This window comes from Ruegeria sp. BJ6, from assembly GCF_056537885.1.
This window is the reverse complement of the sequence record NZ_JBQFSG010000003.1, coordinates 1-56,937: the sequence shown is the minus strand read 5'-3', so window position 1 is coordinate 56,937 and position 56,937 is coordinate 1. Positions and strand designations below refer to the sequence as shown.

General features: G+C 58.0%; 56 protein-coding genes and 2 tRNA genes (1 of these 58 only partly in view). 26 read left to right on the top strand and 32 right to left on the bottom strand.

Annotated elements, in window-relative coordinates; translation table 11 throughout:
• The 4 genes in view from ACR0D6_RS09210 to ACR0D6_RS09195 are tightly spaced (at most 59 nt apart) and all read left to right on the top strand, a layout consistent with a single transcriptional unit that may run on beyond the window.
• On the top strand, positions 1–1,111 hold the 3' end of the coding sequence (locus ACR0D6_RS09210) for an ABC transporter transmembrane domain-containing protein (protein ID WP_480765293.1). It extends 1,982 nt beyond the left edge of the window; the window shows 1,111 of its 3,093 coding nt (coding positions 1,983–3,093); the start codon falls outside the window, past its left edge; it ends in the stop codon at positions 1,109–1,111.
• 4 nt (positions 1,112–1,115) lie between these two features.
• The gene (locus tag ACR0D6_RS09205) at positions 1,116–2,012 is read left to right on the top strand and encodes a CPBP family intramembrane glutamic endopeptidase (RefSeq protein ID WP_480765292.1); all 897 of its coding nucleotides are present in this window, start codon (positions 1,116–1,118) and stop codon (positions 2,010–2,012) included.
• 59 nt (positions 2,013–2,071) lie between these two features.
• Entirely contained in the window at positions 2,072–3,007 is a 936-nt protein-coding gene (gene accD / locus ACR0D6_RS09200) for an acetyl-CoA carboxylase, carboxyltransferase subunit beta (protein WP_480728179.1), read from the top strand.
• Complete coding sequence (locus tag ACR0D6_RS09195; protein ID WP_480765291.1) at positions 3,004–4,278, top strand: bifunctional folylpolyglutamate synthase/dihydrofolate synthase; 1,275 nt, start codon at positions 3,004–3,006, stop codon at positions 4,276–4,278. The genes accD and ACR0D6_RS09195 overlap by 4 nt, the downstream gene beginning before the upstream one ends.
• 63 nt (positions 4,279–4,341) lie before the next feature.
• Here ACR0D6_RS09195 and zapE read toward each other — a convergent pair whose 3' ends face one another.
• Entirely contained in the window at positions 4,342–5,400 is a 1,059-nt protein-coding gene (gene zapE, locus ACR0D6_RS09190) for a cell division protein ZapE (protein ID WP_480765290.1), read from the bottom strand.
• Positions 5,401–5,547: 147 nt separating this feature from the next.
• On the opposite strand from zapE, the gene ACR0D6_RS09185 reads away from it, so the two are divergent.
• The gene (locus ACR0D6_RS09185; protein WP_480765289.1) at positions 5,548–6,789 is read left to right on the top strand and encodes an MFS transporter; all 1,242 of its coding nucleotides are present in this window, start codon (positions 5,548–5,550) and stop codon (positions 6,787–6,789) included.
• On the opposite strand, the gene ACR0D6_RS09180 is transcribed toward ACR0D6_RS09185, so the two are convergent.
• The 7 genes from ACR0D6_RS09180 to mbfA form a co-directional block, all read right to left on the bottom strand.
• On the bottom strand, positions 6,790–7,698 hold the full coding sequence (locus ACR0D6_RS09180) for an ornithine cyclodeaminase family protein (protein ID WP_480765288.1): 909 nt from the start codon (positions 7,696–7,698) through the stop codon (positions 6,790–6,792).
• On the bottom strand, positions 7,695–8,315 hold the full coding sequence (locus ACR0D6_RS09175) for an HAD family hydrolase (RefSeq protein ID WP_480765287.1): 621 nt from the start codon (positions 8,313–8,315) through the stop codon (positions 7,695–7,697). The genes ACR0D6_RS09180 and ACR0D6_RS09175 overlap by 4 nt, the downstream gene beginning before the upstream one ends.
• Positions 8,316–8,434: 119 nt before the next feature.
• Positions 8,435–8,890: a YaiI/YqxD family protein gene (locus ACR0D6_RS09170; protein ID WP_480450921.1), complete on the bottom strand. Its 456-nt coding sequence runs from the start codon at positions 8,888–8,890 to the stop codon at positions 8,435–8,437.
• The gene (gene sthA, locus ACR0D6_RS09165) at positions 8,887–10,368 is read right to left on the bottom strand and encodes a Si-specific NAD(P)(+) transhydrogenase (RefSeq protein ID WP_480765286.1); all 1,482 of its coding nucleotides are present in this window, start codon (positions 10,366–10,368) and stop codon (positions 8,887–8,889) included. Before sthA ends, ACR0D6_RS09170 begins: the two co-directional genes overlap by 4 nt.
• A gap of 3 nt (positions 10,369–10,371) precedes the next feature.
• Positions 10,372–11,205, bottom strand: coding sequence for an S-formylglutathione hydrolase (gene fghA, locus ACR0D6_RS09160; protein WP_480765285.1), 834 nt, complete (start codon positions 11,203–11,205; stop codon positions 10,372–10,374).
• A gap of 103 nt (positions 11,206–11,308) precedes the next feature.
• Positions 11,309–12,238 (bottom strand): AEC family transporter, encoded by a 930-nt coding sequence (locus ACR0D6_RS09155; protein WP_480765284.1) that lies wholly within the window; start codon positions 12,236–12,238, stop codon positions 11,309–11,311.
• 45 nt (positions 12,239–12,283) lie between these two features.
• Positions 12,284–13,258 carry an iron exporter MbfA gene (gene mbfA, locus ACR0D6_RS09150; protein ID WP_480765283.1) on the bottom strand — a complete coding sequence of 325 codons (975 nt, stop codon included), beginning with the start codon at positions 13,256–13,258 and terminating at the stop codon, positions 12,284–12,286.
• 127 nt (positions 13,259–13,385) lie between these two features.
• Here mbfA and ACR0D6_RS09145 point away from each other — a divergent pair, with 127 nt between their 5' ends.
• On the top strand, positions 13,386–14,003 hold the full coding sequence (locus ACR0D6_RS09145; protein WP_480765282.1) for a TetR/AcrR family transcriptional regulator: 618 nt from the start codon (positions 13,386–13,388) through the stop codon (positions 14,001–14,003).
• A 56-nt stretch (positions 14,004–14,059) separates the two neighbouring features.
• On the opposite strand, the gene ACR0D6_RS09140 is transcribed toward ACR0D6_RS09145, so the two are convergent.
• Positions 14,060–15,172 carry an S-(hydroxymethyl)glutathione dehydrogenase/class III alcohol dehydrogenase gene (locus ACR0D6_RS09140; RefSeq protein ID WP_480450928.1) on the bottom strand — a complete coding sequence of 371 codons (1,113 nt, stop codon included), beginning with the start codon at positions 15,170–15,172 and terminating at the stop codon, positions 14,060–14,062.
• A gap of 130 nt (positions 15,173–15,302) precedes the next feature.
• On the opposite strand from ACR0D6_RS09140, the gene ACR0D6_RS09135 reads away from it, so the two are divergent.
• From ACR0D6_RS09135 to ACR0D6_RS09125, 3 genes are all read left to right on the top strand, one after another.
• A complete protein-coding gene (locus tag ACR0D6_RS09135) occupies positions 15,303–15,590 on the top strand; it encodes an I78 family peptidase inhibitor (RefSeq protein ID WP_480450929.1) in 288 nt (95 codons plus the stop codon).
• A 74-nt stretch (positions 15,591–15,664) separates the two neighbouring features.
• Positions 15,665–17,317 (top strand): DUF6504 family protein, encoded by a 1,653-nt coding sequence (locus ACR0D6_RS09130; protein ID WP_480765281.1) that lies wholly within the window; start codon positions 15,665–15,667, stop codon positions 17,315–17,317.
• A gap of 118 nt (positions 17,318–17,435) precedes the next feature.
• The gene (locus ACR0D6_RS09125) at positions 17,436–17,786 is read left to right on the top strand and encodes a DUF2794 domain-containing protein (protein WP_170653498.1); all 351 of its coding nucleotides are present in this window, start codon (positions 17,436–17,438) and stop codon (positions 17,784–17,786) included.
• Here ACR0D6_RS09125 and ACR0D6_RS09120 read toward each other — a convergent pair.
• The 3 genes from ACR0D6_RS09120 to ACR0D6_RS09110 all read right to left on the bottom strand — a co-directional run bounded on the left by ACR0D6_RS09120 (position 17,783) and on the right by ACR0D6_RS09110 (position 20,307).
• On the bottom strand, positions 17,783–18,520 hold the full coding sequence (locus tag ACR0D6_RS09120; RefSeq protein ID WP_170653497.1) for a C40 family peptidase: 738 nt from the start codon (positions 18,518–18,520) through the stop codon (positions 17,783–17,785). The genes ACR0D6_RS09125 and ACR0D6_RS09120 overlap by 4 nt on opposite strands.
• Complete coding sequence (locus ACR0D6_RS09115; RefSeq protein ID WP_480765280.1) at positions 18,517–19,899, bottom strand: leucyl aminopeptidase family protein; 1,383 nt, start codon at positions 19,897–19,899, stop codon at positions 18,517–18,519. Before ACR0D6_RS09115 ends, ACR0D6_RS09120 begins: the two co-directional genes overlap by 4 nt.
• 63 nt (positions 19,900–19,962) lie before the next feature.
• Positions 19,963–20,307: a hypothetical protein gene (locus tag ACR0D6_RS09110; RefSeq protein ID WP_480765470.1), complete on the bottom strand. Its 345-nt coding sequence runs from the start codon at positions 20,305–20,307 to the stop codon at positions 19,963–19,965.
• Positions 20,308–20,497: 190 nt separating this feature from the next.
• On the opposite strand from ACR0D6_RS09110, the gene ACR0D6_RS09105 reads away from it, so the two are divergent.
• Complete coding sequence (locus ACR0D6_RS09105; protein ID WP_170653490.1) at positions 20,498–21,148, top strand: carbonic anhydrase; 651 nt, start codon at positions 20,498–20,500, stop codon at positions 21,146–21,148.
• Between the two features lie 104 nt (positions 21,149–21,252).
• Positions 21,253–21,789, top strand: coding sequence for an SRPBCC family protein (locus ACR0D6_RS09100; protein WP_480765279.1), 537 nt, complete (start codon positions 21,253–21,255; stop codon positions 21,787–21,789).
• A 50-nt stretch (positions 21,790–21,839) separates the two neighbouring features.
• Here the strand turns inward: ACR0D6_RS09100 and ACR0D6_RS09095 are convergent, their stop codons facing one another.
• From ACR0D6_RS09095 to ACR0D6_RS09080, 4 genes are all read right to left on the bottom strand, one after another.
• Positions 21,840–22,769 (bottom strand): endonuclease/exonuclease/phosphatase family protein, encoded by a 930-nt coding sequence (locus ACR0D6_RS09095; RefSeq protein ID WP_480765278.1) that lies wholly within the window; start codon positions 22,767–22,769, stop codon positions 21,840–21,842.
• Between the two features lie 186 nt (positions 22,770–22,955).
• Positions 22,956–23,978: an aspartate-semialdehyde dehydrogenase gene (locus ACR0D6_RS09090; RefSeq protein WP_170653484.1), complete on the bottom strand. Its 1,023-nt coding sequence runs from the start codon at positions 23,976–23,978 to the stop codon at positions 22,956–22,958.
• Positions 23,979–24,081: 103 nt separating this feature from the next.
• Entirely contained in the window at positions 24,082–25,113 is a 1,032-nt protein-coding gene (locus ACR0D6_RS09085; protein ID WP_480765277.1) for a glycosyltransferase family 4 protein, read from the bottom strand.
• A gap of 24 nt (positions 25,114–25,137) precedes the next feature.
• The gene (locus ACR0D6_RS09080) at positions 25,138–26,310 is read right to left on the bottom strand and encodes an MFS transporter (protein WP_480765276.1); all 1,173 of its coding nucleotides are present in this window, start codon (positions 26,308–26,310) and stop codon (positions 25,138–25,140) included.
• A gap of 141 nt (positions 26,311–26,451) precedes the next feature.
• Here ACR0D6_RS09080 and ACR0D6_RS09075 point away from each other — a divergent pair, with 141 nt between their 5' ends.
• A complete protein-coding gene (locus ACR0D6_RS09075; RefSeq protein WP_480765275.1) occupies positions 26,452–27,594 on the top strand; it encodes a DUF3095 domain-containing protein in 1,143 nt (380 codons plus the stop codon).
• Between the two features lie 6 nt (positions 27,595–27,600).
• On the opposite strand, the gene ACR0D6_RS09070 is transcribed toward ACR0D6_RS09075, so the two are convergent.
• The 13 genes from ACR0D6_RS09070 to ACR0D6_RS09010 all read right to left on the bottom strand — a co-directional run bounded on the left by ACR0D6_RS09070 (position 27,601) and on the right by ACR0D6_RS09010 (position 40,248).
• The gene (locus ACR0D6_RS09070) at positions 27,601–28,656 is read right to left on the bottom strand and encodes a branched-chain amino acid ABC transporter permease (protein ID WP_170653477.1); all 1,056 of its coding nucleotides are present in this window, start codon (positions 28,654–28,656) and stop codon (positions 27,601–27,603) included.
• Positions 28,653–29,684, bottom strand: a complete 1,032-nt coding sequence (locus tag ACR0D6_RS09065; protein WP_170653474.1) for a branched-chain amino acid ABC transporter permease — start codon at positions 29,682–29,684, stop codon at positions 28,653–28,655. Before ACR0D6_RS09065 ends, ACR0D6_RS09070 begins: the two co-directional genes overlap by 4 nt.
• Before the next feature lie 81 nt (positions 29,685–29,765).
• Positions 29,766–30,488: an ABC transporter ATP-binding protein gene (locus ACR0D6_RS09060; protein ID WP_480765274.1), complete on the bottom strand. Its 723-nt coding sequence runs from the start codon at positions 30,486–30,488 to the stop codon at positions 29,766–29,768.
• Positions 30,481–31,245 (bottom strand): ABC transporter ATP-binding protein, encoded by a 765-nt coding sequence (locus ACR0D6_RS09055; protein WP_480765273.1) that lies wholly within the window; start codon positions 31,243–31,245, stop codon positions 30,481–30,483. The genes ACR0D6_RS09060 and ACR0D6_RS09055 overlap by 8 nt, the downstream gene beginning before the upstream one ends.
• Positions 31,246–31,317: 72 nt before the next feature.
• A complete protein-coding gene (locus ACR0D6_RS09050) occupies positions 31,318–32,493 on the bottom strand; it encodes a substrate-binding domain-containing protein (RefSeq protein WP_480765272.1) in 1,176 nt (391 codons plus the stop codon).
• A gap of 108 nt (positions 32,494–32,601) precedes the next feature.
• Positions 32,602–33,372 carry an HpcH/HpaI aldolase family protein gene (locus tag ACR0D6_RS09045; protein WP_480765271.1) on the bottom strand — a complete coding sequence of 257 codons (771 nt, stop codon included), beginning with the start codon at positions 33,370–33,372 and terminating at the stop codon, positions 32,602–32,604.
• Between the two features lie 12 nt (positions 33,373–33,384).
• On the bottom strand, positions 33,385–34,185 hold the full coding sequence (gene hpaH / locus ACR0D6_RS09040) for a 2-oxo-hept-4-ene-1,7-dioate hydratase (protein ID WP_480765270.1): 801 nt from the start codon (positions 34,183–34,185) through the stop codon (positions 33,385–33,387).
• Positions 34,182–35,036: a fumarylacetoacetate hydrolase family protein gene (locus tag ACR0D6_RS09035; protein WP_480765269.1), complete on the bottom strand. Its 855-nt coding sequence runs from the start codon at positions 35,034–35,036 to the stop codon at positions 34,182–34,184. Before ACR0D6_RS09035 ends, hpaH begins: the two co-directional genes overlap by 4 nt.
• Positions 35,036–36,448, bottom strand: a complete 1,413-nt coding sequence (locus ACR0D6_RS09030) for a pyridoxal phosphate-dependent decarboxylase family protein (protein WP_480765268.1) — start codon at positions 36,446–36,448, stop codon at positions 35,036–35,038. Before ACR0D6_RS09030 ends, ACR0D6_RS09035 begins: the two co-directional genes overlap by 1 nt.
• Before the next feature lie 10 nt (positions 36,449–36,458).
• Positions 36,459–37,439, bottom strand: coding sequence for a 3,4-dihydroxyphenylacetate 2,3-dioxygenase (gene hpaD, locus ACR0D6_RS09025; protein WP_480450953.1), 981 nt, complete (start codon positions 37,437–37,439; stop codon positions 36,459–36,461).
• An 11-nt stretch (positions 37,440–37,450) separates the two neighbouring features.
• Positions 37,451–38,305: a 3,4-dihydroxyphenylacetate 2,3-dioxygenase gene (gene hpaD / locus ACR0D6_RS09020; protein ID WP_480765267.1), complete on the bottom strand. Its 855-nt coding sequence runs from the start codon at positions 38,303–38,305 to the stop codon at positions 37,451–37,453.
• A gap of 40 nt (positions 38,306–38,345) precedes the next feature.
• A complete protein-coding gene (gene hpaE / locus ACR0D6_RS09015; protein WP_480765266.1) occupies positions 38,346–39,857 on the bottom strand; it encodes a 5-carboxymethyl-2-hydroxymuconate semialdehyde dehydrogenase in 1,512 nt (503 codons plus the stop codon).
• A 1-nt stretch (position 39,858) separates the two neighbouring features.
• The gene (locus tag ACR0D6_RS09010; protein WP_480765265.1) at positions 39,859–40,248 is read right to left on the bottom strand and encodes a 5-carboxymethyl-2-hydroxymuconate Delta-isomerase; all 390 of its coding nucleotides are present in this window, start codon (positions 40,246–40,248) and stop codon (positions 39,859–39,861) included.
• Positions 40,249–40,350: 102 nt separating this feature from the next.
• On the opposite strand from ACR0D6_RS09010, the gene hpaR reads away from it, so the two are divergent.
• The 13 genes from hpaR (at position 40,351) to ACR0D6_RS08945 (ending at position 53,676) form a co-directional block, all read left to right on the top strand.
• Positions 40,351–40,785, top strand: a complete 435-nt coding sequence (gene hpaR, locus ACR0D6_RS09005; protein ID WP_170653449.1) for a homoprotocatechuate degradation operon regulator HpaR — start codon at positions 40,351–40,353, stop codon at positions 40,783–40,785.
• Between the two features lie 48 nt (positions 40,786–40,833).
• Positions 40,834–41,532: a fumarylacetoacetate hydrolase family protein gene (locus ACR0D6_RS09000; RefSeq protein WP_480765264.1), complete on the top strand. Its 699-nt coding sequence runs from the start codon at positions 40,834–40,836 to the stop codon at positions 41,530–41,532.
• A 250-nt stretch (positions 41,533–41,782) separates the two neighbouring features.
• A complete protein-coding gene (locus ACR0D6_RS08995; RefSeq protein WP_170653445.1) occupies positions 41,783–42,841 on the top strand; it encodes a TRAP transporter substrate-binding protein in 1,059 nt (352 codons plus the stop codon).
• A 72-nt stretch (positions 42,842–42,913) separates the two neighbouring features.
• Positions 42,914–43,498, top strand: coding sequence for a TRAP transporter small permease (locus ACR0D6_RS08990; protein WP_480450962.1), 585 nt, complete (start codon positions 42,914–42,916; stop codon positions 43,496–43,498).
• Positions 43,495–44,994: a TRAP transporter large permease gene (locus ACR0D6_RS08985; protein ID WP_170653441.1), complete on the top strand. Its 1,500-nt coding sequence runs from the start codon at positions 43,495–43,497 to the stop codon at positions 44,992–44,994. Before ACR0D6_RS08990 ends, ACR0D6_RS08985 begins: the two co-directional genes overlap by 4 nt.
• Before the next feature lie 162 nt (positions 44,995–45,156).
• A complete protein-coding gene (locus tag ACR0D6_RS08980) occupies positions 45,157–46,689 on the top strand; it encodes a benzoate-CoA ligase family protein (protein ID WP_480765263.1) in 1,533 nt (510 codons plus the stop codon).
• Positions 46,686–47,504 (top strand): alpha/beta fold hydrolase, encoded by an 819-nt coding sequence (locus tag ACR0D6_RS08975; RefSeq protein WP_480765262.1) that lies wholly within the window; start codon positions 46,686–46,688, stop codon positions 47,502–47,504. Before ACR0D6_RS08980 ends, ACR0D6_RS08975 begins: the two co-directional genes overlap by 4 nt.
• 3 nt (positions 47,505–47,507) lie before the next feature.
• Positions 47,508–47,936 (top strand): DUF309 domain-containing protein, encoded by a 429-nt coding sequence (locus tag ACR0D6_RS08970; protein WP_480765261.1) that lies wholly within the window; start codon positions 47,508–47,510, stop codon positions 47,934–47,936.
• Positions 47,937–48,067: 131 nt separating this feature from the next.
• A complete protein-coding gene (gene boxC / locus ACR0D6_RS08965; RefSeq protein WP_480765260.1) occupies positions 48,068–49,729 on the top strand; it encodes a 2,3-epoxybenzoyl-CoA dihydrolase in 1,662 nt (553 codons plus the stop codon).
• 18 nt (positions 49,730–49,747) lie between these two features.
• The gene (boxB, locus tag ACR0D6_RS08960) at positions 49,748–51,199 is read left to right on the top strand and encodes a benzoyl-CoA 2,3-epoxidase subunit BoxB (protein WP_480765259.1); all 1,452 of its coding nucleotides are present in this window, start codon (positions 49,748–49,750) and stop codon (positions 51,197–51,199) included.
• Between the two features lie 117 nt (positions 51,200–51,316).
• Positions 51,317–51,493 carry a hypothetical protein gene (locus tag ACR0D6_RS08955; protein WP_170653431.1) on the top strand — a complete coding sequence of 59 codons (177 nt, stop codon included), beginning with the start codon at positions 51,317–51,319 and terminating at the stop codon, positions 51,491–51,493.
• On the top strand, positions 51,490–52,671 hold the full coding sequence (gene boxA, locus ACR0D6_RS08950) for a benzoyl-CoA 2,3-epoxidase subunit BoxA (protein WP_480765258.1): 1,182 nt from the start codon (positions 51,490–51,492) through the stop codon (positions 52,669–52,671). The genes ACR0D6_RS08955 and boxA overlap by 4 nt, the downstream gene beginning before the upstream one ends.
• Positions 52,672–52,758: 87 nt before the next feature.
• Positions 52,759–53,676: a helix-turn-helix transcriptional regulator gene (locus ACR0D6_RS08945; protein ID WP_480765257.1), complete on the top strand. Its 918-nt coding sequence runs from the start codon at positions 52,759–52,761 to the stop codon at positions 53,674–53,676.
• An 11-nt stretch (positions 53,677–53,687) separates the two neighbouring features.
• Here the strand turns inward: ACR0D6_RS08945 and ACR0D6_RS08940 are convergent, their stop codons facing one another.
• Positions 53,688–54,902, bottom strand: a complete 1,215-nt coding sequence (locus ACR0D6_RS08940; RefSeq protein ID WP_480765256.1) for a winged helix-turn-helix domain-containing protein — start codon at positions 54,900–54,902, stop codon at positions 53,688–53,690.
• Positions 54,903–54,906: 4 nt separating this feature from the next.
• A complete protein-coding gene (locus ACR0D6_RS08935; protein ID WP_170653423.1) occupies positions 54,907–55,932 on the bottom strand; it encodes a LacI family DNA-binding transcriptional regulator in 1,026 nt (341 codons plus the stop codon).
• 114 nt (positions 55,933–56,046) lie between these two features.
• On the opposite strand from ACR0D6_RS08935, the gene ACR0D6_RS08930 reads away from it, so the two are divergent.
• Positions 56,047–56,120 (top strand) — tRNA-Arg (locus tag ACR0D6_RS08930).
• 601 nt (positions 56,121–56,721) lie between these two features.
• Here ACR0D6_RS08930 and ACR0D6_RS08925 read toward each other — a convergent pair.
• Positions 56,722–56,798 (bottom strand) — tRNA-Met (locus tag ACR0D6_RS08925).
• Between the last annotated feature and the right edge of the window lie 139 nt (positions 56,799–56,937).

The window sequence follows — 56,937 nt, the reverse complement described above, 5'->3', positions numbered from 1 at the left end:
GGAACGAGCGCTGCTGCTGACTGTTCCGTTCATGCTGACTGCCGAGCAGATCGGTCAAAGCTTTCCCGAGGAATACAAGGACAAGATCCTTGCCATCCGCAAAAGCCAGTCCGGGAATCTGCTGTCTTCTATGAAAGGACTATTCGTCCCGGTGACGCCGGATGCTTACGTCCCACGCCTGACTGTTCTGGAAAATGCGCTGTATGGCCGGGTCTCGATCATGGCCGGTGCGCGTATGGATGAAATCGAAGACGTGGTGGCGGACGTGCTGAGTAAGGCCGGTCTGCGCCGCCGTCTGGCCGCGATCATCTATGATCTTCCTACCGGTCTGGGTGGAAACAACCTGCCAACCGTATTCCAGGAACGCGCCGCCTTTTCCCGCGCGGGGATCAAGCGGCCCGACATTCTTATCCTCGACAAGGCGCTGGCCAGCCACGATTCAGAAAGCCGCCTGCGGACACGCCTGAAACTGCGGGAGTTGCTGCCCGAGTCGATCATGATCTTTATGGAGGACCACTTTGCCCACCCCGAAGCTTATGACCTGTTCGTCGAAGTCAAGGACGGGCGGATAGACGGAGTTTCACGTGCTGAACCCGATATACAGGAAGGCGCATCCGCAGATTTGAGCCGCAAACTCAAGATCATCTCCTCGACCGAGCTTTTTGCAAAGCTCGACGCCCGCAACCAGCGCCTGCTCGCGTTCTCGGCCCAGTGGTATGATGCGGCCGCAGGCCAAGTGATCTTTTCCCGCGGTCAATCGCCTGATGCGGCCTATCTGTGCATCGACGGCAAAGCCGACCTGTGCTGGACCGACGATCAGAAGAACACGCATTTGATCTCCACCGTGGAACCGGGGCGTCTGATCGGCGATCTGGCGATTATTGCCGACAAACCCAGACAACTAGACCTGATCGCCGACACCGGATGCTCTTTTCTGAGGATCGGTGCCGAAGAACTGCGCGCGGTCGTGGAAAGTGACGCCGGTGTCGCCATGCAGCTGCTTGAGACGGTTGCCGGCTATCTGACCAATCTGGCAGGCACCATGCAGGAGGCGAACTTCAACCCTGCAAACCTCCCCGATGCAAACGAACCTCAGGGCCGGGCTGGATAAAGCCATGGAGTCTGACAGAGCATCAGCCTATTCAGCTCATCACCAATTTGTGGCACCGGCACGCGCTCACCCGGAAATCTGGCGTCTGCTTGTCGGTCTGGGGATTGTGGGTCTCGTGGCGACTGGCCTGAACTCGTCTTTGCTGGCGGCCCTTGCCACTTTGGGACCAGCCTCACTGATGCAGGACCTGACAGAGGCCTCTAGCCCATTAGCCATGCTGGTTCTGCTGTCCAGTTTCGCCTCGGTCACTCTGGGCGTCGGCCTTGCGGCAAAAATCATGCAGCACCGCCCTTTTCGCTCAGTCATCGGAAAACCCGGTCTGGCCTTTGCCCAGTTTCGCCGCGTTCTGGGGACATTGCTGATTTTAGGCGCGGTGATTGCTGCCCTTCCGCCCTATGACATGGGAAAACCGCTAATCCCCAACCTGTCATTCGCCGTCTGGTTGTCGATCCTGCCTATGTCCCTGTTGGCCGTGCTGATTCAGACGAGTGCCGAAGAGGTTCTGTTTCGCGGCTACCTGCAACAATCCCTTGCCGCCCGGTTCCGTTCCCCATGGATATGGATGGTTCTGCCATCGGCTCTGTTTGCGGCCGGACATTATTCACCGGCAGAAGCAGGAGAAAACGCGTTATTGGTCGCTCTGTGGTCAGGGGTGTTCAGTCTGTTCGCCGCCGATCTGACTGCACGGTCGGGGACACTTGGACCCGCCATCGCCCTGCATTTTTTCAACAATGTTGTTGCACTGCTTTTTGTTGCTTTGCCCGGAACCCTAAGCGGGCTGGCCCTGTTCCTGCTGCCCTACGAAATGTCCGACACCGGCGAATTGCGCAACTGGCTGTTCGTGGATATCGCCGTCATGTTCGTGGGATGGCTTGCGGCGCGCCTTGCGCTTCGGCGCTGATTGCATTTCCCGTCGTTGCGCCTTATTTGACACCAACGTCGCATCAGCAAGGTTCCGCCATGAACTGGATCACCAACTACGTCCGCCCCCGGATCAACTCGATCTTCTCGCGCCGGGAAGTGCCTGAAAACCTATGGCAGAAATGCGACGAGTGCGGCACCATGCTGTTTCACCGCGAATTGGCCGAAAACCTGAATGTCTGCACCCAGTGCGACCACCACATGGCCATCACGCCGCGCGACCGGTTCGCGGGCCTGTTCGACGGCGGTATCTTTACCGAGGTTGAAGTACCCGCGCCTACCGCCGATCCTCTGCAATTCCGCGATCAGAAAAAATACCCTGACCGCATGAAAGCGGCGCAGAAAAAGACCGGCGAAAAAGAGGCGATGCTGGTAGCAACCGGTGAGATCGGCCGGACCCCGATCGTTGCTGCCGCGCAGGATTTTTCGTTCATGGGCGGTTCCATGGGCATGTATGTCGGCAACGCGATCATCGCGGCTGCACAAGAGGCCGTGAAACTCAAGCGTCCCCTGATCCTGTTTTCCGCTGCTGGCGGCGCACGGATGCAAGAAGGCATCCTCAGCCTCATGCAAATGCCGCGAACCACGGTGGCCGTGGAAATGTTGAAAGAGGCGAAACTGCCCTATATCGTCGTGCTGACCCATCCCACGACGGGTGGCGTAACGGCATCATATGCGATGCTGGGCGACGTGCATATTTCGGAACCGAACGCCCTGATCTGTTTCGCCGGCCCCCGCGTGATCGAGCAGACCATTCGCGAGAAACTGCCCGAGGGCTTTCAGCGCGCCGAATATCTGCTGGACCACGGCATGCTGGACCGCGTGACCAAGCGGACGGAAATGCGGGATGAACTGATCACCATCACTCGTATGCTGATGGGCCTGCCCCCCGCGGTCAAAGGCGACCTCCCCGCGCCCGCCGCGGAAGAACCCGCCACCGAAGAGACACCCGCCGAGGACAAAGGCGAACAATGACCGGCCAGAGATCGGACCTCATCCTTGAAAGGATGATGGCGCTGCACCCCAAGATCATCGACCTGACCTTGGATCGTGTCTGGCGTTTGCTGGGCGCATTGGGCAACCCGCAGGATAACCTGCCACCAGTCATCCATATTGCGGGCACCAACGGCAAGGGTTCGACCCAGGCCATGATCCGCGCGGGCCTCGAGGGTGGCGGGCTTGGCGTCCACGCCTACACGTCACCGCATCTGGCACGGTTTCACGAGCGTATTCGACTGGCTGGTGAGCTGATCTCTGAGCCTGAGCTCACCAAAGTGCTGGACGAATGCTATGCCGCCAACGGCGGTGAGAACATTACCTATTTCGAAATCACCACATGCGCCGCTCTTTTAGCTTTTGCGCGCACTCAGGCAGATTACACCCTGCTCGAGGTTGGGCTTGGCGGTCGACTGGACGCGACAAACGTGATCAACAACCCGGCACTCACGGTAATCACCCCAATCTCGATCGATCACGAACAGTTTCTGGGCAACACATTGCCCAAGATCGCGGCAGAGAAAGCCGGGATCATCAAACGCGGCGTGCCCTGCATCGTCGGACCGCAACCGGACGAGGCATTGGAGGTTATCGAAGCCACCGCCGCGCGCCTCGGCGCCCCTTTGATCGCTTATGGCCAGCACTGGCACGTTCACGAAGAAAACGGCCGCCTGATCTATCAGGACGAAACCGGCCTGTGCGACTTGCCCTTGCCAAATCTGTTGGGCGCGCACCAGATTCAAAATGCCGGTGCTGCGCTGGCCGTTCTTCGCCACCTGCAACTCGGCGACGCGGCCTATGAAGCAGCGGTAACCAATGCTCATTGGCCTGCCCGCATGCAGCGCCTGAAAACCGGGCCACTGGTTGAGGCGGCACCTCAGTCCGAACTCTGGCTGGATGGCGGCCACAACGCCGCAGCCGGGCAAGCTTTGGCCGACGTCCTGTCCAAACTACCCCAAAGACCAACCCATCTCATCTGCGGCATGCTCAACACCAAGGACGTCACAGGATACATGGCCCCGTTGGCAGGGCACGCCCAAAGCCTGACGGCCGTCTCGATTCCGGGTGAGGCCAACACGCTCAGCGCCGAAGACACCGCAGCCGCAGCCGCTCAGGTGAATTTACCAGCAGCAACCGCCGCTTCCGTTCAGGATGCGCTTACGAAAATCACTGAAAATGACCCGCAGGCCCGCGTATTGATCTGCGGCTCACTCTATCTGGCCGGCAACATCCTGCGCGAAAACGGCTGATCTTTCCTATTGCCGGAAATATCCTGGGGTGAATTGGTCGCAGGCCAAAAGGGGCAACGCCCCTCACTGCCCCCAGTCAAGGGCCTGCATCTCTCGCAGGCGCGATGCGGTACGTTCAAATTCAAACGTCCCCTCACCCTCGACATACAGCATCTCGGGCTCTGCGGCGGCGGAACAAATCAACCTAACCTTCGCCTCGTAAAGCGCGTCGATCAGCGTCACGAACCGCTTGGCCTCGTTGAAGTTGTTGCGGGATAGGCGCGGGATGTCCTCAAGCACCAGAACCTTCACCTCATCGGCAATGGCCAGATAGTCTCCGGGGCCCAGCATCCGGCCGCACAGGTCATAAAACGATGCACGCGCCACGCCGTTGCGGAATGCGGGCAGCACCACCTCGCGCCCTTTGACATGCAGGCTCAGCGGCTCGGCCGGACCACCTGACAGATCGGTCCAGACCGCACGAATCTTCGCGCGGGCTTCAGGACCAATCGGCGTGAAATAGACTGGCGATCCCTCAAGCCGATTCTGACGATAATCAGTGGGGGAGGTCAGCTCCCACACAACCAGCTGCTCTTTGATGTGATGGATGAAAGGCAGGAACAACTGACGATTCAGCCCGTCCTTGTACAGATCGTCAGGATGCCGGTTCGAGGTTGTCACCACAACCACACCGCCATCGTGCAACATGTCGAACAGACGCCCCACGATCATCGCGTCCGTGATGTCGGTAATCTGCATCTCATCAAACGCCAACACCCGGACCGATTTAATTACCTCTGCCGCGACCGGGGCCAATGCATCCTTTACACCAGCCTCGCGGGCCTTGTGCATGCCAGAGTGAACTTCCTGCATGAAGGCGTGAAAATGCACCCGCCGCGCCGGAACATCGACCAGCGTTTCGACGAACATGTCCATCAGCATGGATTTGCCACGCCCGACACCGCCCCACAGGTACAGCCCCTTCGGCGGCGGAGGCGCCTTGCGGAAAAACCCGCGTTTGACCGGTTCGGCCAATTTGGCCCGGATACGCTCGAATTCGGGCAATACCGCATTCTGGGCATCATCCCGGGTCAGAGTGCCTTCTGCGATGCGCGCTTCGTAAAGCGATAGAAGATCCGTCATACCCGAGCCATACCGCCCGTATTGCGCATTGAAAAGCAGGCATTTTTTTCTCGCATCAAATTTGCTTATCCAACCGCACAAAACTCCTGAATTGACCGCCTGCAAAATCCCGCTAACGTCCGGGTCGTATATGTACCGGAGACCCAAATGCCGCAATCAGCCCGTTTGCTGAACCCTGTTCTGATCGTTGGCTGTATCATCATCACGGTCAGCTTTGCCGTGCGCGCCTCGTTTGGCGTGTTTCAGATACCGATTGCGGATGAATTCGGCTGGCTGCGCACAGATTTCTCGCTGGCCATCGCAATTCAGAATCTGGCTTGGGGAATTGGTCAGCCCATATTCGGCGCAATCGCCGAAAAGGTTGGCGACCGGCGCGCGATAATCATCGGAGCGCTGACTTACGCAGCCGGGATGGTGTTATCCGCCTGGTCAGTCACACCTTTCGAACACCAGATGTACGCCTGGCTGGTGGGTTTTGGTATTGCGGGCACCGGCTTTGGTGTGGTTCTGGCTGTCGTCGGACGTGCATCTTCGGACAAAAACCGGTCTATGTCTTTGGCCGTTGTCACCGCAGCGGGCAGCTTTGGTCAGGTGGTCGGCGCCCCCACGGCTGAGTGGCTGATGACGTTTTTGCCGTGGCAGCAAGTCTTCATCCTGTTTGCTGCGGCGATTCTGGCGATCATACTGACTTTGCCTTTCATGCCCGCTCCCATACCAGCAGACCGCACTGAAGTTGAAGAAAGCATGAGCCGGATACTGGGAAAAGCACTCCGCGATCCGTCTTATACCTTGATATTTCTCGGTTTCTTCAGCTGCGGTTATCAGCTTGGCTTCATCACCGCGCATTTCCCGGCCTTCGTAACCGAGATGTGCGGGCCCGTTCAGCCCGGAGGCGTTCTGCATTCCATGGGCATCACGACCACCTCGGCGCTGGGCGCTATTGCGATATCGCTCATTGGTCTGGCCAATATCGGCGGCACGTTGCTGGCTGGCTGGGCCGGAAATCACTTTCCCAAGAAATACCTGCTTGCAACGATCTATGCGGCGCGCACGATTGCCGCCGCCGCATTCATCATGCTGCCAATCACTCCGATGTCGGTCATCGTGTTCTCGATCGCGATGGGATCGCTCTGGCTTGCCACCGTACCTCTGACCTCGGGCCTTGTCGCGCATCTCTATGGATTGCGTTACATGGGTACGCTTTATGGCATCATCTTCCTCAGCCACCAGATCGGCAGTTTTCTTGGCGTCTGGCTGGGTGGCCGGATGTACGACATCTATGGCGACTACACGATGGTCTGGTGGATCGGCATTGGCATCGGCGCATTCAGCGCAATCGTACATCTGCCGATCCGTGAGAACCGGGACCTGGCACCTGCCACTGCCTGATCAATCAGTGTATTTGTCCAGAATATAGCGGCTGGTCATCAGATCCAGATGTGCCCCGCCGCCATTCTTGAACAGGGTGATGGTGGACGCATCCGGGACAAAGGCGTCCAGTTCGTAAAAATCACCCCTCACGTCAGAGTGGGCAATCACCCCCTCGGCCAGAGGTGTCTTGAGTTCGCCGATATGATCAACGGTCGTATCAATGCTATCAACATAGATGCGCGAGCGTCTCAGCGCTTCGTCATCCGCCTCTCGCATGTCGGGCCGGTATGCACCAATCAGGTTCAGGTGTTGTCCGGGCCGCAACCATTCGCCTTTGATCACAGGTTCGGTAGACATGGTCGCAGTCACGACGATATCCGCATTATGGACGGCGTCCGGCAGGTTTGGCGCAACGCCCACACCCTTGAGCTTTGACGCCAGTTCCTCGGCTTTCGCCAATGTCCGGTTCCACAAACGCAGCTTCGCGCGTGGAAATCCCGCGGCAAACGCCTCGCACAGGGATTGGCCAACCGCTCCCGCTCCGACTATCAGAATGTTCCGGCTATCCGGGTTGGCCAGCCGCAACGCGCCCAGCAGGCTGTCGCCTGCCGTTTTCCACTTTGTGACCAAATGAAAATCGACAAGTGCAGCAAGCGTTCCGAACGTGTCATCGTAAAGACAAACAGCCCCATTGATCATCGGCGCGTTGCGCTGCGGATTTTCGGGAAAGATGGTGGCCGTCTTGACAGCCATTCCCAACCCGTCGATCCACGCGGCGCGCGACAACACGGTATCCTGATCACGATACAGAAATGTGTCACCGATCTGGGCTTTGGGCAGTTTGTGCCCGTCTGCCAGCGCTTGCGCCAGTTCCAGCCAGTCCAGTTTGGCCTCGCCCTCGTCAAAGGAGATTTGCGTAATCGTCATCCCGCTTCACTTTCGGTCAACAGACCTTCGGCAACCAATCGGTCCGCCCAGCCCTGCGGGCCTTTGAAATGATGCGTTTGCCAGCCGCGCGCCCGGGCTGTTTCGATATTGTCCATTCGATCATCAGCGAACAACAGGGCCTCAGGTGACAGGCCGCAATCCGCCTCAACCATTTCATAGATCGGCACATGAGGTTTCACGGTTTTCATCCGGCCTGACACGTATTGACGGTCGAACTCGTTCAGAAAAGGATAAACCGTTGTGGCATATTCAAAGTTCTGAACCCCGAAATTCGTCAGGGCAAAAACCGGCACACCTTTGACACGCAACGCGCGCAGCAAACGTACCGAATGTGGAATTTCGGGCGAGGCCAGCTCGATCCAATTGTCATGCCACATCCGAATCTCGTCGCGCCAATCGGGGTATTTTTCAGCCCAGTCATAGATCGTTTCGGTGAAATGATGCCCCTGATCGACCAGATCGTTCATACCGTGCAGGTCAACCTCGGCGAACATGGCGCGGCGGCTATCCTCGCCGATCACCCGGTCGTAATACCTTTCCGGCTGCCATTCGATCAGAACATTGCCAATATCGAAAACAACGGCTTCAACGGGCATTCGCTTATCCTGTTCTGAATCAATTCCTGTCGCCTGTGACTGAACCAAGCTGCGCGCCAATGATCAAGGCGGAACCGGAGGGGGTGCATCTGCGATACGGCCCCGACGGGCGGGAATCTTCAGCCCCGCATCGCCGCGCGCAGTTCCCGCTCTAGCGCATCCAGAAAGCGCGAACGGTCCGCCTTTCCAAACGGTTTGCCGCCACCGCCTGCACCCAGTGGGTTGGCGGCCCGCAGATCAGCCATCAGATCCCGCATGGCCAGTTGTTGACCGATATTTGCGGCCGAAAATGCCTCGCCGTTGGGCCGCAGGACACGCGCTCCGGCTTCGATGCACTTTGCAGCCAGAGGAATGTCAGACGTTACAACCACATCCCCCGCGCCACAGCGATCGGCGATCCATTTGTCCGCCTCATCGGCCCCCTCGGCCACGATCACCACCTGCACCAGCGGGTTGGCAGAGGGGCGCAACCCGCCGTTGGACACCAGCACCATGGGCAGTCGATGCCGGGTAGCCACCCGTTCGGCCTCGGCCTTTACCGGGCAGGCATCGGCATCGATATAAAGCGTGCTCACGCCTTTTTGGCCTGCTTGACAGCAGGCTTGGCCCCATCCTGCGCGGCAGAGTCTTCAACCTTCTTGCGTACCTTGAACTCATCCGGGATCGGCATCCGGTTGAAGGCGTCCAGCCCCGCAATCTTGTACGCCTCGGCCAGCGTCGGATAGTTGAAGGTGTTCTGGACAAAGTAATCCACAGTTCCCTTCAGGTTCAGGACGGCCTGCGCAATATGGATCAATTCCGTCGCGCCCTCGCCGACGATCTGCACGCCCAGTACCCTGCGGGTTTTAAGCGAAAACAGCATCTTCAGCATGCCGTGTTCCAGCCCCATGATATGCCCGCGCGAGGTTTCGCGGAATCGCGCCACGCCAACCTCATAGGGAATGCCCCGCTCCTGCAACTCTTCCTCGGACATGCCGCAGGTCGACATTTCGGGGACCGAGTAGATGCCATACGGATACCAAGGGCTTTCCGGAAGCGTCGGCGTTTCCAGCGCGTGACAGGCCGCTACCCGCCCCTGCTGCAACGAGGTCGACGCCAGCGAAGGATGCCCGATCACGTCACCGGTCGCATAGATATGCGGCACCGCGGTCTGATAGGTCTTGCGATCCACGTTGATCCGGTTGCGATGATCGGTTTCCACCCCGACCGCATCCAGATTCAAAGCCGAGGTTGCCCCCATGCGTCCGGCTGCAAACAACAGCATTTCGGCACGAACATGACGGCCATTGTCCAGCGTCACCTCGACATGGGTGCCCGCATCCTCGATCTTTTCCACGGCCGATCCCAGACGCAGATCGACCCCATTTTCGCGGACCTGATGCGTGAATTCCTGAATCAGGGTCCGGTCGATGAAATCCAGAAAGGTCTCGCGCGGCTCAATCAGGGTCACCCGAACGTCAAGCGCCGAGAACATGGTGGCGTATTCCACGCCAATCACGCCTGCACCGATCACGCACAGGGAGCGCGGAATTTCGGCCATCTCCAGAAAGTCGTCGCCATCCACGATGGAGGTGCCATTGAAGGGCACATAGTCCGGCCGGTAGGTTTTGGTGCCCGTGGCGATCAGAAACTTGGCAGCCGTCAGCCGCGTCTTGTCCCCTGCGTCGGTTGCCACCTCGACCTCATGCGGTCCAACGAATTTCGCAAGACCGCTCAGCGTTTCCACGTGGTTCCGATTGAACTGATGCTCCAGCACATCGACCTCGTGATCAAGCGTCATGTGAAGCCGCGCCTTCAAATCCTCGGCCCGGATCTGATCCTTCACTCGGTAGGAACGCCCATAAAAGCTGCGTTCGCGCCAACCCGAAAGGTTCAGCACGGTTTCACGCAACGTCTTGGACGGAATTGTGCCGGTATGGACGGAAACACCGCCCAACCGGTCCTTGCGGTCAATCACCAGCACCCGGCGTTGCAACTTGCCCGCCTGAATAGCGGCCGAGCGTCCGGAAGGGCCCGAACCGATGATGATCAGGTCATAGTCGTATTTACCCATGCCTCAATCTCCGTACAGGGCTTCGGCGTGGAAAGTAACGTGATCTTCCATGAAGCTGGAGACGAAGAAATACGAGTGGTCATAACCCGGCTGCAACCGGTTGGTCGCTTGCTGGCGGCTTTCAGCAATGGCCTGAGCCAGCGCTTCGGGTCGCAGCAGGTCGATGAACTGATCGTTTGTGCCGGTGTCGATCAGGATAGGGCCGTCAAAACCCTTTTCCTTCATCATCAATGTTGCGTCATGCTTCGCCCAGGCGCCCTCATCATCCCCCAGATAGGCGCTCAGCTGTTTGCGGCCCCAATCACTGCCCGAAGGGTTCGAGATCGGCGCAAAGGCTGAAACCGACCGGAACCGGCCCGGCAGGTTCATCGCAAGCGTCAACGCCCCATGACCGCCCATGGAATGGCCGGTGATGGCCTGCCGTTCTCCGTCGATTGCGAAATTTTCGGTCAGAAGGGCAGGCAGTTCCTCGGCTACGTAGTCCCACATGTTGAAATGCGGGGCCCAGGGTTTTTGCGTTGCATTCACATAGAACCCTGCGCCCTGCCCCAGATCATAATCATCGTGATCTGCCACACCTTCACCGCGCGGGGACGTATCAGGAAAGACCAGCGCAATGCCCTGTTCCGCGGCCCAGCCCTGCGCCCCTGCTTTGGTCATCGCGTTTTCATGGGTACAGGTCAGGCCGGACAGATACCAAAGAACCGGAACCGGCCCATCCTTCGCCTCGGCGGGCAGGAAAAGACCAAAGGTCATATCGCACTGACACGCGGAAGACGCGTGGCGATACACGCCCTGCACACCGCCAAAACATGCATTTTCCGAAAGGGTTTCCATCTGGCATTTTCCTTGCGTTGAGTCTGTGCAATGGCTAACGGCACAGGGCTCTGGCGTAAAGTGCATGGGCCTCTGGCAGGCCTATTTTTCTGAAAGTCGAAGGTCAGAGCGCCGCAACCCAGGCGATGATCAGTGGCACTGTCACGATGCTGGCCACGGTCGACAGCAGGATTGCCGCCGAGACCCGGTGTGGCGCAACGCCATAATGGGCCGCCAGCATATAGACGTTCCCGGCAACCGGCAGTGCAGCCGCAGCAATAGCCACAGAGGCCGGAAACGCATCGACAGGAATCAGCCAGATCAGGGCGACCGCAACGAAAACCGGATGAACCACCAGTTTGCAAAAGCTGAGCCAAGCCGCGATCTGTACCCGTTCGGCTGACTTGCTGGCCAGCGATGCGCCAATTGCAAACAACGCGCCGGGTGTTGCCGCACCGCCCAGAATAGTCAGAAAATCATTGAGAGGTGCCGGTACAGGAAATTGCAACGCTGACCAGGCAAGACCGGCTGAAATAGACACTATCATTGGGTTTTTGATCAACCCAACCCCGATCAGCCGGAGTGTGCCAGACGTCAGTTTACCATCCCTGCCACCGTTGATCAGGATAACGATGAGGGACGAGAAAACCACAAGATCAACCGCCAGAATCAGCATGACCGGGCCGATGGCGGCCTCGGTGAACAGCAGGGCAAGCATCGGCAGACCCAGAAAACCGACATTGCCGATTGCCGCGCATTGCGCCTCGACCGCTGCAGTTGGGATATCCAGCCTGCGTACATAGGCAACCATCGTCGCCAGAACATAGACGCAGGTTGTGCCGATCAGATAGCCGATGACCAGACGCCCGTTGAAAATTTCGGCAAACGGCAATGTTGCCGCGAACCGGAACAGCATTGCCGAAAGGGCAAAGTAAAACACGAATTTCGTGAGATAGGCGGTCGCTTCTTCAGAAAAAAATCGGCTGCGCCCCGCCCAGTAACCCAGGCCGATAATCACAAAGAACGGCAATGTGCGCAGAAAGATTTCGACCATGGTGGGATTGGTAAAGCAATTTCACCACATCACAAGGGCAACACGCTATCCACTGCCAATCAGAATGCCCGCTGCAAGTACAAGCGACCCGCCCAGAACCACCTGAAACGCCGAGCGGAAAAAGGGCGTATCCATGAATCTGTTCTGAATCCAGGCGATGGCCCACAATTCGCAAAACACCACAAGGAAAGCGATGATTGTGGCAGTCCAGAATTCCGGGATCAGATAGGGCAAAGCATGCCCCAGCCCGCCAACAGCAGTCATGACGCCCGAAGCCAGCCCCCGTTTGATTGGCGAACCCCGGCCTGAAAGCTCTCCGTCATCCGATGCAGCCTCGGTAAAGCCCATCGAAATCCCCGCCCCGACCGAGGCGGCCAGCCCGACCAGAAAAGTTGTCCAGGTATCCTGTGTCGCAAAGGCCGTGGCAAATATAGGCGCCAGCGTCGACACAGACCCGTCCATCAGCCCTGCCAAACCCGGCTGCACCCATGTCAGGATGAATTGCCGGTGTGATGCCGCATCCTCGGATTCGCGGCTGTCTCCATCCAGAAAGGTATCTTCCAATTTCTGGGCTTTAGCCTCATGACCGGCTTCCGCTACGGCCAGATCCCCCAGCAACTTGCGCGTTGCAGCGTCGGACGTACGGGCGGCAGCGGTCAGATAAAACCGTTCGGCATCGCGTTCCATCATCGTCGCTTCTTCGCGAATGCGTTCGATACCCAGATTTTCGACCAGCCAGATGGGTCGCCGCGCGTAATACCCGGCTACATGTTCCCGCCGGATCAGGGGTATTACCGATCCGAACCGCTGTTCATGCAAGGTAATCAACCGCGCACGATGCTGATCCTCTTCCGCAGCCATGCCATCAAAAACTCTGGAAGTTGAGGGATACTCTTCCCTCAGCTTTTCGGCATATGAGCGATAGATACGCGCGTCATCCTCTTCGGACGAAATAGCCAGAGCGATAACTTCCTGATCCGTCAGGTCGCGAAAATGTTTGCGTTGGGTGAAGAACCGCATGCCTGCCCTCTTTTTAGAATAGTTCTAAAATACTGATTGATACAAATCATGCAACCGGTGCCGATAATCGTTGAAACTGAACTGAACGGTTTATAAATTTGAAGAACCGAATTCTTCAGGAGATGTCATGCCCCAGGCCGCCACTATCCTTCGCACAGGGCGCAAATTCGATCAGGTTTTGCGTGGCGCGCGCGAGGTGTTCATGGCCGACGGGTTCGAAGGCGCAAGTGTGGACGACATCGCCCGCGCAGCAGGAGTGTCCAAGGCGACACTCTACAGCTATTTTCCTGACAAGCGCCTGCTGTTCATGGAGGTGGCTCAGACGGAATGCCAGCGCATGTCTGAACGCATTCTGTCCATGGTCGACGACTGCAAACCAGTGCGCGAGGTGCTGACCATCGCAGCCGCGCAACTGGTCGGATTTCTGGTATCGGACTTTGCGCAACAAGTGTTCCGCATCTGCGTGGCCGAGCGCGACCGTTTTCCTGAACTTGGCCGCGCTTTCTATGCGGCGGGGCCGGAAAACGGCCAGCGCCAGTTGTGCGAGTATCTTGAGAAAGCCGTTGAGGCAGGTGATCTTGTGATCGAAGACATCCCGATGGCGGCGGAACAGTTTTCGGAACTTTGCAAGGTTCGTTTGTGGACGCGGGCGGTATTCGGAATTCAAACCACTTTTTCGCAGGCCGAAGTGGATGAGGTCGCAATACAGGCCGTGGATACATTTTTGGCGCGCTACGGGCGCTGAACAAACGGCAAAATCCAATGAAATAGGGCCGCAGATTGCGGCCCTTCAATTCAATATCAGTAGAGCACCACACTGCGGATGCTTTCGCCCGCATGCATCAGGTCAAAGCCCTTGTTGATGTCATCCAACCCCATGGTGTGGGTGATCATCGGGTCGATCTCGATCTTTCCTTCCATATACCAGTCGACGATCTTGGGCACATCCGTCCGGCCCCGCGCCCCGCCGAAAGCCGTGCCGCGCCACGAGCGGCCGGTAACCAGTTGGAACGGGCGGGTCGAGATTTCGGCACCTGCAGGCGCGACACCGATGATGATCGATTCACCCCAGCCTTTGTGTGCCGATTCAAGCGCTGCGCGCATCACGCCCACATTGCCGGTGGCGTCAAAGGTATAGTCCGCGCCACCTTTGGTCAGGTTAACCAGATAAGGAACCAGATCGCCCTCTACATCACTCGGGTTGACGAAATCGGTCATGCCGAACTTGGTCGCCATCTCGACCTTTGACGGATTGAGGTCGACACCGACGATCTGATCGGCCCCGGCCAGACGCAGGCCTTGGATCACGTTCAGACCAATTCCGCCCAGACCGAACACGATGGCGCGGCTGCCGATTTCAACCTTGGCCGTGTTGATCACCGCGCCGATGCCGGTGGTGACGCCACAGCCGATATAGCAGATCTTGTCGAAGGGTGCGTCCTCACGCACCTTGGCCAGTGCAATCTCTGGCAGGACAGTGTGATTGGCGAAGGTCGAGCAGCCCATGTAATGCAGGATCGGATCGCCATCCAGCGTCGAAAAGCGCGAGGTGCCATCAGGCATCAGACCCTGCCCCTGCGTTTCACGGATCGCCTGACACAGGTTGGTCTTGGGATGCAGACAGTATTCGCATTCCCGGCATTCTGGTGTGTAAAGCGGGATGACGTGATCACCCGGCTTCAGACTGGTGACGCCCGGTCCGACCTCGACCACCACGCCTGCGCCTTCGTGGCCCAGAATGGCCGGGAACAACCCCTCGGGGTCGGCACCGGACAGGGTGAATTCGTCTGTGTGACAAATGCCGGTGGCTTTGATTTCCACCAGAACCTCACCCGCCTTGGGGCCTTCGAGGTTCACATCCATCACTTCCAAAGGTTTGCCCGCCTGAACTGCGACGGCTGCACGGGTACGCATGGTGCTAATCTCCCTGTCAATTTTGCCCCGACCCTGCGTCAATTACAGGGTGTTTTCAACTGCGCTTTCGTGACAGGTTGGCTAAATATTTGATATTACATATCCGACATAAGCGATTGAAGGAGCGCCAATGTACCGTTTTGTCCCGATTCTGATCATGTTGGCGGCGTGTGCTGAATCAGAGATTCCAATCGAAAGCGCATCCACACCCGAGGCGGCGCCGGTCGATCTGGCCTTCTGCAAGGGAGAGGCGTTCGCCGACTCGATCGGCCAGCCAGTGTCATCGATTCAGGCGAGCCTGCCGGAAAAGGCACGCGTGCTTGGACCGAACGACATTGCCACGCAGGATTATCGGGTTGACCGCCTGAATGTCTTTGTGAACGACGCGGGTGTTATCCAGCGCGTGACCTGCGGTTAAAAACAGCAATCACCCTCGACTCAAGCGTAGATTCCCGGATAAGAACAAAATGAGAACATTTTGTTGACTGTCCGATGCCGAAACGCCGAATACTCTCGTTGTGGTTTCCTCGCCTTGGGGCGGAAAGGCTGATACGCGCCGCCCGTGGCCTGCACGCTGGTCCGCTTGCCGTGGTGGCCGAGCGCGCCAACATGCAGGTCATCACCTCGCTGAATGCGCAAGGGCAGGCCGCTGGTTTGCGCACGGGGCAGCCGGTGCGCGACGCCCATGCCATGTGCGCAACCCTTGTTACACGCCCCCGCAACGCCCCGGCTGAGACTGCGTTTCTGACAGCTCTCAGGCGGTGGGCTGGTAAGTTCAGCCCCTGGGTGGCTGAAGAAGCCCCCGACGGGCTGGTCATTGACCTGTCAGGCTGTGCGCATCTGTTTGGTGGCGAAGAAACTCTATTGTCCACAGTCGAAACCGATTGCGCCGATATGGGCCTGAGCGTGCAAATGGGCATCGCTGATACGCTGGGCGCGGCCTGGGCGCTGGCGCGCTATGCTGGACAGGAAGCTGCATCGGATCGTACCGGCGACGCCATCAGCCAGGAGGCCCGCGCCACCCGTGCCCGTGCGGGCAAGCGGCGGCACTGGACCAAAGGCGGCGCGGCGCCTCAAGTGGCAGCATCAGGTGGCGGGGCCCGGATTGCGGCACCGGGTCAGGCCTATGGCGCACTCAGCCCCTTGCCGATCGCGGCGCTGCGGCTGGACGATCAGACCATCGCGCAACTGAACCGGCTGGGCCTGCGTCGGATCGGTGATCTGCTGGGCCAGCCCCGCGCCAGCCTGGCCCGGCGATTCGGACGGGGTCTGGTGCTGCGGCTGGATCAGGCCATGGGCAGCGCGCCCGAACCGGTCTCGCCTGCCCGCCGCCCACTTCACTTTGCAGTGCGGATGACCCTGCCCAACCCAATTGGCCTGCAAGAGGATGTGATGGCCGCCATCGACCGGGTTCTGCCCACGCTCTGCACCCGGCTGGAAGAAAAGGGGCGCGGGGCGCGAACCCTGCGGCTGGAGGCGCACCGCGCTGACCAGGCTACCGAGGTGATCGAGGTCGGGATGGCCAGTCCAACCTTTGACAAACATCGCATTCGCCCTTTGTTAGAGATGAAAATTGACAAGATCGATGCAGGCTATGGCATCGACATGCTGCGGCTTGAGGCAGTGCAGACCGAGCCTGTCTACGCCCGCACGCTGTCTGGTCATGCCGAGGCCCGTCAAGCGGTGCGCAACCGCCTGGAGGGTCATACCGCTGTTGATGACCTGATCGGCAAACTGGGCACGCGGGTCGGGCTGGAGACGATCACCCGCTGTCATCCGGCCTCATCCCACATCCCCGAAAAGACGGCACAAACGCTGGCCGCAGCTTGGTCGAAACCGGCGTGCAACTGGCCCGCCCCCGTCCGCCCCCGTCCTTTGCTGATGTGGCAGCCCGAACCCGTGATGGCCCCCGGTATTCCGGATATTCCGACAGCATTTCGCTGGCGCGGTCGCGACTGGCAACTGGCGCAGGCAACCGGCCCGGAACGGATTGCGCCGGAATGGTGGCTGGACGATCCCAATTGGCGCAGTGGCGTGCGTGATTACTGGACCGTTGTCACCGAACAGGGCGACCGGCTATGGCTGTTCTATGGCCATGGTGGAACGATGTCCGCAGGCTGGTTCTGCCAGGGGCGTTTCGCGTGAAAACCAGACAAATCTGTGGTAGGGACGACTCGGTACCGCGTGTTCCCGGAACCTCAATTGCGGGTGACAAAAATGCTGAAGGCTTGATTTGGCGCGAAAATCCGGCAAGGCTGGGAACATGAACATGCAGCCTCCCAGCCCGTTTCCAGCGGGTGCGGCCCCGACGCAGGTCGCCTTCGACCGACGCGAATTGTCTTTGATCCTCTCTGTTTACGGCCGAATGGTGGCTGCGGGAGAGTGGCGCGATTATGGAATATCGAGCCTGCGCGAAACGGCCGTGTTTTCGATTTTCCGACGAACCGCAGAGCATCCCATTTACCGCGTGGAAAAGCATCCGCGCCTGCGATTGCGGCAGGGCATGTATTCGGTCGTCGGGATGGACGGGCGTATTTTGAAACGTGGCCACGACCTGCGCGCTGTCCTGCGGGTGTTGGAACGCAAGCTGATCCGATCGGTTGACCCGGATTAGAGCCTTTTGTGGGCTGTAACAGGCCCGTCACCCTGCGCCTCGATCCGGCTGATCGCCTCTTTCAATGGTTCAAAGCGGACGGCCATATGATGGGCATTGGCGTGCAAAAGCGTGTCTTCATCCACAACCCAGGCCACATGCCCCTTCCAGAACATAAGATCCCCGCGTTCGGGGTGGGCTCCATCCGGCAAATTCCTGCCCAGCGCCTGTTCCTGATCGCCACTGTCGCCGGGGCACGAGACACCGCAAGCCAGCAAAGCGGCCTGCACCAAACCCGAACAATCCAGCCCGAACCGGCTGTTTCCGCCCCACAGGTAAGGCGTTCCCAGAAACAGCTCCGCAACTGCAACAGGGTCGGATGAAGTGCTGGTTATGAGTTGGACATGGGCTTTAGGAACAAACCCCACGTCTGCCTCCACAAAATTCTTACTTTCGGAAACCACACGAAGCTTGCTGCCAAAACTCAGCGACATGCAGTCGGGGCTTTTCATATTGGGCTCGGAATACACATGCGTCGCAGGCGCGCTGACCCAATGAGTCGGCTCAGCAATCGGGCCCAGCGCCTCTGAGCGCAACCAACCGGAATACCCGTCTTTTTCCGAAATAATGCGGTTCCACCCTTCGGCCGTGTCTTCAACCGTCACCAAATCGCCAAACAGCAGCTGCCTGTCGCGCCGCCCATCCGGATCGCGCAGCAAATCAACAACCGGCAGAACCACATTGTACCTGGTCATAGCTTGAGCACCTCGGGCAATGCTTTCAGCAGGGCCCGCGGTCCCTGACCCAGCCCGCCCTTGCTGCGCCCCGGCTCTTTGGCGCGTTGCCACGAGTAGATGTCGAAATGGACATAGGCGCTGTCAGTGACGAACCGGCGCAGGAACAAAGCCGCCGTGATCGACCCGGCAAACCCGCCCGACGGGGCGTTGTCGAGATCGGCAATTCCCGGTTCGATCAATGCCTCATACGGCTCATGAAACGGCATCCGCCATGCAGGGTCGGCCACGATCTTTGCGGCTTTCCCCAGCGATGCCGCCACATCTTCATCGTCGGTATAGAACGGTGCCAGATCGGCCCCAACGGCAACCCGCGCCGCGCCGGTCAGCGTTGCCATCGAGATGATCAGGTCGGGGTTGTCTTCATCCGCCAACGTCAGGGCATCTGCCAGAACCAGCCTGCCTTCGGCATCCGTATTGTTGATCTCGACGGTCAAACCCTTGCGCGAGGTCAGGATATCGCCGGGCCTGAAGGCATTTCCAGCCACCGAATTCTCGACCGCAGGGATCAGAACGCGCAACCGTAGCGGTAAATTCAGCGCCATGATCATCTGCGCCAGACCCAGCACATTCGCAGCCCCACCCATATCCTTTTTCATCAATGCCATTGCAGAGGCCGGTTTCAGGTCCAGACCGCCGGTGTCAAAGCAGACGCCCTTGCCAACCAAAGTCAGTTTTGGTCCAGCCTCCCCCCAGTTCAACTCGATCAGCCGGGGCGATTGATCCGCCGCTCGACCAACTGCATGAATCATTGGAAGGTTTCGATCGTTCAACGCTTCGCCGGTAATGGTCTCACACGACGCTCCGAACTCCTGCGCCATGGCTTCGACCGCTGATTGCAAGGCGTTCGGGCCCATATCGGCCGCCGGGGTGTTGACCAGATCGCGGATCAGGACCTCGGCATTGGCCATGACTTCGACACGAGTTGCATCGACGCCATCCGGGGGAATCAGTTCCGCCCCCGCAGACGATTGTGCCTTGTAGCGGTCAAAGGCATAACCGGTCATCAGCCAGCCGAAACATTCGACCTCCAATGCATCCGCCGCGACCCCTGAGGCAATGCGATACACGCCCTTGGGCAAGGCCTCTGCCGCCGCAGCCAGCGGAAAACGTTTGCGCGCAGGACTGCCTTTGCTGCCATACCCTGCCACCGCAAAACCGGGCGCCCCGTTGGCTTGGGGTATCAGAAGGGCCTGCCCGATCGCTCCGGTGAACCCGTTTGCATTGATCCACGAACTGACGACCTCGGACTGGCCGGCAAGCCAGTCTTCCAGATCGGACTGTGCGATAACATGCAGGTCGATGGCCTGGTCGGTCGGCTTGGCAAAGGTCAGAGGCATGGGCATCTCGTCCGTGTTGTTGCGCGCCCAGACTAGCCACCCCCGATCCACCCGCAACCCCCGTCAGACGGAAAGATCCTGTTGGTCCCACACCGCCATCAGCGATCGCTCGCCAACCCGGATCAGCCTGAACAGCGTCGCGCCCGCTGCAACCGCATCGCCGGAATCGACCGTATCGGTCACGTCGCCGGCCACCCGCGCCAAAGCGGTCATGCCGACCTGATCGGCCATTGCAACCAGTGACCGGGCGCTTTTGCGCAGGCCAAGCCAGTCGCGCCGCCGCCACAGTTGTTCGCAGTTCGACAGACGCGCCGCCATCTCCTCGACCGCGCGGCACAGGACATCTTCGGCACTGTCCTCTCCGAGTTGCCGGTACAGTCCGGCCAGACGATCCGTGTCCAGACGCACGGATTCGCATTGTTGAAGCGTAACTATTTTCTCCACCACATTTACCCCAGTATTTCCCGCCCCCACGGCGTATCCGTATCCTTTGGCCACAATCCTTTGCAAAAGGTTGCGCTTCTCATCGATAATCTCTCGAAATTTGTTTGAATTCGGACTAAATCAGCCGTCAGCATGAAATCGCGGGGACAGAATTATGGATGCTGCCAAACCTTTGCCGAACTACCTGGTACAGCGTTATCACGGTTGGAAGGCCACAACCTATTCCGAGAACCGGGCCTGGTACAGACGGCTTGCAACCGAGGGCCAGCGTCCGCGCGCCATGGTAATATCCTGTTGCGACAGCCGTGTTCACGTCACCTCGATCTTCGGAGCTGATCAGGGCGAGTTTTTCATTCACCGCAACATCGCAAACCTTGTGCCACCCTATGCACCTGACGGCGATCACCACGGCACCAGTGCCGCCATCGAATATGCGGTCACCGCATTGAAGGTTGCCCATCTGATCGTGCTTGGTCATTCGCAATGCGGTGGCGTTCAGGGCTGCATTGACATGTGCAAGGGCCAGGCCCCGCAACTGGAGGCCAAAGAAAGCTTTGTCGGGCGCTGGATGGATATCCTCAAACCGAAATACGAGCTGGTCGCCGATGTCGAGGACAGCACCGAGCAGGCACGTCAGTTTGAAAGACAAGCCGTTGTGGCATCGCTTGAAAACCTGATGACCTTCCCTTTCGTTTCATCGGCGGTTCAGGACGGAACGCTGAGTGTGCATGGTCTGTGGACCGACATCGGCGAAGGCGATCTGCAATGTTATGATCCGCAGGAAAAGAAATTCGTTTTGGTCTGATCCGACCGGCACGAAAAGCCAGCGACTTAAAAAGGCGTGCAACGGTACCTGTTGCGCGCCTTTTTTTGATATTCTGGGCCTGCATAGTTTGTTTGGAGCCCAAAATGAGATTGATCAAACGCATTGTGTACTCATTGATCCTGACCGTTCTGGTAATGATTGCCATCTCTTTCGTGTTGCCCGGCACAGCCCGGGTTTCGCGCAGCATCACGATAGATGCGCCGTCGGACGCGATTTTTCCTTATGTGAATTCCATGCAACTGACTGAACAATGGTCCCCCTGGCTGGCGCGTGATCCGGAAACCAGACTTGCTTATTCCGGCCCCGACGCTGGCGTGGGCAACAAGCTGGCATGGACCTCGGACCATCCTCAGGTCGGGTCGGGCACACAGGAAATCATCGAAAGCATCGAGGGGCAGCTTGTCAGAACCGCGCTTGATTTTGGTTCGATGGGTAAGGCTACGGCGTCATTCACGCTACAACCCGAAGGGGCAGAAACGCAGGTCACTTGGGGGTTCGAATCCGATCTGGGCCTAAATCCGATGGCACGCTGGATGGGCTTGATGATGGATAAATGGGTCGGTGCGGACTATGATGCCGGACTTGCCAACCTGAAAGCGGTTGTTGAAAACGCCAACTGAACCATATCACTGCCTGAACCGATGCCGTGTTTCCCAAGGCGTTTTCTTGTTTACGGCAGCCGGATCCGGGCCAGAATGCCCAGGTGATCCGACCCCATGAATGGTCGCAGCACGGCCGTTCCGGTTGTACCCTTGGGAACCAGCAAGTTGTCTATGGGCATGGGTATCGCCCAACTACCCAGATTATAGGTATTCAGCGCGGTGCCGAAATTCTGGTTATCTGCGGCCTGCCTGATCCGTTGCACGCTGCCACCCCAGGGGGCCATGTTGAAATCCCCTGCAATCAACACCGGCCCATCCAGATTCTCAACATGTTCCGCGACTATCTTGCTTTGCTCGAATTGATCATAGGGAAAGGGCCAGCTCAGATGTACCGATACCACCCAGACCGGTTGCCCGCCCGGTGTCACCACCTGAATTCCGGCAAGCCCTTTACCCGGCAAGCAAAATTCTGAACCTTCAACAATCGGTAACGCCGTCAGGACCGCGACATTCTGTTCGGGCCGGAATTCGCATTTTATTGAATGTGGATACCGGTCGAACAGGTTGCTCATGAATTTCTGGTTGTGGGACGAAACCTCCTGCAAGGTCACAATTTCAGCATTGGACGCAAGGATATCATCCGCCAGCGAATACCGCGGCCAGGCTTTGGACAACAGGTTCTTTTGATACAGCGTCAGGCACTCGTCATCACAATCAGGCCCTGAGGGAATGAACCCGGACGCGATCGAGCCAATGGCGGTAATCGCCAGGGCCAGTGAAATCACCGCAAATCCTTTTGCCCTCACGAACAGCAGCATGGCGGCAAACGCAACCAACAGTACACCCGCCTGCGGTCGCATCAGGGCAATTGAATCACCCGCCGCAAAAAAACGACCGGTAAAACCGAAGATTACCAGTCCCATCAGGACCAGCGCGCCGCTCAATACCAGAGCGCGGAAAATTCTGTTTCCTGCAAGACCACCCACGTCTCGCCCCATATACTCTGCCTGAGTCCGATATTGGTGTGTTTGAAGCAGCACGTCCAGCAAACAAAACACACCATGCAGATCACGAAATCCCGCCCGGTGCACGCGCCATATAAGTGGGGGCAGGCTTGTCATCTAGGGCAAAGAAAAGGCCGCTTCGACTGAAGCGGCCCTGACCCAATTTCCGGTGTTTGCCGATCAGCCCTTTTTCAGAACCTCACGGCCCAGAAGCTCGGCGATCTGTACCGCGTTCAGCGCCGCACCCTTGCGCAGGTTGTCCGAAACGCACCAAAGGTTCAGGCCGTTCTCGACGGTCGAATCCTGACGGATGCGGCTGATGAAGGTCGCGAAATCGCCGACGCATTCGACGGGCGAGACGTAGCCACCGGCCTCACGCTTGTCGATCACCATGATGCCGGGGGCCTCGCGCAGGATGTCGCGGGCCTCGTCTTCGTCGAGGAATTCTTCGAATTCGATATTCACGGCCTCGGAATGGCCGACGAAGACCGGTACGCGAACGCAGGTGGCCGTGACCTTGATCGACGGGTCGACGATCTTTTTGGTCTCGACAACCATCTTCCACTCTTCCTTGGTCGAACCATCTTCCATGAAGACGTCGATCTGCGGAATGACGTTAAAGGCGATCTGCTTTTGGAACTTCTTCGGCTCAACCTCGTTGATCGGGTTGTAGACGGCTTTGGTCTGGTCCCACAGCTCGTCCATGCCTTCCTTGCCCGCTCCGGATACCGACTGGTAGGTCGAAACGACAACCCGCTTGATCTTGGCACGATCATGCAGCGGCTTCAGCGCCACAACCATCTGCGCGGTCGAGCAGTTGGGGTTCGCAATGATATTCTTTTTGGAATAGTCGTGAATTGCCTGCGGATTGCACTCGGGCACGATCAGCGGAATATCCGGATCATAACGATACAGCGACGAGTTATCGATCACCACACAGCCCGCAGCAGCAGCCTTGGGCGCATAGTCTTTGGTTGCGGCAGAGCCCACGGCGAACAACGCGATATCCCAGCCGGTAAAGTCAAAGGTGGCCAGATCCTGGGTCGTCAGTGTCTTGTCGCCAAAGCTGACCTCGGTGCCCAGCGACCGACGGCTTGCCAGCACGGCAAGTTCATCGACGGGGAACTGGCGTTCAGCCAGAATGTTCAGCATTTCGCGGCCCACGTTACCCGTGGCGCCGACGACAACGACGCGATAGCCCATTTTTAGTCTCCTGAATAAAGGACGCGCGTTCATAGCCGCGTTGCAGAAAAGAAAAAAGGGCTTTCGGCGGTGAATTCAGCGAATGACGCCGAATTGAGGGGGATCAGCCGTTCAGAAGGCGCTCATACAGCGCAACTAGCGTCTTTGCCTCGCCATTGATGTCGAAATTCTGCTCGACGTGCGTGCGGGCTGCGACGCCCGAACGGGACAGGGAATCACGATCCTGCAACATCTCAGCCGCCGCATCTGCAAGTGCCGGGATATCACCCGGTTCGACAACACGGCCAAGGGATGGGTCCGTGACGATCTCGGAAAACGCGCCGACATCGGTGGCGACAACCGGAACGCCACATGCCATCGCTTCCAGCGGGGTAAGGCCGAACCCCTCCCAGCGCTGCGGGGCGATGAACAGGTCCAGCACCTGATACCACTCGGCGATCTGATCGACGGTCACCTCGGGCATGAACAGGATTCGATCGGACAGACCGGCCTTTGCGACCTTTTCCTTCAGCTCACCAAGAAAGCCGGTGTGTTTCTCGGTGGCCCGGCCCATGACGATGCCCGAAACATCCTCGAACCGCCCGCAAAGGTCGATCATCGCATCGACGAAGGCATCAGTGCCTTTCTGGTGCCGGATACGGCCATAACACCCCAGCAACAGCCCATCCGGCAGGCCAAGCTGTGCCCGCAGTGCAGCCTTGTCCTTGGGCGGAACAAAATCCTGCAGGTTGATCCCGTGCATGATCACCTGCGCGTCACGTTCAAGATACCCAGCGGTCTTGCGCGAAGTTGCGACTACCGCGTCCATCCTGTCGATCAGCCATTTGGTGTAACCGGTATGGGCGCGCTGAGAAGCACTGGTGAACAGCAGTTTCAGCTTCAGTCGAAACAACCCGCGCAGGATCAGGCCCAACAGCATTTCGGTGTTCCGCCGCGCGTGCCAGACGCGCAGTGTACGGCGCGACAGAAACGGCAAACGCCCCAACGGAATATGCGGAATGTTGGCGGGCAGACCCGGTCCCGTTGCGGCAATATCGATCCATTGCACCTGCAACGGCACCAACCGCGCGATGGTTGCAGTCACGCCCGACAGTCTGCGTTTCAGATTTGGAGCAATGACGACTGGGTCTTTCACATGGGTCTCCCGAAGGGCGTTGCGTCAGTCCATGCTGTCCCGACTGAACAGATAAATCACGCAACCAATGGCAACGGTGATGGCAAAAAAGCCGAATATCGCTGTGTAGGGCGCGGTTGGTCCCATGTCCACCGTTGCCGCATGAATGCGGCCGGTGGCGAACTGTGCCAGTCCAACGCCGCCCACGCCAAAGAGGTTCAGCAGTGTCACTCCGCGGCCAACCAGATGCGGCGGAATAAAGGCGCGCCCATGCGCCATGATCACCGGGAACGCCGCACCTGAGAAACCGATCAGTGCCATCAGCATAACCGACAACCAGACCGCATCATCGATCCACAGACACAGCAGGAACAGGGACAGGCAGCTCAGAACATTACCGCCGAAAATCACCCATTTCCGAGTCCCGAGCAGGCGGTCGAGCGGGCCATAGGCAAAGGTACCGGCAATCATCGCGGCCCCCATGATCAGCGTCGCCTGACCGATCTGAGTGGTGCTCAGCCCAAAAATATCCAGCAGATAAGGCCCTGCCCACAATCCGCGCAATGCGCCGGATGGTGCATAGGCCACCAGCATCAGCGGCAGGATCGTCCAAAGCGCGGGCTCTTTCAGCAGATCGATCAGCGATCCCTTGTGTTCGGTCTCGACCCGCTTGGGATCATGCACCGTGAACCAGATCCCGGCGGCCACCACCGCCGAAATCACCGCCAAACCCGCAAGGGTCGCGCGCCAGCCCATCAGTTCCACGGCCAGCGCCGTTGGATAAGATGCCACCAGATTTCCGACCGACCCCACACCCAGCATGACAGCGGCAAGCGTGGCGAATTTTGCCGGAGGGAACTCGCGCGCAAATATGAAATACGATGCCATCAGAACCGGCGAACATCCGATCCCGATCAAAGACATTGCAAGGGCCACGTGAAACGGTGTTGTGGCTACGGCAAACAAGGCCGCACCGCCGGCACCACCGATCATCAGCAAAACGGCCGAGGTGACCCGCGGCCCGATTCGGTCCAGCGCCCATCCCACCGGGATCTGCATGGCCGCAAAGATCAGGAACCACAGTCCCGAGGCAAAGGCCAGATCCTCGGGCGTCGCACCGATATCGCGTCCCAGATCAGCCGTCAGAACCGCCAGAAACGCGCGGAAGAACTGGCTTAGCACATAGGCAAGACACAACACCACCAATCCTGCCTGCATGTCCTGCCCCCTGCTTCGAACCTCTGCCAGGATGCTTGGCACGTCCCGGCGATGCACACAAGCACGTGTGGTTTGTTGCAAATACCGGTTCCGGGGTATCAACACGTTAATGTTGCAACCAAACGCATCAATGGGGGGACAATGGCGGATACGCAAAGCTCGTTCTACGAAGACCTGACCCTAATGCGTGATTTCGCCTCACTTGCGGAACCCGTGCAGTTTTCTCCGGTTCCGGATGATTGGTATGCGGGCATCACCGACATCGTGAACTCAACCGGCGAAATTGAGAATGGCCGCTACAAGACGGTAAACATGGTGGGTGCTGCAGTGATCTCTGCCATGATCAACGCATTGAACGGCAAGCGGTTTCCTTATGTTTTTGGTGGCGACGGGGCTTCCTTTGCCGTGCCCGGCGAAGATGCGGATGCTACACGCGCAGCGCTTGCCAAGCTGCGATGCTGGGCACGGGAAGAGTTCTCCATCGAATTGCGCGCCGCGCTGATCCCGGTGGCGGATATCAGAAACACTGGCCGCGACATTCGGGTTGCACGATATGCTGCGTCAGACGGCGTGGACTATGCCATGTTCAACGGCGGCGGTCTGGCCTGGGCGGAAACAAAAATGAAAGCGGGGGCCTATGAGGTACCTCCGGCCCTCCCCGGCGCACAACCAGACCTGACCGGCCTGTCCTGCCGCTGGTCCAACTGCCATGCGCAGAACGGGCACATTGTATCCCTGATCATTCAGCCAACACAAAAGGCAAGCGAACGCGATTTCGCCGATCTTGCCCAGCGCATCGTTGCGCTTTCGGACGGGCTGGAGCGGGGCGGTCATCCTGTGCCGCTCAATGGCCCTCCGATGAACTGGCCGCCCCCGGGGCTGAATCTGGATGCACACGTATCGCGCGCCGGACGAAACCTCGGATTGCAAAAAGTGTTCCTGCTGGGTCAAAACCTGCTGATCTGGCTGTTGTTCAAATCCGGCAGGGCCATGGGCAGCTTTGATCCAGAGCATTACCGGCAGATGGTCAGCAAAAACGCCGATTTCCGTAAATTCGATGACGGGCTACGAATGACCCTGGATTGCGATGACGCAACGCTGAACAGGATCACGACCATGCTGGAAGAAGCATGGGAGGGGCGCAAGATTCGCTATGGGATGCACGCTCAGACCGAGGCGATGATGACCTGCTTTGTGCCATCTGCAACGCAGGACGATCACGTTCATTTCGTTGATGGCGCATCCGGTGGCTATGCCCGGGCAGCCGCCACCATGAAGGGTTGAATTCCGTTACCTGTTCCCGCGCAATCGCCCGACAACACCTGTGGGAAAGAAATAAACCGACAGGATGAACAACACACCCAGCCAAAGCAGCCAACGATCCGCGCTGAGCAGTTGCGGCAACACCGGTAATCCTTCAACAAGCCCCGAAGCCGTCCCCATCAAGGCCTGCAGATAGTTCTGGGCGATCACAAATACCGTGGCCCCGATGATGGCCCCATACATCGTACCCATTCCACCGATCACCACCATCAAAAGGATATCGATCATGATCTCCATCGACAGAACCGTATCCGGCCCCACATATCGCAACCAGATGGCGTAAAGGCTGCCGGCCAGAGCCGCGACCGCAGCTGACAGGCATGTGGCGGCAACACGATATTGAACCACCCGATATCCGATCGATTCAGCACGAAAGTCGTTTTCCCTGATCGCCTGCAAGACCCGCCCAAATGGCGAATTCACGACCCGCAACATCAACAGGAACAGGACGAGACTGCCAAAGAAGATCAGGTAATAGGCCAGCAACTTGCCATTCAGTTTGACGCCGAACAGCTCACCACCAAATTTGAACGCAGGCCCCAATGCCCGTGGTGTTTTGAACGTCAGACCATCCTCTCCACCGGTCAGACCTGACAGCTGACTGACAAGAACCGCAACCGCTGATGCCACCGCAAGCGTGATCATCGCAAAAAAGATGGCCCTGACGCGCAGCGAAAACAGGCCGATAATCAGGGCCAGTATTGCCGCAACCACGGCCCCGGCCACCGAACCCAGCATCAGCGCATCAAACCCGCGACCCAAATGTGTCGAAGCCAATGCCACGCCGTAGGCCCCGATCCCGAAAAACATGGTATGCGCAAAGCTGACGATACCGCCGTAGCCAAGCAACAGGTCATAACTGGCCACCAGAACAACAAAGATACAGATACGTGCTGCCGTATCCACGGTCCGCACACCGGGAAACAGAAACGGCGCCAGCGCAAGACAGATCAGAATGACGCCGAGGATCAGGGCCAGAGGAACCGAGCGGGGCGTGTCGCCCGAAAGAACAGCTTTGATCATTTTGCTTTCACCACAGGGATCATGCCCATCGGGCGCCACATCAGGATCGCGACCATCAGTCCGATGTTCGAAATCAGGGCAACTTTAGGCTCTAAAAAGGCGACATAGTTCTGCATCAGGCCCACAAGCAGTGCGCCGATAAAGCACCCTTCGACACTGCCCAGCCCGCCAATGATCACCACGATGAAAATCAGGATCATGGCCTGATTGCCCATATGCGCCGTGATGACCTCCTGATAAAGGCCCCACATCACACCGCCCAGCCCGGCCAGCGCCGAACCGGCAATGAATACGCCGACAAAGACCAGCCGAAGGCGATAGCCCAGCGCCTCGACCATCTCGCCGTTTTCCACACCTGCGCGGACGATCAACCCGATCTTGGTCCGGCGCAGAACCCACCGCATGACGGCAAAGACAACCAGCCCGACCCCGACCGCGACCAGACGGTATTTCTCGATCGCAGCACCGGCAAACGTTACCGCACCTTTCAACGCCTCTGGCCGTGCGATGTAAATCTCCTCCGGTCCCCACAAGACGATAATCAGCTGCTCAACAACGATCAGACCACCCATCGTGACCAGAATCTGCTTGAGATGATGACCATAGACCGGCTCGACAATCACCTTTTCAAAGGCCCAGCCCATCGCGCCGGTTGCCGCCATGGCCCCGAACACCGCCACCATCAGCGCGGCGAGGTTCAACGCCAGCGATGGCGCGGAAGTCATCTGCCCCAGCACCAGCAACACCGAGACTCCGACAAACGCCCCGACCGAGACAAAGGCGCCGTGGCCGAAATTGATGACATCCATCAACCCGAACACCAGCGTCAGACCGGACGCCATGATAAAGATCATCATCCCCATCGCCAGCCCTGATACCGTCAGGGTCAACCAGGATGTGGAACTTGGGATCACCAGAAACCCAAGGATGATCAGCGCAGGAATCAGCAGGACAGGCATCCATGGCGTCAGCCGCTCCACCAGTGAGAGCCGGGCAATTGTAGGCGCGTGTTCAGGTGCCGCAGTCATGACAATTCCCGCCTCTTCCTCTTGCAATAAATATCCCCGCCGGAAGCTGAATATCTCCGGCGCCACCGTTCCGGTTCACCATCACGTCGCCTCCATGCTCAGGCCCATCAGCCGCTCTTGAAGGTCCGCGTCACCGGCAAGTTCCGCCATCTGGCCGGCCCACACCATGCGCCCGTCATCCATGACATTGGCGCTGTCGCCCAGCGCTTTTGCAACCGAGAAGTTCTGCTCGACCAGCAGGATTGAAGCGCCCTGCTCCTTCAGGTCCTTCAGGGCCCTCGCCATGGTCGAGATGATGGCCGGAGCCAGCCCCTTGGTCGGTTCATCAATCAGATACAGGCGGCGTTCCTCAATCATGGCCCGCGCGATGGACAGCATCTGTTTCTGTCCCCCGGACAGAGTCCCGGCCTCGGATTTCCAGAAAGTCCTGAGCGGTGGAAAAGCGGAAAAGACCCAATCCAACCGGTTCGGATCTATGGCACCGGAAACGGCGGCCAGAGTCATGTTTTCCTCGACCGTCAGGTCAGAGAAAATGCCCATGTCTTCAGGCACGAAACCAACGCCCGCCCGTGCGATTGCCGGGGTCGGCATCCGGGTAATATCCTCGCCATCAAACAGGATACGTCCCTGATGCGCGCGCCAGTGCCCCATGATTGTCCGCAAAGTGGTTGTCTTGCCGACGCCGTTACGCCCCAGCAGCATGGTCACCGCACCGCGGGGCACTTCCAGGTCGACCCCCTGCAGAATGTGATACTGCGCGATGTTGGTATAGACGCCTTCAAGCCTGAGAATTGGATCAGACATCTTCCAGCTCCCGCCCCATATAGGCTTCCTGCACCACATCCGACGCCATCACCTCGGCAGGTGGCCCGTCAGCTGCCAGAGCGCCATTGTGCAAAACGATGATCCGATCAGCCAGCGTCCGGATCACATCCATCTTGTGCTCGACCAGCAATATGGTGCGGTCGGTCAGCTCTTTCAGTTCCGCGATCAGATCCAGAACGACGGGCGCTTCGTCCACGCTCATCCCGGCGGTGGGCTCGTCGAACATGAAAACGCTTGGGTCCAGCGCAATCAGCAGCGCGACCTCCAGTTTCCGCTGATTACCATGGGACAGTTCGGATACGACCTGATCGCGGCTGTCCAGCAGACGCACCCGCTGCAGGATGGCATCGGCAGCATCCGTCAGCTCGGCGTGGCTGATGGCCATCGACAGCAGATTGAACCCCTGACCGGATCTGGCCTGAACCACCAGCCGAACGTTCTCAAGAACAGTCAGGTTCGGAAACAGATTGGTCAGTTGAAACGCGCGGCCAATTCCCGCCTTGGTCCGGCGCGATACCGACTGGCCCGAAATATCATTCCCACGCAGAAAGACCCGGCCGGCAGAGGCAGGGATTTGACCCGATATCAGGTTGAAATAGGTCGTCTTGCCTGCACCGTTCGGGCCAACGATAGCCGTCAGCTCTCCGGCATCAAACGAACAGGTCACCGTGTCCACCGCGACATGACCGCCGAAACGAACTGTCAGGTCCTCGGTTGCAAGAATAGGGGAGGGCATGGTTGTGGGCGTCTCTTTTCAAAGGACCGGCCCGAAACCCCGCAGGTTCCGGACCGGACAAGGTCACAGGGATTACTGGTTGCGAACAGGGATCGGAAGATCGTCGATCGTCAACTCACGGACAAGCTCGGGGATGGCCCACTCGACGTTGTCATCCACCTTGATCTTGAAGTGGTACATGGATTGCATCGCCTGATGGTCTTCGGGGCGGAACTTCATCTTGCCCTTGGGCGTTTCCCACTCCATGCCTTCCATGGCAGTGATCAGCTCCTCGGTATCGGCACCCCCTGCCTTCTTGATCGCTTCGACCACGGCAATGCCCGCCGCCATGCCACCCGCAGTGAAGAAGTCGGGTGGTGTGCCGAAACGCGCTTCGTGCTCTTTCACCAGCCAGTCGTTCACCGGATTATTCGGAATGTCATAGTAGTAATAGGTCGCGCCCTGCATGCCCGGAAAATCCTTGTAGCCTTTCATGGCCGCCAGAATGTTTCCGCCTGTCGCGATCTCGATACCAAAACGACTGGGGTCCATCGCGTTGATCTTGCCCATCGGGTTACCGCCACCGGCCCAGATGATGAACAGGCGCTTTTCGCCGTCCAGATCCTTCATCGCGTTGAAAATCCGTTCCGCTGCGGCCGTAAAGTCCGTGGTGTCGGTTGGCACATATTCTTCGTGCACAATACCCGACCCGGCCCCTTCCAGCGCCTCCTTAAAAGCAGCGATACCATCGCGACCAAAGGCATAGTCCTGCGCCAGCGTCGCGATATGGACACCTTCACCCGCCAAGGCAATCGCGTTGGCAACCGCATCCTGCGAGGAGTTGCGGCCCGTGCGGAATACATAGCGATTCCAGTTTTCGCCGGTAATGGAATCCGCTACCGCAGGTTCCACGATCAGCAGTTTTTCGTATTCTTCGGCAACCGGCAGCATCGCCAGTGCAACTCCGGAACTGACCGGGCCTACCGCCAGATCAACTTCGTCATCGCCATAGGCTTCTTCCAGCAATGCCTTGCCGTTCTCAGGCTTGAGCTGTGTGTCCTTTTCGATCACGACGATTTTCTCGCCGTTGACTTCCATGGTGCCGCCGGTGGCATATTCCAGCCCCAGCATCAGCCCGTCATGGGATTGTTTGGCATAAGCCTCGAACGGACCTGTCTTGCCATAGACATGGGCGATCTTGATGTCGGCCGTTGCGGCTGTTGCCAGCGCGAGTGCAGACACCATCCCTGCGCACAGAATGCGTTTCACGTTACTCCTCCCCGGTGGTGCGCCACGGTTTCGGCGCTGAAATATCTGAATGAGATGAAGCTAACGGCGAGGGGGGGTTTGGGTCAATTATGCGGAAATACGTATTCCCTATTTGGCCTGCCAATGCGCCGACAAAGATCGCGCATTTTTGGCCAGAACCATCACGTCGATACCAACCGCCAGAAACTGTGCACCCATATCCAGATAGGCCTGCGTCGCCTCTTCTGTCGTGCCCAGAATGCCCGGAGCTTTGCCGGCAGCCTTGATGCGGGAAATTGCATCGGCAACCACTGCGCGCACTTCAGGTGCGGCGCTGTTTCCCTGAAACCCCATATCCGTTGACAGATCCGCAGGGCCGATGAAAACGCCATCGACACCATCCACCTGCAAGATCTCGTCCAGGGCCGCAATGCCGGCGCGATTTTCCACCTGTACCAGCAGGCAGATCTGTTGATCTGCTGTCTGAATGTATTCGCCCGCCGTTCCGAACATGGTTGCACGTGCGGCGGTTGCGCCTACCCCGCGTACCCCGTGTGGCGGGTACCGGCACGCCCGCACCAGCTCGCGCGTTTGTTCCGCGCTTTCTACGATCGGCACCAGTATCGTCTGCGCACCCGCATCCAGCACCATCTTGATCATCCAGGTTTCGCCAACAGGCACACGCACAACCGGATGCGAGGGGCTGTTCGCGAGGGCCATCAACTGATCGCGGATCGACCGAATGTCGTTTGGCGCGTGCTCTCCGTCGATCACCAGCCAGTCGAAACCGGTTGTGCCCATGATCTCTGCAACGCTTGCCTCGGCAAAGCTCATCCAGCAACCAATCAGCCTTTCACCCTTTATCAGAGCCTGTTTGAACCTGTTTACCGGAGCTGGCATTGCATAATCCCTTCAGGCAAAATTGATTTGAACCGAGCCGAACGGCCCGAAATTGGCGTGAAACACAGATCCGGCCGGGGCTTCGATCGGGCGGATGAACGAGCCCGACAAAACGATATCCCCGGCTTCGATGGCAAGTCCATACCCGGCCATGCGCCGGGCCAGCCACAGAACCGAGGTAGCAGGATCGTTCAGAACCCCGGCTCCAAGGCCTGTTTCCTCGACCGTTCCGTTTCGCGTCACCAACGCACCGACCCAACGCAGATCATGGGCGTCGACACGATGGCGTTCGTGCCCCAGAACAACCCCTGCATTCGCGGCGTTGTCGCTGATGGTGTCCGTCACGACCCGCGCCTGTCCCGATTCGGGATCGGCGCGCAGGATGCGCGTGTCGAGGATTTCCAGCGACGGACAAACATAGTCAGTCGCGGCAAGCACATCGTCGCGCGAGCAATCCGCTCCGGCAAGCGGCGCTTTCATGACAAACGCAATCTCGGCCTCGATACGAGGCTGGATGAACCGCCCGGCGGGAACAGTTCCCCCGGTATCGAAAGCCATATCGTCCAGCAAAACGCCGCTGTCCGGCGTATCGATGCCCAGCGCGTCCTGCATGGCACGGCTGGTCAGGCCGATTTTCCAGCCGATCCGCCGCCGTCCCGTTGCCAGCTTTCGGTCAACCAGACGCTTCTGAACGGCATACGCGTCGTCCAGCGTCATGCCAGGATAGCGGAGGCTCAACAGGCCGCATTGCTTCCCGCTCACCTCAGCCTCAAACAAGGTCTCGGCGGCTTCCTTATGCTGATCCGGTGTCATTCGTCTGCCACCGTGTTAACCAGCTTGCCGATGCCTTCGGCCTCAACCTCGATGACGTCTCCGGGTTTCAGAAAGCGGGGCGGATCAAAGCGGGCCCCCGCACCTGTGGGGGTACCGGTAATGATGATGTCACCAGGCACCAGCGTCGTGAATGTCGAGATATATTCGATCTGACGCCGGATCGGGAACAGCATCCGGCTGGTCCGGTCGTTCTGGCGCAACTCGCCATTCACCTTCGTGGTCAGACGAATATCGTCCAGCTGCGCAGATGCTGAAAAAGGCACTAACCAAGGGCCAATTGCCCCGGAACTGTCCCAGTTCTTGCCTTGCGTGACATTGAACTTCGCATGCCGCACCCAGTCACGCAGCGTACCTTCGTTGCACAGTGACACCGCCGCGATATGCTCATACGCCTTTTCCTGCGGAATGCGCCGACCTCCCTTGCCGATGATCACGGCAATCTCGCCCTCATAGTCCAGCTGTGGTGTTTCCGGCGGGCGGATCAATGGCCGCTCTGCCCCGGTGAACGATCTGGGGAACCGGATGAACAGCGACATGTTCGGCGGCGCGTCCTTGCCATCCTTGTATTCTGCATTGCGGTCCGGGAAATTCACGCCAACGCAGATGATCTTTTCCGGCGCGGGGATCGGAATTTCATAGGTGAAGCTGCCGTTGGGATGGGTGACGTCCCTACCCTTGGCGGCCATCGCCAGATCGTGCAGCCCGCCAGCCCCGATCACCTCGCGCAGAGTCGGCCAGTCCGGGAATTCCGGCGACAGCGCGATCATCCCGCCTTCAGTCGCGACACCATAGAATGTCTCACCATTAGAACTGAATGTAGCAAACCGCATCACGCAAGCCCTCGTGCAATTTCAGTGATGACGTCATAAGCCATCATCACATCCTTTTCCGTCGTCTCGAACTGACCGGCCTGAAAACGGATCGCCAGATCACCATCCACGCGGGTCTGCGTCAGGTAGATGCGCCCGTCGTCATTGATGGCATTCACCAAACGCAGGTTCAAATCATCCAGATCGGCATTCGAATCCGGAACGAACCGGAAGGTCCAAAGCGACCACATCGGCTGAGTCACAATCTGAAAATCCGGTTCCGCAGCCAGCTTGTCATGCAAAGCCTGTGACCATTTTACATGTTTGCGCACCCGTTCGCGCAAACCCTCCAACCCGTAGGCACGGATCAGAAACCACAGCTTGAGTGCGCGGAACCGTCGGCCAAGCGGCACCGACCATTCGGAATAATTTATGATGCCGTCCTTGCCATGGGTCTTGAGGAATTCGGGGCTGATGGCAAGCGTTTGGGTCAGATCCTCGGGCGAACGGACAAAATGCACCGAGCCATCGAATTGTCCGCCGATCCACTTATACGGGTTGAACACAATGGAATCGGCCCGTTCGACACCGGCCCAGAGAGCGCGAAACTCGGGGCAGATCATCGCGTTTCCGGCCCATGCGGCATCAACGTGAAGATAAAGACCTTCTTCACGCGCGACGTCCGCGACATCCGAGATGTTGTCTGTTGCACCAACACCCGTCCCACCGACACAGGCAACAATTCCTGCAGGGGTTAACCCCGCTTCACGATCAGCCCGAATGGCTTCCCGCAGTTTTTCAACCTGCATGCCGCGATTTGGGCCCTCTATGGGAATGCGAACAAGGTTGTCTTCACCGATACCCGCGATCCAGATTGCCCGGTCGATCGAGGTATGAACTTCGCCAGAGGCATAGACCCGAACCGGTGACTGACCTGCAAGGCCCCTTGTATTGCCCTGCCAGTTCAGGGCCCGCTCGCGCATGGTCAGAACGGCGGCAAGGGTCGCCCCGCTTGCGCTGTCCTGAATGACACCATGAAACCCGTCCGGCAAACCCAAACCCTGACGCAACCAGTCCAGCACGCGGGTTTCCATTTCTGTGGCCGCCGGAGAAGTCTGCCACAGCATGCACTGTGGCGAAACGGTGGCGATCAGGTAGTCAGCCAGCACAGACGGCGGCGTCGCGTTGCTTGGGAAATAGGCAAAGAACCGGGGGTGCTGCCAATGAGTAATCCCCGGCATCACGATGTCTTCGAAATCCTTGAAGATTTCCTCCATCGCCTCGGATGTCTCTGGCGGGCTGACCGGAAGCGCATTCAGAATATCTCCGGGCTCGGAACGCGCCCGTACCGGCTTATCACCGACGGTCAGGTGATAGTCCTGCGACCAGTCGGCTATCTTTTTGCCCCAACCAGCAAATTCGTTCCATTTCATTCCTGACCCCTTATGGCGCGATGATGGGTTGCGCGTTCAGTGCGCTCTGAACCGTTTTGGCCCCTTCGAAAGTCGAGCCCTCTTCGAACCAGCTGCGCGGTGCGGGGGCGCCCCACAAAGTCTGACGCTGCGGATCGGTCAGCGACCATTTGATCGGCTCAAGATCGGGATCGACGGTTTGATAGTCCGAGCAGTAGATTTCGATCCGATGCCCGTCAGGATCACGCACATACAGGAAAAATGCGTTGGAAATGCCATGGCGACCCGGTCCTCGTTCGATATTGTCCACGTAGCCAGTGGTGGACATCAGATCGAGAAGGTCAATGATGTTCAGCGGGTTCGGTACCCAAAACGCGGTGTGATGCAGACGAGGGCCAAGTCCATTGGTAAAGGCCACATCATGTACCCCACCCTTGCGGTGCATCCAGGCGGCCCAGACCTTACCGCTTTCGTCGTCTTCGGTGAACTCGGTAACGCGGAATCCCATGTGATTGTAGAACGCGACCGAGGCATCCACATCTGCCGAGAACATATTGAAATGATCGATCCGCAGTGGTTTTACCCCATTATAGAGCCTGTATTTCTGGTGGATCGGCTCAAGTCGATCCATTTTGACGTAGAACTCCAACGGAATGCCCCACGGATCACGGGTACGCAGTGTGCGGCCCATATGCGGGCGCTCGACCCAGTCCACAGGCAGACCACGAGCCGAAAAGAACTCTGCCGCCTTGTCCAGATCGGGCTCGTCAAACAGCTTGAAACCAAGCACTCCGACCTCGGCCAGATCAGCCTGTACCAGAACAATGCAATGATGCCCGCGTTCCTCCATGGCTCGCAGATAGATGTGGGTATCATCTTCGTGCGTGACCTGAAGGCCCAGAGTGTCCACGTAAAACGCGCGCGACGCGGCCAAATCGGTGACGCGGTATTCAACGTGGCTCAGCCGGACGATGTTGAACGACGGATAGAGGTTTGGTGCGGGTACAGGCATGTTTGTCCTCCTTACTGAACCGGAAAGATCACGTTGGTCTGCCCGGTACCGGAACTGGGGAAATATTCGGTAATGACTTCGCAGGGCGCGGTGTAACTGTCCCAACCCAGCGCACCGTAAAGCATGGCGGTGTCGTGCATTGACCCCTCTCCACAACAATATTCGGCATATTCTCCGAGCATCTTCAAGAACGTCGCGTGATCACCCCTTTGCCACATATCCAGAACGTGCAGATCGACCTGACGATTGAATTCCGAGCTGATGGTGAAGGTGCCGTTGTTGGCCGCATAGTCCTTGTTGGCCCAGATTTTGTGGCTGAGCGAACCTGATGCGACCAGAAGAACCTTATTGTCGCTCGCCTCAATCGCGGCCCGGATCGCCTCGCCAACAATGCGGCTTTCATCGTGACCGTGAACGGTGCACCAGGCAGCAACGGAAACCACCTTGAAATCCCCCTCGCGACTCATGAAGCGCATCGGAACCAGCGTACCGTATTCCAGCTCCAGCGAGTCGAGCTGATGCGACAAGGTATAGACGCCCATGTCGCTGGCTTTTTCCGCAATCGCATCGCCCAGCGCCGCGTCGCCTTCGTATTCGTAGGGCAGGTTCTGGATGAATTGCGGGAATTCATTTGAAGTGAACAGCCCCTTGAACCGATGGTTGGCGTTGATGTGATAGCCCGCGTTGATCACCCAGTGGGTATCGCAGATCACAATCGTATCCGCGCCCAGCGCCTTGGCGCGTCGCGCGATTTCCCGGTGCCCGTCGATAGCCGGTTTACGGGCACCTTCCAGGCGTCCGGGCCGTTCCGACATCAGCATGGTCGGAACGTGCGTGCATTTAGCTGCCAGAACGATTTCGCCCATTTTCTCCTCCTCAAAACAGGATGCGCGTTTCTATGCGGGTTCAGGCGCCAAGGCGCGGAATGGCGTGCTGGCCGGTGGCAAAACCGACGTGTTTTTGCTCCATGTAGAACTCAAACGACCAGTCCCCGCCATCACGTCCGATGCCGCTGGCTTTGACACCGCCAAACGGGGTAGGCAGATGGCGGACGTTTTCGCTGTTGACCCAGATCATCCCCGCTTCAAGAGCGTTGGTAAAGCGCAGCGCACGGGTCAGATCATTGGTCCAGACATATCCTGTCAGGCCATATTGAGTGTCATTTGCCAGTGTTAGAGCCTGACTTTCGTCCGTGAACCGGATCGCGGTCAGGACCGGACCAAAGATTTCCTCCTGCGCAATCGTCATGTCATTGGTTGCATCGGTAAACAGCGTGGGGCGCACGAACCACCCCTTGTCACCAACCCTTTCACCGCCCGCTGCGATGGTTGCGCCATCTTTTCTCGCGATATCGAAATAGGACGTAACCTTACTGAAATGCTCCTGATGGATCAGCGGGCCGATCTCGGTCGCCGGATCCAACGGATGGCCAACGCGAATATTATTCACACGCTCCGTCAGTTTGGCCAGAAACTCATCCGCTACACTGTCCTGAATGAGCAGCCGGGAAGACGAGGTGCAGCGTTCGCCATTCAGCGAGTAGATCATGAATATCGCCGCATCAAGCGCACGGTCCAGATCGGCGTCGTCAAACACGATGACCGGGTTCTTGCCGCCAAGCTCGAAATGCACCCGCTTAAGCGTTTCGGCCCCCTGTCTCATGATCATTGAACCGGTTTTGCTTTCGCCGACAAAAGCGATGGCCTTGATATCTGGATGTTCGGTCAGGCGTTTGCCTGCATCTTCACCAAATCCGTTTACAAGGTTCCAGACCCCAGCGGGAAGGCCGGCCTCATGCGCGATTTCAGCCAGTATTCTGGCGGTCAGCGGCGAAAACTCTGCCGGTTTGTGCACCACCGTGCATCCTGCTGCCAGGGCAGGCGCAATTTTCCAGGTGCTGAGCATAAACGGCGTGTTCCATGGCGTAATGACACCCACCGGTCCGATCGGAACCCGCGTCGTGACATTCATCAATGTCGGAGATTGCAGGTTCTGCCCGTCCCGGGCCGCCGGAGCACGGTCAGCGAAGAACCGGAAATTTTCAGCCCCACGCAGGGCAGCCTTGGACATGAACCGCAGGGCCTGACCTGTATCCCAGCACTCGCAAAATGCGATCTCTTCTGCACGCTCGACAATCAGATCGGCGATGCGATGCAAAATCTTCTTGCGTTCAAGCGCTGGCATGTCGCGCCACGCGGGAAAGGCCGCCTTAGCCGCAGCCGCAGCCGCGTCAATATCTTCGGCCCCGCTTCGCGCCACAGGACAGATCAGGCTTTCGTCCACCGGAGAATGTGTTTCGAATGTCTCGCCGGACAACGCCGGAACCGTTTCACCGCCGATCAGGTTCAGGATTCCATCTCCGCGAAAGCGATCGAGATGCGTTTCCAGTTTCGTGATGTTTGCTTGCAGGTCAGTCATCTCAGTCAACCTTTTTCAGATGGTCCCGGATCGTGCCGGTTTTTGGGGACAGGTCCGGATCGATGTCCCGCATCTCGAGGGACAGGGCGATCGGGAATTGTTGAAGCGCCGGTTCAAGAAAGGCTTGTGCCGCATCAAAGATCTTTTGTGTTGCAGCCTTACGCGTTTGCAAATCACGTCCGCCGCGCAACCGGACAGAAATGTCGATATAGCCGTGCGAAGGATTACCGTCGGCAATGGAAACATGATCGGCGCGGATGGCCCTGACCCTGATACCAGCCATGGGCAATACGTCCGTTGCTATCGCCGCTTCGCGCAAAGCGCTGCAAAATCCGGCCATATCAACCCGGTCTTCCATATTGGCTGAATAGTCCACGGTGATATGCGGCATGCGTCTCCTCCTTTTGTTAACATGTGAAGTATTTTTCTGATTCTGTCAAGCGCGCTGGCAATCACCGGTTGCGGCTCGGCGGGAATTCGGCAAGGATTCCGCATGACCAATGACTTGCCACTGACATCCAGATCCCTGCCAATCGCGTTACTGCGTGCACGGGAAAGCGTGATGGGCCCGATCCGAACGATGCTTGCAGATGTGGGTATCACCGAACAGCAGTGGCGCGTTTTGCGCGTCCTGCAGGAAGAAGGGGCGCAGGATCCCACAAGGATCGCCGACCGTGCCTGCCTGCTGCTGCCCAGCCTGACGCGGATACTGCAAAAGCTAGAAGAAAAGGCTCTGATTCAACGTAAATCGGACCCGAACGACCGTCGCAGACAAATCGTCGAGATCACCGAATCCGGAAATCAGATCATTCAGGTCAATTTGACGACAAGCATTCAGGCGTCCGAGCGTATTCGCGCGCATCTGGGACCGAAAGGCTATGAAACGTTGCTGGACCTGCTGAATGAGCTGAACGAGATGGACAGCTGATCCGCCGCGAATGCGACAAGCCCGTGTAAGTCACTAGGAACGGCAGATATGAACGACGCTCTCTTTTCACTCCCCCAAGCGCCCCAAATTCCGGTAAACGGAGAAACCGGGGCATATCCAGTGGGGCGAATTTTTTGCGTCGGACGGAACTATGCGGCCCACGCAGCCGAGATGGGAAACGAGGTCGATCGCGAGGCGCCTTTCTATTTCACCAAATCCGCACCAAATGCGATCTTGTCGGGTGCGGTGGTTCCGTATCCACCTGGAACCGACAACTACCATCACGAGATGGAGCTGGTGCTGGCCATCGGTGAACCTGTCTTTCGCGTCAGCAGGGAAAATGCGTGGGACGCAGTGTATGCCTATGGCTGCGCACTGGACATGACCCGGCGGGATTTGCAGATAAGTGAGCGCAACAAGAAACGCCCGTGGGATCTGGGCAAGGATGTCGAAAGCGCCGCCGTTTTTGCGCCCCTGACCAAAGCGAGCGATTGGCAACCCTCTGACGGCAGACGCATCCACCTTGAAGTGAATGACACAACTCGACAGGACGCGCATCTTTCTGAGATGATCTGGAAGATCGACGAAATCATCAGCCATCTTTCAGGATTCTATCACTTACGACCGGGCGACCTGATCATGACCGGCACTCCAGCGGGGGTTGGTCCGGTTGTAGCGGGCGATGTGATTACTGGTGGAATCGACGGCCTTGCTCCCATCGGCTTGACGCTGACTGAGGCCGAATAGTCACCCTCCCCGACTGACTCGAACGGCATTTGTTCGAACATAAACAAAGACGAAGCTTGCCTGTTGGCCCGTTTCAGTTGCAGTCTTGGAACCAAGAGGGAGACGTCACGCAACTGCAATCCGGCTTTGACGCCAATCCGGGAAATCGGACTGCGCCAACAAGGTCGAAAAAAAATGATGGCAATATTTTGCATATTTTTCGAAAATTTGCATTATATCGCCAGACAAGAGGGGTCAAAGGGAGGATCAAATGACCAATCGGAGAACGCTTCTGAGCATGATCGGGGGTGCCGCCGTTGCCGCGCTGGCCACCGGTTTCAGCGCAGGAACAGCAATGGCACAGGAGGTCACGCTGAAACTGCACCAGTTTTTACCAGCGCAGGCCAACGTGCCGAAACTGGTACTGGATGTCTGGGCAGACAACGTGGAAAAGGACTCGGACGGCCGCATCAAGGTTGAACGGTACCCGTCCATGCAGCTGGGCGGAAAACCCCCGGAACTGATGGATCAGGCGATCGACGGCGTGGCGGATGTTGTCTGGACGGTCGTTGGATACACGCCAGGTCGGTTCCCCAGTACCGAAGTATTCGAACTGCCCTTCATGATGACGAATGCCCGGGCGGTTTCCCACGCGTACTGGGAAATGTTCGAAAAACACATGAAGGATGACGAATTCAAGGACGTCCACATTCTCGGGACCTGGGTGCATGGTCCCGGCATGATCCACACCGCCGACCCGGTCGAAAGCCCGGATGATTTGCAGGGGATGAAGATTCGCGGCGGGTCGCGCTCGGTCAACTCGCTGCTGACCAAGCTGGGGGCGACGCCGGTTGGTATGCCGGTACCCGCCGTTCCCGAGGGCCTGTCGAAAGGGGTGATCGACGGGACCACGATTCCATGGGAAGTCACAACCGCCCTCAAGGTGCCGGAACTGGTTGAAAACCACACCGAATTCGATGGCCGTGCGCTGTATACCCTGACCTTCGTGCTGGCAATGAACAAGGACAAGTACGACAGCCTGCCGGACGACCTGAAGAAGGTGGTCGACGACAACTCGGGTCTGGAGTTTTCGGTGTTCGCCGGAGGAACGCAGGCAGACGCGGACGGTCCGGCACGCGTTGTGGCCGAGGATCTGGGCAATAACATCATCACCATCGATGAGGCCAGCGTCGCAGAATGGCGTGAACTGGCCCAGCCGATCTATGATGAGTGGATAGCCGACATGGATTCAAAGGGCAAAGACGGTCAGGCCCTGCTGGAAGAGGCGCAGATGCTGATCGAAAAGTACACGCCGGAATATTCGAACTGATCCGGTAACTGACTGCAGGCCGCAGCGCAAAGGTGCTGCGGCCGAACCTTCCGAAGAACAGGCCAAGAGTTTATGCACAAAGTAATGATGGGGCTGGCCAGAACATTGGCCATCATTGGCGGGATTGTCCTGAGCGCGCTTATCTTGCTGACCTGCATATCCATCTCGGGCCGCTTGCTGAACGGGTTCTTTCACGGAGAGTTCATGCAATCCCTTGCCCCGGGCTTTGCCGACTGGGCGATCGGCATCGGCATCGGGCCTGTGAACGGTGATTTTGAACTGGTCGAGGCCGGAGTGGCCTTTGCCATATTCTGCTTCCTGCCACTGTGCCAGATCACTGCCGGTCACGCGTCGGTCGACATTCTGGCCAACACCTTTTCCAAGGGCGTCAACCGGTTCCTTCGGATGGTGACCGAGATTGTCTTTGCAGGTGTTCTGATCCTGATCACGTGGAAGCTGGGGGACGGCATGGTCAGCAAGAAAGCCTATGGCGAGACGACCTTTTTGCTGCAATTCCCGATCTGGTGGGCCTACGCGCTCAGCTTTACCGCCTCGTTGGCGGCGGCGATTGTAGGCGTCTACATGGCCTGCGTTCGTACCTATGAATTTGCAACTGGCCGCATCCTGATCTGGGACGGCGTGGAGGCATCCCATTGACCGCCCTCGAGATCGGTATCGCGTCCTTTCCCGCATTGATGGCGCTGATTTTCCTGCGCGTTCCCATTGGACTGGCCATGTTCCTTGTGGGTCTCGTCGGGCTTGTGTTGGTCACTGATGGCACGCAGGTTGCCTTTGCCCGCCTCAAGAACGAAACCTACACGACCTTTTCCAGCTATTCGCTGACCATCGTGCCGATGTTCCTGCTGATGGGACAGTTTGCGACGCTTGGCGGGATGTCGAATGCCCTGTTCAAAGCCGCCGAGGGCTGGCTGGGTCACAGGCGCGGCGGCGTCGCCATGGCCTCAATCGGGGCTTGCGCAGGATTTGGGGCCATTTGCGGATCCTCTCTGGCCACGGCGGCCACGATGGGGCGCGTCGCTCTGCCGGAACTGCGCCAATACGGTTATGCCGGTGGGTTTTCCACGGCAACACTGGCTGCGGGTGGCACGCTGGGTATCCTCATTCCGCCCTCTGTCGTGCTGGTGATCTATGCGATCCTGACCGAACAGAACATTGCCAAGCTGTTCCTTGCCGCATTCATCCCCGGAATTCTGGCCGCCATCGGCTACGTCATCGCGATATCAGTCTATGTGCGCCTTTATCCCGAAAGCGCCGGCACCCGTCCGCCGGTGCCCTATTCCGAGCGGTTTGCCGCCCTGCTGAACGTCTGGCCGGTGCTGGTCGTCTTCGGACTGGTTGTAGGCGGCATCTATCTGGGGTGGTTCACCCCCACCGAAGGGGCGGCAGTGGGTGCATTCGGCACCGCTGTCATAGCCTTTTTTAATGGCGGCCTGACACGGGAAACGCTGACAGACAGCTTTCTTGTCACCGCACGTTCGACCGCGATGATCTTTTTCATCATCCTTGGCGCGGCCTTCTATAACGGTTTTCTGGCCCTCACGCAGGTGCCGCAGGAACTGTCGAACTATGTGGTCAGCCAGGGCTTTTCCCCTTGGATGGTACTGGCACTGATCCTGTGTTTCTATCTTGTGTTCGGGTGTCTTATGGACAGCCTGTCCATGATCCTTCTGACAGTTCCGATTTTCTTTCCGGTCATATCAGCAATGGATTTCAACCTGATCTCGCTGCCCGCCATGCAGGCAGATGCCGCGATGGAGGTGCTGCGTTCAGGTACCCCCGAAGGCATGGGCGCTGGGATGCTCGCATCGATTCAAGAGGCCATCGCAACCGGTACGGAACTGACCCGCGATCAGATGAAGGAACTGGGTATCCGCGTCACTCGTGGCATGGCGAACCGGATCGAGGCCGAACATGTCGCCATCTGGTTTGGTATTCTGGTTCTGATCGTGGTCGAGGTCGGATTGATCACGCCACCGGTCGGCATGAACCTGTTCATCATCAACGCCATGGATCGCACCACGCGCATGGTGGATACCTACAAGGCCGTTCTGTTCTTTGTAGCGTCAGATATCATTCGGGTCATCATCCTTGTCGCATTTCCGGCCATTACCTTGTTTTTGCTGCCGGGATAGCCGATAGGTGCATTAAGATGCACAAAAACCCTTTTGTGATCGGCACTATCTTGCATAAATGCGTTTGGAATGCATTATTGCGCGCCAGGGGAGGGGCGCGCGCGGGCTGGAGAGGAGGGCCACCCGCGCGTAGCACCTCCACCCAAACCGGGAGAGATGACCATGAACGGCAATGCGGCTCTGTACTTCGTGGATCGGCACGTGGACGAAGGCAGGTCGCACAAGACGGCCTTTCGGGAAATCGCTGGGCATAAGCGCACCCTGACCTATGGAGATCTGTCCGATACGTCGGGCCAGGTTGCCGGAGCGCTGAACCGAGGAGGCATCGCCAGGGAATCGCGGGCCGCGATGCTGGTTCTGGATCAGATCGAATTCCCGCAGATATTCTGGGGCTGCCTGAAGGCAGGCGTCGTGCCGGTCCCGCTGAACACACTGCTGGCCCCGCCCGTCTACGAAACCATCCTGCACGACAGTCGCGCGACCTGCCTGTTCGTCTCGCAAGAGCTTTGGCCGGTCATCGGCTCAGTTGCGCTGTCCTCGCCATATCTGGAACGTATTGTGGTGATTGGAGCAGCTCCGGACGGGACCATAAGTTTCGATGCATTCATGGAAAATGCCATGCCGGTAAAGGCGGTTGACGCATCAGATGACGACACCGCGTTCTGGCTCTACTCCTCGGGTTCGACCGGGCAGCCAAAAGGCGTTCGCCATGTCCATGCCAGCCTTAGGGCAACGGCAGATACCTATGGGGCGCAAGTTCTGCAGATCAAACCGGATGATATTCTGTTTTCTGCGGCCAAGCTGTTCTTTGCTTATGGTCTGGGCAATGCCATGACCTTTCCGATGTCCGTGGGGGCCGAGACCCTGCTTTTTAATGGCCGCCCTACACCAGAAGGCATGATCGAGATCATCGCAGCCGAACAGCCCACGGTATTTTGCGGCGTCCCCACACTCTACGCCGGGATGGTTGCACAACTTGAAGCCGCAGATGTGCCGGATGTCACCCTGCGCCGCTGCATTTCTGCAGGCGAAGCCCTGCCCGAAGAAATCGGCCGCAGCTGGGCACGGTTGTGGAACACCGACATACTGGATGGCGTGGGATCCACCGAAATGCTGCACATATTTTTATCCAATGCACCGGATGACGTGGCTTATGGCACATCAGGGCGTCCGGTTCCGGGGTACGAAACCCGCCTTGTCGACGAAACCGGCAGCGACGTGGGCGTTGGCGAATTGGGTGAACTGCTGGTGCGGGGCGCATCTGCCGCGGACGGGTACTGGAACAAGCGCAACAAAAGCCGCACGACATTCGAAGGTGAATGGACCAGAACCGGCGACAAATACGAAATGACCGAAGACGGGCGCTATGTCTATTGCGGGCGAACCGACGACATGTTCAAAACATCAGGTATCTGGGTGTCGCCGTTCGAGGTCGAACAGGCACTGGTGGCGCACCCGGCGGTGTTAGAGGCGGCGGTTGTTGCGGCAAAGGATGGAAACGGATTGGAAAAGCCCAAAGCCTTCATTGTCCTGAAAGACGGCGAAGGCGGTGACCTTGCCAACGAACTGCAGGACTTTGTGAAAGACAAGGTCGGCAAGTGGAAATACCCAAGGTGGATCGAATTTGTCGAAGATCTGCCCAAAACCGCGACAGGCAAGATTCAGCGTTTCAAATTGCGGGATGACGTTTCATGATCGAATGGACCCGGTCCCCGGCAAAGCCCCTGAATGTCGGGGGTATTCGACTGGAATACGCGTGCTATGGCCCTGCGCCGTCAGACGCCCCAACGATCGTGTTGTTGCACGAGGGTTTGGGCAGCGTGGCCCTGTGGCGGGATTTTCCGCAGGAACTTGCGGACAAAACCGGGCTGGGCGTTCTGGCCTATTCCCGTCAGGGATATGGTCAATCCGATCCGGCGGACTTGCCGCGCCCCATGGATTTCATGACTCGTGAAGCAACCGACGTGCTGCCGCATATTCTGGATCAATCGGGTGTGAAACACTGCATCCTGTTCGGGCATTCCGATGGCGCCACCATTGCCGCGATCTATGCCGGAAGCGTCGAAGACCACCGTGTGCGCGGGCTGATCCTGGAGGCGCCGCATTTCTTTACCGAAGAAATCGGAATGGCTGAAATTGCCAGGGCGCGGGGCTCTTATGAGAATTCTGGTCTGAAAAGCAGGCTGGCAAAATACCACGAGGACCCCGATGGCGCGTTTTTTGGCTGGAGCGACGCCTGGCTGAATCCGGCGTTCCGGACGTGGAACGTTGCCGAGGTGATCGACTATATTCGCGTGCCCATTCTGGCCATTCAGGGGCGCAACGACCAATACGGGACGCTGGACCAGATCGCCGAGATCGAAACGCGCGCCTATTGCCCTGTCGATACCGCCATATTGGAGTGCCGACATGAACCGCATGTCGAGGCGCGCGCGGCGACGCTGGAGGCTGTTGCGGAATATTGCGCCCGGTTGCAGCGGATCGAAACGGCCAACGTCACCCCGGCCTGAACTGTGCGCCTTGTTTTACCCGATCATGCATATGTCCCGGGTCAGACCGCGCGGCATCCGGACGGGCTGTTTTCCGCGCTTGTACACTCGGTCAGGCCCGAAATGTCCGTAGCTCAGATCAGGGCATCCGACGCATGGCAGGGCGGGTGGGTTTTGTTTGATCAGGGCTTCTTTTGGGAAGCGCATGAGGTCTGGGAACCCGTTTGGATGTGCCTGCCGCGACACTCGGATGAGCGCACCATGGTGCAGGCCTGCATCCAGCTTGCGAACGCGCATCTCAAGAAGATCATGGGACGTCCCAATGCCGTCCTGCGGCTTTGCGAGATGGTGGAGCGGCAGATCGGGAGCTTCAACAACTCTGCCCCTGTGTTCGGAGTTGACGTTTCAGAGCTGAATCGACGCGTTCAGTACCTGCATTCACACCCAATTTAAGCAAGATATTGCAAAATACCACGAGCGCGCTGCAAAAATTTGCGTGTTAAATGCATTATTTTGCCAATATCACCTTGCCGCTGGAGTATCTGCAAACTACACTTCCCGGATGTCACATTGAGGTACCCGTCATGCCCCAGCGCATCGACTTTCAGACTGATCCATCGAAGTACCGCCATTGGCGCGTCGAATACGATGGCGATATTGCCAATCTGTTCATGGACGTGGACGAGAAAGGTGGGCTGCGCCCCGGGTATGATCTGAAGCTGAATTCATATGATCTGGGCGTGGATATCGAACTGTCCGATATCGTGCAGCGGATGCGATTTGAACATCCCGAGGTCAGGGTTGTCGTGATGCAATCCGGGAAGGATCGCGTGTTCTGCGCGGGTGCCAACATACGGATGCTGGGCGGCGCCAGCCACGCGCACAAGGTGAATTTCTGCAAGTTCACCAATGAAACGCGAAACACTTATGAGGCCGCAGAAGAAGATTCGGGGCAGAAATACGTCGCGGCCATCAAGGGCTCCTGCGCTGGTGGCGGGTATGAACTGGCGCTGGCGTGCAATCACATCATGCTGACCAATGACAGTTCATCCTCGGTGGCCTTGCCAGAGGTACCTTTGCTTGCGGTATTGCCAGGAACCGGCGGGCTGACTCGTGTAACGGACAAACGCAAGGTCAGGCGTGATCTGGCGGATGTGTTTTGTTCCCTCGAAGAAGGGGTGCGCGGTCAGCGGGCCGTCGATTGGAATCTTGTTGATGAAATCGCCCCGAATTCCAGATTTGATGAGGTTGTGCAGGAGCGCGCGCGTGAATTCGCAAGTGCCGCGGATAAGCCAAGCAATCCGAAAGGCATCGTGTTAGAGCCACTTTCCCGAACTTTCGGCGATGATGGTTCAATCACCTATTCCAGCGTCGAGGTAGCACTTGACCAAACTGCCGGCACTGCAACGATAACGATCAGGGGTCCGGAACAGGATGCGCCGTCCGATACCGATGAGCTGTGCAAGCAGGGCGCAGAAACCTGGAGCCTCAGGACCGCGCGAGAGCTTGATGACGCCATTTTGCATCTACGCCTGAATGAGCGGAAGGTTGGCCTGATCGTCTTTCAGACCCAGGGCGACCCCGCGCATGTTCTGGCGCACGAAAAGTTCCTGCTCGACAATCGCGACAACTGGCTGGCCAACGAAATTCTGCTCTATTGGAAGCGCGTGCTGAAACGGGTCGACATGACCTCGCGCAGCCTAGTGGCGTTGGTGGAACACGGGTCCTGTTACGCCGGGATGCTGGCTGAACTGCTGTGGGCCGTGGACCGGTCTTATATGATGCTGGACGAGTTCGAGGGCGACAATCGACCGCTGGCAGCAATCACGTTGAGCGAGGGCAATTTCGGCACCTATCCCATGGGCAACGATCTGACCCGGTTGGCCACACGGTTCTGGGGTGATCCCGACAGCGCAGAGGCGCTGAAGGAACACATAGCCGAGGCGTTGGATGCCGAAGCCGCAGAAAAGCTGGGTCTGGTGACCTATGCCTTTGACGATATCGACTGGGAAGACGAGGTGCGCATCTTTTTGGAGGAACGCGCCAGCTTTTCCCCCGACGCAATGACGGGGATGGAGGCCAACCTGCGCTTTGCGGGACCAGAAACGATGGAAACACGGATATTCGGTCGGCTGACGGCTTGGCAGAACTGGATTTTCCAGCGACCCAACGCGGTTGGGCCGGATGGTGCGTTGCAACGCTATGGCAGCGGATTGCGCGGTGAATATGACATGGAACGTGTGTAAGGCCGGCGGAGGAGAGATATGCTCGACCTGATCAACGTAAGTTACGACACCCAGATACCCAATAATGTGGGTCTAAGTCAGGATAAAAAGGTGCTGAAGGCGCTGGAGAAGTGGCACCCCGGTTATATCAACTGGTGGAACGATCTGATCCCGCAGAACTTTCAGGACTCGCTTGTGTACCTGCGCACCGCCGTCAGTGTGGACCCTAAAGGCTGGGCCAAGTTCGATTATGTGAAAATGCCGGAATACCGCTGGGGCGTTTTGCTGGCTCCACAGGTTGAGGAACGGATAATTCCCTGTGGCGAACACAAGGGGGAACCAGCATGGCAGGAGGTTCCGGGCGAGTACCGCAACATGCTAAAGCGCCTGATCGTCATTCAGGGAGATACGGAACCTGCCTCGGTCGAACAACAGCGCCTGTTGGCCCTGACCGCGCCCTCGCTTTACGATATGCGCAATCTGTTTCAGGTGAACGTCGAAGAGGGGCGGCACCTTTGGGCGATGGTCTATCTGCTGCACAAGTATTTCGGCCGCGATGGCCGGGAAGAGGCGGATGATCTGCTGCGCCGCCAGTCAGGCTCGGAAGAAGCGCCCCGTATGCTGGGTGCGTTCAACGAGGAAACGCCGGATTGGCTGTCCTTTTTCATGTTCACCTATTTCACCGACCGGGACGGCAAAATGCAGCTGGAATCGCTGGCGCAGTCCGGCTTTGACCCGCTCAGCCGGACCTGCCGTTTCATGCTGACCGAAGAGGCACACCACATGTTCGTGGGTGAAACCGGTGTTGGCCGCACGATTCAGCGCACCTGCGAAGTCATGAAGGAAAACGGGATCGACGACCCTTATGATGTCGGCCGAATTCGCGATCTTGGCGTCATTGATCTGCCGACGATCCAGAAAAAGCTGAATCTGCACTATACCCTGTCGCTGGACCTGTTCGGGCAGGAGGTGTCGACCAACGCCGCCAATGCGTTCAACGCAGGCATCAAGGGCCGGTACATGGAAAGCCGCCTGAAGGATGACCACAAGTTGCAGAACGACACATACACGGTCTGGGATCTTGAGGACGGAAAAGCTGTGGCAAAACAGGTCCCCGCCCTGACCGCGATTAATATGCGTTTGCGGGACGACTATACCAAGGACGCCGCCGGTGGCGTCGGCCGCTGGAACAAGATTATCGAAAAACTGGGGGTCGAGTTTGAATTGGCGCTTCCGCACGAGGCGTTCAACCGCAAGATCGGCGTCTTTGCGGATCAGAGGTTCAACCCGGAAGGCAAACTTGTCAGTGCTGAGGAATACGAACGTGGCCTGCAGGACTGGCTGCCGTCCGGCGCTGACGGCGATTTCATCCAGTCCCTGATGAAGCCCTGTTACGAGCCCGGCGAATATGCCAGCTGGATTGCCCCACCCAAAGTGGGCATCGACAACAAGCCAGGCGATTTCGAATACGTCAAACTGCACATGGCCTAGCGCCCGAATCCAAGCCGGATGCCGCAAATGGAAACAATTTGTGACGAAAACAGCATTGACGGACTCAGCATTTGTCCTGTTCGCTGGAACCGGCTTGTTCACAAGGGGAGACCCCCAATGCAGATCAACCGCTCCAAGGCCGAGACGCCGCAGCTCAAAGCCCTCGCCGGTCAGATATCCGCGCTGCAGGGGCCCTGTGTCGGCTGTTCCGACTGCGTCGGTCTGTGCGAAGCACTGATCGAAACGTTGGTTTTGCCTGACGTGATCCTGTCCAAAAACCGCGAGAGTTCATGAACCAGCCGCTCAAGCAGCACCTGATCGACCCTGAAATCTGCATTCGTTGCTACACATGCGAGATGACCTGCCCCGAGGAGGCCATCGAACATGACGACATGAACGTCGTCGTGGACGCGTCCAAATGCAACGGCTGTATGGATTGCATCCCTGTCTGTCCCACCGGCTCAATCGACAACTGGCGTGTGGTCGCCACACCGTATTCGCTGGAAGATCAGTATGACTGGATGGAACTGCCTGAACAGCAAGAGGTTTCGGGTGAAAGCGAAATAGAAGCGCTGGACGAGGCGATCGAGGCCTTGCTGGAAGAGGCTCACAAAGGCGCAGGCGGCAAGGCCCGGGCGCCGGCAACGGCTTCGAAACCTTCAATCAGCATGTATGGGTTGGCCAAACCGGCGCTGGCGAAAGTCACCGGCAATTTCCGCCTGACGGCAGAAGACAGCGACAGCGATGTCCGGCACATCATTCTGGATTTCGGGTCACTGCCCTTTCCGGTGCTCGAGGGGCAAAGCATCGGGATTATCCCGCCGGGCACCGACGAAAACGGCAATGCCCGCCTGCCCCGGCTTTATTCGGTTTCCAGCCCCCGAGACGGAGAGCGGCCGAATTTCAACAACTTGTCGCTGACGGTCAAGCGCGAGGAGCTGGGGGTTTGCTCCAACTACGTTTGCGATCTCCGGCCCGGCGATTCTGTTCAGGTCACCGGTCCCTTTGGGGCAACCTTCTTGCTGCCATCAGACCCTAATGCGCAACTTTTGATGATCTGCACCGGTACCGGCTCGGCGCCGTTTCGCGCCTTTACCATGCGGCGCCAGCGCGAAAATCCATCTCTTAACGGTTCGTTGACCCTAGTGTTCGGTGCACGCCGTCCGCAGGAACTGCCGTATTTCGGACCGCTTAAAAAAGTGCCCGATGCATTTCTGACCAAGCATTTTGCGTATTCCCGTCAGGACGGACAGCCAAAACACTATGTCCAGGACAAGCTGCGCGAACAGGCCGACAGGGTTGGGAAACTGTTGGCCGATCCGAATTCCTACATCTACGTCTGTGGCCTGAAGGCCATGGAGCAGGGCGTTGAAGAAGCCTTGGGTGATATTGCGCGTGGGGTAGGTCTGGATTGGGGCGACCTGCGCAATACCATGCGTGAAAGCGGTCGCTATCACGTCGAAACATATTGAGATTACAGGACCGTTCGGCAATTGGGATTGCCCCTCCGGTCCGCCCGTCGTAATTTGTGCATTATTTCACATAAACGGCACGGCGGAATGAGCGAAACCAGAGGATTCAGAGACAACGACACGGCACAGGACGGCTCTGACCCGGCCGAAGCTTCGGTAAGCGAACTCATTTCCCGTGTGGGCGAGAGGGTGAGGAAAGCCCGTCAGATGCGGGCCATCCCGCGTCGTGTCCTTTCTGAAATCTCCGGTGTGTCCCCCCGGTATCTGGCTCAGCTTGAGGCGGGCGAAGGCAATATTTCAATCGGCCTGCTGCAGCGCGTCGCCACGGCGCTGGATCACCGCATCGAATGGCTGATCAGCGAGGATGACCCCTGGAGTTCCGACGCGTTGCGTGTTGCCGATCTCTATCGAAACGCCAGTGAAGACGTGAAGAAGATGGTGCTGCATGCACTCAGCCCGGAACCCGAAGAGGTCCTGCGCGCCAACAGAATATGCCTTGTCGGACTGAGAGGGGCGGGAAAGTCCACTCTGGGTGCGCTGCTTGGTGCCCGATACGATCTGCCCTTCGTGGAATTGAACGCCCTGATCGAAGAACAGGCCGGGATGCCGGTGGCCGAGGTCATGGCGCTTTATGGTCAGGAGGGGTACCGGAAACTGGAATCCCGAGCCCTAAACCGGGTCATCGAAACCCACGACAAGATGGTCCTTGCCGTGGCAGGCGGTATCGTGGCCGAGCCCGAAACCTACAACACGTTGCTGGGCAGGTTCCACACAATCTGGCTGCGTGCATCGCCGGTTGAACACATGGATCGGGTGCGGGCACAGGGTGATGAGCGCCCAATGGCCGGAAACCCCGAGGCGATGGAACAGCTGAAATCGATCCTGACAAGCCGCGAGGCACTGTACGGCCGTGCTCAGGCGCAACTGGACACATCCGGCCAAGGCGTGCAATCGTCGCTGGCCGAACTGAAAAAACTGGTCGACAGCCGGGGTTTTCTCGATTGATCGGCAAGAGCCTACTTTGAATCGCGAAGCCATCCATCTGCATAGACAACGCGGTCCATGCCTGAAAACCGGCGAACCCGCTCCAGTTCGGCGTCCAACCGTCGGGATCTGGCGGTTGACCATTTGACCCCTCGTTCCGGCCAAAGGGCCTTGACCCGCAATTCGCCACAGTTCCGATGCGCCTTCATGTCAATCCGGCCTATCAGCCTGTCGCCCTCCAGAAGGGGAAACACGTAATACCCGTACACCCGTTTGAGTTCCGGCACGAAAACCTCGATCCGGTAGTGAAAACCAAACAACCTAAGCGCCCGGTTTCTGTCGCGCAGCGCAGGATCAAAAGGGCTCAGAACCCGCATACGCCCCGGGGCTGCAGGCAGTTTCCCCACCTCCGCCAGTGTTTTCGGACGGGCAAAAGTCTTGCGAATACGGCCGTCGCAGCATTCAATCTCAATTTCCTCTATGACCCCGTCTTGCACGGCCCTCAGGCACCATTCCTTTGCCTCAGCCGAAGAAACCGTGTCCCAGAAAGCCGCTAGTTCGCCCGAGGTTGCAAAACCAAGCCGGTCCAGCGCTGCATTGCATAACCAGTCGACGGTGGCTTCGACATCACAGGGGGACAGACCGGGATGCAGGTGTGTGTCGATCACCCGTTCGGTCAGATCGTATCGCTTTTGAAACCCCTCGCGCCCGACAACCGTCAACGCGCCGGATCGCCAAAGATACTCCAGCGCGGTTTTGGACGGATGCCAGTCCCACCAACCGCCCGAACCCTTCTTTTCATCCTTTCCAACATCGGATGAACCAACCGGACCCTGATCACGAATATGCCGAAGAACCGTTTCGAACTGTTTTTCAAACCCGTCCCGCCGCCAGTTCTTATACCGAGACCTTAGCAATTCCGCATCGCGTTGAAACCGAAGATGCCAATGGGGGTAGAACTCCATCGGAATAACAGCCGCATCGTGCGTCCAGTGTTCGAACAGAGCGCGGTCGCGTTCATAAAGCCGCTTGAGATCCCGGCTGCGATACGTCGGACGTCGCGCAAACAGGATCATGTCATGGGCGCGAGCCACAGTGTTGATACTGTCAAGCTGAACGAACCCCAGCCGATGTATCAGGGTCAGCAGGTGTTCGCCCGTGGCAGGCCCCGCGGGTTGTTCCAACAATGCATGGCGGTCCAGAAAAAGAGCCCGCGCCGCGCGATTGCCCAACCGTTGCAGCGCCACTGTCTCAGCGCCGTTTCAGTGTGTCGCCAAAGCTGATCTTGGGGGTCAGGTTCAGATGAACCTCTGTTTCCGCGTCCGGATTTTCCAGCCGTTCGGAAATAATCCCGGCCGCCTTCCGCCCGATCTCCAGCCTGCAGGCGTCCATCGTGGCCAGTTTGCGCGGCAAACCCTGAAGAAGCTCTACATTATTAAACCCCGCCAACCCGATCTGGCCAGGCACATCAATACCCTGATCCAACAGATAAAGCAGCCCCCCCGCCCCGATCATATCGTTGGAATAATACAGAAAATCCAGATCCGGTGATCGCTCCAGCATGGCCTTTGTCATCTCGCGCCCTTTGGCCAGGGCCGATCCGCCGGAATAAAACTCGCGGTCTTCTATTTCGACGCCGTTTTTACCCAGAACTTCGGTGAACCCTTCAAACCGCTTCCGCGCCCTGTGGTCCAGCGGCATCTTGGTGCCCATAAAGCCGATATGGCGATACCCGGCCTTCAGGATTGCCTGCGCCATTTCGCGTCCGGCCCGACGGTGTGAAATGCCAACCATGGCATCCACGGGCTTTCCGTCGGTATCCATGATTTCAACGACAGGAATACCGGCCGAATCCAGCATCGCCCGAGCAGCATCCGTATGTTCCAACCCGGCGATAATGACGCCGGACGGACGCCACGACAGCATCTCATACAGAACCTTTTCCTCTTTCTCGGGCAGGTAGTCGGTGACACCTACAACCGGTTGCAGTTCCGTATCTTCCAGAACTTGATTGATACCGGTCAGAACTTCGGGGAAGACCATGTTCGACAGCGAGGGAATGATGACCGCGACAAGGTTCACCCGGTTTGATGCCAATGCACCCGCAATCTTGTTGGGTACATAGCCAAGCTCTTTGGCTGCCGCCAGAACGCGCTTGCGAGTGGCATCGGATACGTCCCCGCGATTGCGCAGAACCCGGCTCACTGTCATCTCTGACACTCCGGACGCTTCCGAGACATCACGAAGGGTGAGCGGGCGTTTTGTATCTGTGGTCACGAGGGTACCTGCATTGCTTGTTTTACCGGATGGTAGCGTGAACAGGGCAATCTTTACAACTGTTGCGCAAAGGCGATGACAAGCCTGAAAAAGGCGGGTACAGAGAGGTTCGCAGGCCCCGTGGCTCAACTGGATAGAGCAGCCCCCTCCTAAGGGGCAGGTTGCAGGTTCGAATCCTGCCGGGGTCGCGAAAACTACAAAATTATTCAAAGTATTACGGGATTCGGCGCGATCCGTTTACAGGATTTTGCCATAACTGTACCGGAACATGTAAATGAACACCGATTTTCGCCGTTTATTCGACGTCAGAAGCCAACGCCCGTCAAAGGAAACGGTAAAATCAACAGGCCCAATTTCTAGTTATAAAATCAACCCCTGCCGAGGAAATCTCGACAAGGGTCAAATTTGTATCCCAATCGAACCATTGTGTGCACTAGTCCCGCTGAACCTGAAGAGTTTCTTGCCCTTGTTGCCTTCGATGTAATCGGTGATTCTATTCAATGCGAGATCACAGTGGGGGAGCCACCCCATATGATAGATTTCTAATACTCACCTCAATCGGGTGCCTAGGCTACCTTTTTTCTACCCAGGAAATTACTTGCCCGGGATCTTCACGCCACAAGACAATCAAGTCCCGGATTGCAGCCTCTATTGAACAAGAAACGCTCAAATGCAGGTCGTGAACGCAGAACGGGTCATCAAGCGATCAAGGGCAGATATTTGCGTAGTATCCCATAGGGGCATCCCGGAATGAGAAAAACCGCCTTGCGACGGCTGGTTCGCTAAAGTTGGTTGCGGGAGCAGGATTTGAACCTGCGACCTTCAGGTTATGAGCCTGACGAGCTACCGGGCTGCTCCATCCCGCGACACTTTTTGAGACCTATGGCTTACGCTATTTGAGGTCTTGCGTTGGTCTAGTGGCTATTTGGCCAGTTGAGACCTGGTCGTGTTTTTTTCATCGTTAGAGAGATGAGGGGATTTTTCTAGGTTTGGCGGTGACCTACT

Excerpts from the sequence above, each read along its gene's own strand:
- ACR0D6_RS09065 (WP_170653474.1), bottom strand. The coding sequence starts at position 29,684 with ATGACTGCGGCACCTGAACACGCGCCTACAATTGCCCGGCTCTCACTG.
- ACR0D6_RS09030 (WP_480765268.1), bottom strand. The coding sequence starts at position 36,448 with ATGAAATGGAACGAATTTGCTGGTTGGGGCAAAAAGATAGCCGACTGG.
- ACR0D6_RS09010 (WP_480765265.1), bottom strand. The coding sequence starts at position 40,248 with ATGCCGCATATCACCGTGGACTATTCAGCCAATATGGAAGACCGGGTT.
- ACR0D6_RS08945 (WP_480765257.1), top strand. The coding sequence starts at position 52,759 with ATGAGCGAAACCAGAGGATTCAGAGACAACGACACGGCACAGGACGGC.
- boxC (WP_480765260.1), top strand. The coding sequence starts at position 48,068 with ATGCCCCAGCGCATCGACTTTCAGACTGATCCATCGAAGTACCGCCAT.
- zapE (WP_480765290.1), bottom strand. The coding sequence starts at position 5,400 with ATGACGGATCTTCTATCGCTTTACGAAGCGCGCATCGCAGAAGGCACT.
- ACR0D6_RS09145 (WP_480765282.1), top strand. The coding sequence starts at position 13,386 with ATGCCCCAGGCCGCCACTATCCTTCGCACAGGGCGCAAATTCGATCAG.
- ACR0D6_RS09095 (WP_480765278.1), bottom strand. The coding sequence starts at position 22,769 with ATGGGGCGAGACGTGGGTGGTCTTGCAGGAAACAGAATTTTCCGCGCT.
- ACR0D6_RS08990 (WP_480450962.1), top strand. The coding sequence starts at position 42,914 with ATGCACAAAGTAATGATGGGGCTGGCCAGAACATTGGCCATCATTGGC.
- ACR0D6_RS09205 (WP_480765292.1), top strand. The coding sequence starts at position 1,116 with ATGGAGTCTGACAGAGCATCAGCCTATTCAGCTCATCACCAATTTGTG.
- ACR0D6_RS09120 (WP_170653497.1), bottom strand. The coding sequence starts at position 18,520 with ATGACCAGGTACAATGTGGTTCTGCCGGTTGTTGATTTGCTGCGCGAT.
- ACR0D6_RS09070 (WP_170653477.1), bottom strand. The coding sequence starts at position 28,656 with ATGATCAAAGCTGTTCTTTCGGGCGACACGCCCCGCTCGGTTCCTCTG.
- hpaD (WP_480765267.1), bottom strand. The coding sequence starts at position 38,305 with ATGGGCGAAATCGTTCTGGCAGCTAAATGCACGCACGTTCCGACCATG.
- ACR0D6_RS09185 (WP_480765289.1), top strand. The coding sequence starts at position 5,548 with ATGCCGCAATCAGCCCGTTTGCTGAACCCTGTTCTGATCGTTGGCTGT.
- ACR0D6_RS08980 (WP_480765263.1), top strand. The coding sequence starts at position 45,157 with ATGAACGGCAATGCGGCTCTGTACTTCGTGGATCGGCACGTGGACGAA.
- ACR0D6_RS09080 (WP_480765276.1), bottom strand. The coding sequence starts at position 26,310 with ATGCAGGCAGGATTGGTGGTGTTGTGTCTTGCCTATGTGCTAAGCCAG.
- boxA (WP_480765258.1), top strand. The coding sequence starts at position 51,490 with ATGAACCAGCCGCTCAAGCAGCACCTGATCGACCCTGAAATCTGCATT.
- accD (WP_480728179.1), top strand. The coding sequence starts at position 2,072 with ATGAACTGGATCACCAACTACGTCCGCCCCCGGATCAACTCGATCTTC.
- ACR0D6_RS09195 (WP_480765291.1), top strand. The coding sequence starts at position 3,004 with ATGACCGGCCAGAGATCGGACCTCATCCTTGAAAGGATGATGGCGCTG.
- ACR0D6_RS09035 (WP_480765269.1), bottom strand. The coding sequence starts at position 35,036 with ATGCGGTTTGCTACATTCAGTTCTAATGGTGAGACATTCTATGGTGTC.
- ACR0D6_RS09130 (WP_480765281.1), top strand. The coding sequence starts at position 15,665 with ATGCCGAAACGCCGAATACTCTCGTTGTGGTTTCCTCGCCTTGGGGCG.
- ACR0D6_RS09125 (WP_170653498.1), top strand. The coding sequence starts at position 17,436 with ATGAACATGCAGCCTCCCAGCCCGTTTCCAGCGGGTGCGGCCCCGACG.
- mbfA (WP_480765283.1), bottom strand. The coding sequence starts at position 13,258 with ATGCGGTTCTTCACCCAACGCAAACATTTTCGCGACCTGACGGATCAG.
- ACR0D6_RS09105 (WP_170653490.1), top strand. The coding sequence starts at position 20,498 with ATGGATGCTGCCAAACCTTTGCCGAACTACCTGGTACAGCGTTATCAC.
- ACR0D6_RS09045 (WP_480765271.1), bottom strand. The coding sequence starts at position 33,372 with ATGCCAGCTCCGGTAAACAGGTTCAAACAGGCTCTGATAAAGGGTGAA.
- ACR0D6_RS09055 (WP_480765273.1), bottom strand. The coding sequence starts at position 31,245 with ATGCCCTCCCCTATTCTTGCAACCGAGGACCTGACAGTTCGTTTCGGC.
- ACR0D6_RS09075 (WP_480765275.1), top strand. The coding sequence starts at position 26,452 with ATGGCGGATACGCAAAGCTCGTTCTACGAAGACCTGACCCTAATGCGT.
- ACR0D6_RS08955 (WP_170653431.1), top strand. The coding sequence starts at position 51,317 with ATGCAGATCAACCGCTCCAAGGCCGAGACGCCGCAGCTCAAAGCCCTC.
- hpaH (WP_480765270.1), bottom strand. The coding sequence starts at position 34,185 with ATGACACCGGATCAGCATAAGGAAGCCGCCGAGACCTTGTTTGAGGCT.
- ACR0D6_RS09115 (WP_480765280.1), bottom strand. The coding sequence starts at position 19,899 with ATGCCTCTGACCTTTGCCAAGCCGACCGACCAGGCCATCGACCTGCAT.
- ACR0D6_RS09155 (WP_480765284.1), bottom strand. The coding sequence starts at position 12,238 with ATGGTCGAAATCTTTCTGCGCACATTGCCGTTCTTTGTGATTATCGGC.
- ACR0D6_RS09090 (WP_170653484.1), bottom strand. The coding sequence starts at position 23,978 with ATGGGCTATCGCGTCGTTGTCGTCGGCGCCACGGGTAACGTGGGCCGC.
- ACR0D6_RS09060 (WP_480765274.1), bottom strand. The coding sequence starts at position 30,488 with ATGTCTGATCCAATTCTCAGGCTTGAAGGCGTCTATACCAACATCGCG.
- boxB (WP_480765259.1), top strand. The coding sequence starts at position 49,748 with ATGCTCGACCTGATCAACGTAAGTTACGACACCCAGATACCCAATAAT.
- ACR0D6_RS09000 (WP_480765264.1), top strand. The coding sequence starts at position 40,834 with ATGAACGACGCTCTCTTTTCACTCCCCCAAGCGCCCCAAATTCCGGTA.
- hpaD (WP_480450953.1), bottom strand. The coding sequence starts at position 37,439 with ATGCCTGTACCCGCACCAAACCTCTATCCGTCGTTCAACATCGTCCGG.
- sthA (WP_480765286.1), bottom strand. The coding sequence starts at position 10,368 with ATGGGTAAATACGACTATGACCTGATCATCATCGGTTCGGGCCCTTCC.
- ACR0D6_RS09180 (WP_480765288.1), bottom strand. The coding sequence starts at position 7,698 with ATGACGATTACGCAAATCTCCTTTGACGAGGGCGAGGCCAAACTGGAC.
- ACR0D6_RS09100 (WP_480765279.1), top strand. The coding sequence starts at position 21,253 with ATGAGATTGATCAAACGCATTGTGTACTCATTGATCCTGACCGTTCTG.
- fghA (WP_480765285.1), bottom strand. The coding sequence starts at position 11,205 with ATGGAAACCCTTTCGGAAAATGCATGTTTTGGCGGTGTGCAGGGCGTG.
- ACR0D6_RS09135 (WP_480450929.1), top strand. The coding sequence starts at position 15,303 with ATGTACCGTTTTGTCCCGATTCTGATCATGTTGGCGGCGTGTGCTGAA.
- hpaE (WP_480765266.1), bottom strand. The coding sequence starts at position 39,857 with ATGACTGACCTGCAAGCAAACATCACGAAACTGGAAACGCATCTCGAT.
- ACR0D6_RS08975 (WP_480765262.1), top strand. The coding sequence starts at position 46,686 with ATGATCGAATGGACCCGGTCCCCGGCAAAGCCCCTGAATGTCGGGGGT.
- ACR0D6_RS09175 (WP_480765287.1), bottom strand. The coding sequence starts at position 8,315 with ATGCCCGTTGAAGCCGTTGTTTTCGATATTGGCAATGTTCTGATCGAA.
- hpaR (WP_170653449.1), top strand. The coding sequence starts at position 40,351 with ATGACCAATGACTTGCCACTGACATCCAGATCCCTGCCAATCGCGTTA.
- ACR0D6_RS09140 (WP_480450928.1), bottom strand. The coding sequence starts at position 15,172 with ATGCGTACCCGTGCAGCCGTCGCAGTTCAGGCGGGCAAACCTTTGGAA.
- ACR0D6_RS08995 (WP_170653445.1), top strand. The coding sequence starts at position 41,783 with ATGACCAATCGGAGAACGCTTCTGAGCATGATCGGGGGTGCCGCCGTT.